The sequence below is a fragment of the Flavobacterium frigoris genome, assembly GCF_900111075.1.
GTDB classification, from domain to species: Bacteria; Bacteroidota; Bacteroidia; order Flavobacteriales; family Flavobacteriaceae; genus Flavobacterium; species Flavobacterium frigoris.
Genome location: NZ_FOFZ01000001.1, coordinates 634,386 through 692,056, shown reverse-complemented (window position 1 = coordinate 692,056; position 57,671 = coordinate 634,386). Strand labels below are relative to the sequence as shown.

Sequence of the window (57,671 nt, the reverse complement as noted above, 5' to 3'; positions counted from 1 at the left end):
ACTTTATCTTTTTCTTATCGTTTACCTTTTATTCCTTAAGAATTTATGGTTTTGTATTTTTATACTCCCCTAACACTTTAAAGTATTCCGCCATAATTTCTAATAGCGATTTTGCTTTAGTGTAATCAGCATACTTTTCGAATGTAACATCCACAAAAAAAGAATATTTCCAAGGCGTTTCAATTTTTGGCAAGGATTGAATCTTAGTTAAATTCATCTTGCAGTCACTCATGACATTTAACACTGCTGCCAGACTACCTCGTTTATGATCCAATTCAAATTTCAAAGAAGCTCTGTTGATATCCTCTTCAGCCAGAAATGAATTTTCTTTTTTAATAATAACAAAACGCGTCATGTTATTTTTTATCGTCTGAATTTCTGGAGCTAAAATTTCCAAATCATACATTTCAGAAGCTGCTACACTGGCAATTGCCGCTATCCCTTTTAATTGTTTATCCTGAATTCTGCGTGCTGTTTCGGCAGTATCCTTATCCTCAACTAATTTTATGTTTGGATATTTTTTAAGGAAATCCATACATTGCAGTAAAGCCATCGGATGTGAATGCACCTCCACAATATCTTCTATTTTTTGCCCTTGAAGCGCCATTAAATTTTGATGAATCCTAAGATAATGCTCCCCTATAATATGTAGATTGTGTTTATCTATTAATGCATAATTTGGAATAATAGGCCCCGCAATTGAATTTTCTATTGCCATAACCGCTTGATCAGACCTACCTGATAGCAAGCTGTCTACCAATTCTTCAAAAGACAAACACTCATCTACTACTACACTATTCTCGTAATATTCCTGTGCCACCTGATGATGAAAAGAACCTTTTATACCCTGTATTGCAATTTTCGCATTCATATAACAAACTTTTAAGCAAAAAAAAATCCCGATTTTCATCGGGATTGTATATTTATAATTATCAATTTAATTTTCTAATTAAATAACCATACGACAATCCCTAACCTCTTTCCAGAAGAAATAATAAGTATTGCTAAAATAAAATCGGTTGTTTAACATGGTATGCTTTGTGTTGTGTGTGTATTAATTCTATGCGAATGTATCAATTATTTCGGGCCCACCAAAAAAAAAATCATTTTTCACCAAACAAAAAAGGAATTCTCTCTAAAACTACTTTTTAATTACACAATAGTCAATAAACCTAGTGTAAAACAATATTTAAGCAACTGCTTATAAACACGTTCCGTAACAAAAACAGCCGCTTTTGTTTGAAATAAATTCACAAAAACTGATTATGCAGTCAAGGTATTCGAAAGCCATTTTTTTCCTTCTGCAATTCGGGTGATTAACATCGCCGAAACTACGTCGCCATTAGCATTCAATAGCGTCGCCATCGGATCTACTAATGTTCCTACAATCATGGCTGCCGGTAAAGCCTGCTCCATTGGAAAACCATAAATAGTAATAGCAAGAATTTCTCCTATATAGCCGCCGTTTGGGATCCCGCCCTCAACCACAGAAACAATTATTGTAATACCCAAGGCAATCAGTAAATTATGTAGGTCGGTAAAATCCTTTCCAAACATGGCAAAAATAACGGCAATCTTTATAATTGATGACATACTGGAACCGTCTTTGTGTAAAGGAGCACCTAGTGGAACAGCGATATTCCTAATATGTGTTGGTATGTGCATTTTCTCTGTTGCTTCCAGATTGGCAGGTATTGTAGCAATACTGCTACAAGTTCCTAAAGCGGTTAAAGAAGGTGTAATATTATTACTCCAAAACACTTTCAGTCCATTTGTCCCTCCTGCGATAAACGCGTAAAGACTAAAGAAAACTACAAAGTAAAAAGCACAAACTGCATAATAAAGACCCAATGGCTTAGCATATGCACCAAACAATTGAGGTCCAAAAATCCCTACTTGATATGCGAAATAAGCACCTAATCCCACTGGAGCCGTTTTCATTATCAGATGTAGCAATTGTTTCATCACCTCATCCCCTGAGCTCAAAAAACTTCTAAAGCTGGCTCCTTTTTCTCCTGAACGCAAACTAGCAAATCCAATTAAAAAAGAAAAGATGATTAATGCCAACATGCTTTTTCGAGAAAGTAATTCATAAAAATCATTGGCGGTAAGCAATTGCGTAATTTGAGAGCCTCCGCTCGCACTTTGCATACTTTCTAATGGAATTTTAGAAATAATAATATCCTGATGAATAGGAAAAAGTAATACGCCAATCATCATTAAAATTGCCGAAATAACAACTGTACTTAAAAATACTCCAATTACAATTACAAAGAGCTTTCCTAATTTTTCTGATTTCTCAAGACTAGCGATGGAGGACGCAATCGTAAAAAAAATTAAAGGAATAATTGCAGTAAACAATAAATTCAAAAATATATCTCCTAATGGCTTTATAATTTCTACATCTTTACCAAAAACCAAGCCCAGTATACTCCCTGCTGTAATCCCGCAAAGGAGCCATATGATACTACTATAAGTTTTAAATAAACTACTCGAATCACTAGTTACTTTGCTCATATACTATACTGTTTTTAAATTTTTATAAATATATTAATCTAATTGGGAAAACGATACTGTTTGTTATCTTATTCTTTTAATCACGATTCACGATATAAATATTTATTTCAAATACTAACCTTGTTACTTTAGCACTTTCGATCAGTAGAAATAAAATACATTACCAATAAGAACATGTATTTGCCATAATTTGTTAAGTCCCTACGGGACAAAATTGTCTTGATTAAAAATTATTCTACCAATAGATAGTCCCTAACGGGACACTAAACAGAACTCTAAATCATCAATAATTCTCAACCTTAAATTCCTCCGTTAGTTCTACCAATAGAAAGTCACTAACAGGACACTGAACAAAACTCTTCTTCATCAATAACTTTCAACCTTAAATTCCTCCGTTAGTTCTACCAATAGAAAGACACTAACGGGACACTAAACAGAACTCTAAATCATCAATAATTTTCAACCTTAAATTCCTCCGTTAGTTCTACCAATAGAAAGTCACTAACGTGACATTAAACAGAACTCTAAATCATCAATAATTTTCAACCTTAAATTCTTCCGTTAGTTCTACCAATAGAAAGTCCCCAACAGGACACTAAACAGAACTATTCATCATCAATAATTCTCAATCTTAAATTGTTCCGTTAGGAACTTTCTATCGGTAGAAACAAAATAAATTCTCGCTTTTTTGTCCCGTTAGGGACTATCCCAATTTAAACCAATTCTTTAAAAACAAATTTCTCATCAAAGTCTACTTCGAATTTCTCAAGAATATCAAAATACTCTTCTCTAAAAGATTTAATTTTATGATGCAATTCTTGATTTTCAATATAGTGTATGACATTTGGCAATTGCGATTTACTATACGAAAATGCTCCAAACCCCTCTTGCCATTCAAAATGACATCTCGCAAGTTTATTTTCATTAATCCATAAAGAAGATCCTTGCTTAACATCTTTCATTAAATCCGAAATAGATTGAGATGGTCTAAGACCGACCAAAATATGAATATGATCAGGCATGCCATTTATACTTAAAAGCTTGTGGCTATTGTTTTGTATAATTCCCGTTATGTATTTATACAAGGAATCTTTCCATTGCGATTCGATAATTCCGTTTCTGAATTTTACTGCAAAAACAAAATGAATGTGTATTTGGGTATATGTATTTGCCATAATTTGTTAAGTCCCTACGGGACAAAATTGCCCTGATTAAAAATTATTCTACCAATAGATCGTCCCTAACGGGACAACAAATAATAGTAAATTCATTATCAAATGTATTCAAAAAACAACAAATCAATCCTTTTTCTGTTTACTTTTGCAACAAATACTAAGTCATGTCAATAGAAGTAAATAATATATCTAAAAGTTATGGTGCCCAAAAGGCATTAGACAACATTTCATTTTCTGTTAAAAAAGGAGAAATCGTTGGTTTTCTGGGTCCGAATGGAGCAGGAAAATCTACTTTAATGAAAATACTGACTACTTATATTGCTGCCGATGAGGGTACTGCCTTGGTGAACGGACATGATGTAACCTCTGATCAAAAAGCTGTACAACTTTCTATCGGTTATTTGCCGGAACATAATCCGTTATATTTGGATTTGTATGTACGGGAATATTTAGCTTTTAATGCCGATATCTATAAAGTTAGTAAATCACGCATCGAAGAAGTATTACAAATGACTGGCTTAACTACCGAAAGTCATAAAAAAATAGGTCAACTGTCTAAAGGGTACCGTCAACGTGTAGGACTTGCCAACGCTTTACTACACAATCCTGATGTTTTGATTCTCGACGAACCAACCACTGGTTTAGATCCGAATCAATTGATCGAAATACGTAACGTTATCAAAAATGCAGGAAAAGATAAAACTGTTTTTCTATCCACACACATCATGCAGGAAGTGGAAGCAATTTGCGACCGTGTCATCATCATCAATAACGGGAAAATTGTAGCCGATAAAAAACTGGATCATTTAATTTCTGCTGATAAAGAACAAGTTATCGAAGTGGAGTTTGATTTTAAAATAGAAGAACAGGCGATTGCCAAAATAGAAAACATTACTTCCTATAAAAATACACATGACATGATTTGGGAACTGACTTTCCTGTCAGACAAAGACATGCGTCCTGCCGTTTTTGATTTTGCTACAGCAAATGGTTTAAAAACGCTGCAATTGAATCAAAAAAATAAAAATTTGGAAGCTGTTTTTAGAGAAATTACAAAGTAGAGAACACCTCTTTCTTCGCTTACTTCCCACCAAAAAAGCTCGTTTAATTAAATTAAACGAGCTTTTTTGAATGGTGTTAAAATTCAGCTATGATTTTGGCAAAGCTGCCCCTACTGCAATATCACAACGATGTCCTGCTTTTCCGTGGGCTGGATTCATTCCTTCAGGGGTTTCGTCATTTGCAGAATTAGTCGATAATAATGCTGGCAAAGCTTGGGGCACATTAATTTGCTCAGAGTATTGACCTGAACTCGTACTGCTATTTGTTGAAGCGACCTTTGCATTTAAAGGCGCTCCTACAGCAATGTCACAACGGTGATTTTTCTCGCCATGAGGAGGATTCATTCCTTTGGCAGTTGTTGTTTTTACAACATTAGTTTGTGTAGTTGGTACCACTTGCGGAGATTGACTATTTGTGGTTGACGCTTGAGCACTACCATTTGCAGGAGTGTTCAATGGCGCACCCACAGCTATGTCGCACCTATGATTGGGTTGCCCATGAGCCGGATTAATACCTGCGGCAACCGATGGTGTTGTTCCGGTATTATTCTCATGAAATAAATTATGATTTTGTGATGTTGCAATAGGTGTTGATTGGCTCTCAATACCTGAATTTGTTTGCTGAGTAAAAGGCACTACTAACCTTGGGTCACCTTTTTGTTGTGCCGTATCCTCCTTTTTACAAGAAGTTGCCGTTATAGCGACTAGTAAAAAAGCACCATAAAAATATTTCATATTGAGATTGTTTCATTAATAAATTCAAATATAAGATTTTAATACGAGCCCTCAAAAAACACATCACTAATGATATAGGATTAACGAACAAATAAACCTAAATAAAAAATACAATTTTATATAAAGAACTTGTTTTACGATGAACCATTATAATTATATTAAATCGCCTAGCCCAGATGGAAGCGGCATCCTTTTTTGACCCGTTTTTACGGGACAAAAAAGATATAGCGCACAGCTGGAAAAAGCTCCTAAAAAATCTTGCTAGCGATTTGTCTAATATTCTCTGATTTTCCCATCGAATAATAATGCAGCACAGGAACACCTGCCGCTTTAAGCTCTAGTGATTGTTGAATTGCCCATTCGATTCCTACTTGTTTTACATCAGTATTCGTTTTGCATTTATCTACAGCATCAATCAAATCTTCGGGCAAATCAATACGGAAGATTTGTGGTAAAATTTGCAAATGCCTTTGTACCGCAAGTGGTTTAATGCCTGGAATAATAGGAACGGTGATTCCCATTTCACGTGCTTTAGCAACGAACTCAAAGTATTTAACATTGTCAAAAAACATCTGTGTTACCACGTAATCAGCACCTGCATCCACTTTTTCTTTCAACCTTTTTAAGTCGGAAATCAACGATGGTGATTCTAAATGTTTCTCAGGATAACCCGCCACACCAATACAAAAATCAGCTTTATTATCGACATGCATCACATCATGCAAATATTTCCCTTCGTTTAATAAATTAATTTGCTGTACCAAGTCTACAGCATAATTATTCCCGCCTGCTTTTGCTACAAAAGACTGTTCGTCTTTCATTGCATCACCACGCAAAGCCATCACATTATTAATTCCTAGGTAGTGACAATCTACTAATAAATATTCAGTTTCTTCTTTTGTGAATCCACCACAAAGTACGTGTGGTACAGTATCCACATTGTATTTGTGCTTTATCGAAGCACAAATCCCCAATGTTCCCGGGCGCATTCTTGTCAACTTTTTATCTAATAATCCATTTCCTTTATCCACATAAATAAACTCCTCACGAGAAGTAGTCACATCTATAAATGGCGGTTTAAAATCCATTAAAGGATCAATATTATCATATAATTCTTGAATACTTTTCCCTTTTTGGGGCGGAATAATTTCAAACGAAAATAATGTTTTCCCTTTTGCTGCTGCTATATGTTCTGTTACTTTCATTTTGTTTTTTGTTTCAGGTTTAAAAATTAATGTTTAATGTTCTCTTAAGTAATTTTAAACATTAATTTTTAAACAACTATTCTAGTCTGCTATATTTGGACTCAACCATTTCGTAGCTACTTCAGTTGGTACGCTTCTACGTTTTGCGTAATCAATCACTTGGTCTTCTTTTATTTTTCCGAGTCCAAAATATTTACTTTCAGGATTCCCAAAATAATATCCCGAAACAGAAGATGCTGGCCACATTGCCATACTTTCCGTTAAAGTCACTCCTATTTCTTGCTCTACATTTAATAACTTCCAAATGGTAGGTTTTTCTAAATGGTCAGGACAAGCAGGATAACCTGGCGCAGGACGAATCCCTTTGTAGGTTTCTGCAATCATGTCTTCGGTGCTAAGCAATTCATCAGCCGAGTAACCCCAAACTTCTTTACGTACTTTTTCGTGTAAGTATTCCGCAAAGGCTTCTGCAAAACGGTCTGCCAATGCTTTTACCATAATCGAATTATAGTCGTCTAAATCTCTTTCAAATTCAGCCGCCCATTCATCAACTCCAAAACCAGTAGTCACACAAAAAGCACCCATATAATCTATTTTTCCAGAATCTTTTGGGGCTATAAAATCTGCCAAAGCTATATTTGGTGCTCCTTTGGTTTTTTGTGATTGTTGACGCAAAGTCAAGAATGTTTGTAATGGCTTTCCGTTTTCATCTGTCAGCGCAATATCATCATCGTTGATTTGATTCGCAGGGAAAATTCCGTAAATCCCTTTGGCAGTTAGTTTCTTTTCTTTCAAAATAACGTCCAACATTTCATTGGCATCCGCAAAAACCGAAGTCGCTTGCTCTCCTACTACTTCATCCGTTAAAATCGCTGGATATTTCCCGAACAATTCCCATGTTCTAAAAAATGGTGTCCAGTCAATATACGGAACCAAAACATCTAGCTCCACTTCAATTACCTGTTCGCCAATGCTATTTGGTTTCACAGGCGTAAAATTATCCCAGTCTAATTGCAACTTGTTTTTACGTGCTTGTTCAATAGTTAAGAAATTCTTGTCTCTAGAACGATTCAAAAACGTTTCTCTAAACGCATCGTATTCTGCTCTTATATCGCTCGCATATATTTTTTTATCCTTGTTTAACAAACTTCCGGCTACGGTAACCGCTCTCGAAGCATCATTAACATGAATGACTGTTTCTCTATATTGAGGTGCAATTTTCACGGCTGTATGCGCACGCGAAGTGGTTGCTCCACCTATCATCACCGGAATTTTCATTCCTTTTTTATCTAATTCTTTCGCTAGATACACCATCTCGTCTAGCGAAGGCGTAATCAAACCACTCAGTCCAATAATGTCTACTTCATGTTCTATGGCAGCAGCAATAATTTTTTCGGGAGCGACCATCACACCAAGATCTACAATCTCATAATTATTACATGCTAACACTACCGAAACAATATTTTTACCAATATCATGCACATCGCCTTTTACAGTTGCCATCAATATCTTTCCATTTCCTTGTTTGTCTCCCGCTTGTTTACTTGCTTCTATGTACGGTAATAAATAAGCCACTGCTTTTTTCATTACACGAGCTGATTTTACCACTTGTGGCAAAAACATTTTTCCCGAACCAAACAAATCTCCTACCACATTCATTCCCGTCATCAAGTTGATTTCGATTACTTCAATAGGTTTGGTTGCGGCTAATCGCGCTTCTTCAATATCCAAAAGTATAAATTCATCTACTCCTCGAACTAAAGAATGAGTCAGTCTTTCCTGAATTGTTCCCGAACGCCATTCTTGAATTCCCTTTTCATTGCTCTTGACATCTCCTTTTACATTTTCGGCAAAATCTAGCAAGCGTTCTGTAGCATCATCTCGTCTGTTTAAGATCACGTCTTCAACATGCTCCAATAAATCTTTCGGAATATCATCATAAATGGTTAACATCTCTGGGTTTACAATCCCCATCGTCATTCCGTTTTGAATCGCATGATACAAGAAAACCGAGTGCATCGCTTCCCTTACCGTATCATTCCCTCTAAACGAAAACGACACATTACTCACCCCACCACTAATGTGTGCATGCGGTAAATTTTCACGAACCCATTTGGTTCCTCTAAAGAAATCCAAAGCGTTCAATCGGTGCTCTTCCATCCCAGTTGCTACCGGAAATATATTCAAATCGAAAATAATATCCTGAGGCGGAAAACCCACTTTATCAACTAAAATATCATACGAACGCTGACATATTTCTACTCTACGATCGTAATTATCAGCCTGGCCTGTTTCGTCAAAAGCCATAATAATTGCCGCAGCACCGTATCGCTTAATCAATTTAGCATGATGAATAAAAGCCTCTTCGCCTTCTTTTAGCGAAATCGAATTCACTACACTTTTTCCTTGTACGACTTTTAATCCCGCTTCAATGATATCCCATTTTGAGCTATCAATCATAATGGGCACACGCGAAATATCAGGCTCGGCAGCGATTAGATTCAGGAATTTTGTCATGGCATATTCACCGTCCAGCATCCCCTCATCCATATTAATATCGATGATTTGCGCGCCACCTTCCACTTGCTCCTTGGCAATACTCAGTGCTTCTTCGTATTTTTCTTCCTTAATTAACCGAAGGAATTTTCTAGAACCCGTAACATTTGTGCGTTCCCCAATATTCACAAATACGCTATCTGGCGTAATAATCAAAGGCTCTAATCCCGCCAATACAAGGTTTCTTCTAGTTTCTTTTTCTGCCATTTTTTTTATTTTTAATCCTTCAAGGTTTAAAAACCAAGGAGGCTCAGCTTTATTATCTTATTATTTTGGGCGTGACCCAAAAAGGGTCGGGCTATTCGTTCCCGCTCTTTTTCTTGAATTGCCTCGGGTTTAAACCCGACGCAAGTCAAGAAAAAGGAGCTCCACTACTATCCCTCACGCGGATTTGTGCATTCTATGTCATCCCTTTTTGTCATTGCGAGGAGTTGCGAGGAACGAAGCAAAGCAATCGCATCCAGCTTATCCATCAACAGTATAACATTTACCTCATTCACTTTAACGAAGAATTACATGAGTCACTCTCGCTACGAGATTCCTTCGTTCCTGGGAATGACAAAGCTAAAATCTATACTTTTATTCTCTTTACGGGCACAAGCGAGACGCTTGCGCTAGCGAAACCACTAAATCAGATTACTTCGTAGGTAGAACAAAGTTAACTTGCCTTAACCTCACCATTTTTACTTATTGTTATTCTCTCTTCTTTGTCATTCTGAGGGACGAAGAATCTTTGTTATGTGAGCAACTTGTAGAGATTCTTCCTTCGTCAGAATGACAAAATAGTATAGTTCTACTCCGTCTTACATCACCGCCGTAGAAACTCTTGGTTTATAATTCTTTGCAATATCTGCGATTAACCTGATGTGTTCTGGGGTTGTTCCGCAACATCCACCTATGATATTTACTAAATTATCGTCGAGATATGTTTTTATTTGTGCTTGCATTTCTGCGGGTGTTTCGTCGTATTCTCCAAAGGCATTAGGCAATCCTGCATTAGGATGCGCTGATACATTGAATGAAGTATTCTGTGACAAAGTTTGTAAATACGGTTTCAATAAATCGGCACCAAGGGCGCAATTGAAACCTACACTCAACAACGGAATATGCGAAACAGAAACTAAAAATGCTTCTACTGTTTGTCCTGAAAGTGTCCTTCCTGAAGCATCAGTAATCGTTCCTGAAACCATGATTGGAATATCGATATTGCGCTCGTCTTTGACTTCTTCGATGGCAAAAAGTGCCGCTTTAGCATTTAAAGTATCGAAAATAGTTTCGACCAATAAGATATCACTTCCTCCGTCTATCAGCGCTTCCACTTGTTGCTTGTAAGCAATACGCAAATCATCAAAGGTTACGGCTCTGTATCCTGGATCGTTTACGTCTGGTGACATACTCGCTGTTCTATTTGTTGGCCCAATTGAACCCGCAACAAAACGAGGTTTATCTGGATTTTTGGCTGTAAATTCATTGGCTACTTCACGGGCAATTTTTGCCGAATCATAGTTGAGTTCGTAAACAATATCTTCCAAGTGATAATCGGCCATACCAATCGTAGTGCTTGAAAAAGTATTGGTTTCTACAATATCTGCTCCCGCTTCAAAATAGGCTGCGTGAACGGCGCGAATCGCTTGTGGCTGGGTTATAGACAACAAATCGTTGTTTCCTTTTAGAGAATGTGGAAAGTCTTTGAAACGTTCTCCTCTAAAATCTTCTTCGGAGAAATTATAGCGTTGCAACATGGTTCCCATAGCTCCATCGAGGATGAGAATGTTTTTTTTAATGGCTTCGTGAATATTGGACATAACTTTTTATTTCTTGAAAATCACAATCGGAATTGGGATTTTTACTTTTGATTACTAATTACAAAAGTTCACTATATAAATTCTTTAGCCCTGATGGAAGCGGCATCCTTTTATTCTGGGGTTCAGAATAAAAGATATAGCGTACAGCAGGAAGGATGATGGCAAAAAGCACCAATCATTCGCTCTAAAAAAAATAATATAAAAGTTGTCAAGAAAAGGTTTGAGAAATACTATGGAAGTATTCTTGTGTTATCTATCTTAGATACTGAAGTAAGTTCAGCATAAAGTAGAATGTAGCACCTTCTTTATAAGATAAAGGGTTGCTAAGGTTTCATTGGGTCTTTCCCTCCGCCTTTCGTGATAACGATCAATAAATATAGGAACACTGCAAAGAAAAGATATAGCGCTAACACTTGCAAGTATTAACGCCATATTTTTTTATTGGTTTTTATGCGAATTGTTATACAATGGCTTTAACCACTGCTTTTGGAGCTTCTTTACGAGTCCCGTCAAAACCATCGACTCCTGAAACTGTTGTGTATTTTAGCACATATTTCTTACCTGGATTGATAATTTGATAGGCAGCCTGACACATTAATGTCGCCTCATGAAAACCACAAAGAATTAATTTTAATTTCCCTGGGTACGTATTTACATCACCAATGGCGAAAATCCCTGGAATATTCGTCTGGTAATCCAATGCGTTGTCTACTTTGATGGCGTTTTTCTCAATTTCTAGTCCCCAGTTTCCTATTGGCCCTAATTTTGGTGTCAATCCGAAAAGAGGAATAAAGTAATCTGTAGGAATGGTTCTTCTTGCGCCATTTTCATCAAGTACAACGGATTCAATATGCTCTGCACCATTAAGCCCTACTACTTCAGCAGGTGTAATCAACCTGATTTTTCCAGCATCTTTTAATTCCTGCACTTTTTCTACAGAATCCAATGCTCCTCTAAACTCATTTCTTCTGTGAATTAAAGTTACTTCGGAAGCAATATTCGAAAGGAAGATACTCCAGTCTAAAGCGGAGTCTCCTCCACCAGAAATAACGACTCTTTTATCTCTAAATTTTTCTGGGTTTTTGATAAAATACTTCACGCCTTTGTCTTCGTAAAAATTGATCCCGTCAATTAGTGGTTTTCTAGGCTCAAAACTTCCCAAACCTCCTGCAATAGCAACAACTGCGGCATGAATTCGTGTCCCTTTATTAGAGGTAACAATGAAACTTCCGTCTTCTTGTTTGTCTATTGTTTCAGCGCGTTCTCCAAGTGTAAACCCTGGTTCGAATTGCTTGATTTGTTCCATTAAATTATCTACTAAATCCCCAGCTAAAACCTCTGGAAATCCTGGGATATCGTAGATGGGTTTTTTAGGATATAACTCTGAAAGCTGTCCCCCTACTTGTGGCAATGCATCTAATATATGGCATTTTAATTTTAATAATCCTGCTTCAAAAACGGCAAATAAACCAGTTGGCCCGGCTCCTATAATAAGGATATCTGTTTTAATCATTTCTATATTCTTCATGTACTTTCTATTATGCTAAACTAATTTAATGCAAATTAACGATTGAATTTTACTTCATCAAATGATATTTATCATTCGCTTATTTTTATCTCTATTTATTTTTTAACGCTGCGGTAACCTCATTCATTTTTTGAACCTTCTCTTCAAAATTCCCTTTTAGGGTTTTGCGGTATTCATTCAGGTTCAAAACCATTTGGTTGATATCTTCTGGTATTATTTCTTCAAAAAACTCGCGCAATCTTTTGGCTGTTGTAGGTGATTTCCCATTTGTTGAAATCGCAATTTTGACATTTCCTTTGGTTACGATTCCTCCCAAATAATAATCGCATAATTCTGGCGTATCAGCGATATTGCAAATTAAATATCTTTCCCTACATAAATCATAAATTCTTTTATTCACTTCAAGATCATCCGTACAAGCAATAACCATATGCCTTTTCTTGAGCATCTTTTTCTTGAATTTCTTCATGGTCAGTTTTACCGAATCATGCTTATTGACTAACTCAATTAATTCAGGTAAAAATTTTGGAGCAACAACCTCAACATTAGCATCTGGACTGGATTTCAGCATGAATGTCAATTTTTCTAATCCTACATTTCCTCCTCCTACAATAAGTACATTGACTTGATGTATTTTTAAAAATATCGGATACAATTCATTCCTTTCCATATACCAATACTGTATTGTGGTTTGATTTTAATTCTTTATAAAAACCTGCTCTTTTCTTACTATCCCCAACCACTTCTCCAATTACAATTATGGCAGGCGAGCTTAATTTATTCTCCGCTACAACTTTCTGGATTGTATCGATGGTTCCAATTCCCACTTTCTCTTCTGGCGTAGTTCCGTTTTGAATAATCGCAACGGGCATTGCTCCTTTGGATTCGTTTTGGAATAACGCCACAATCTGATCCAGCTTGCTCATCCCCATCAAAATGACGACTGTTGCCGTCGATTGGGCCGCTAAAGCTACATCTGTAGATAATTTTCGTGCTGAAGTAGTTCCAGTAATCACCCAAAAGCTCTCTGAAACGCCTCTTTTTGTCAAAGAAATTCCTTGAGAAGCTGGAACCGCAATAGACGATGAGATACCAGGAACTACAAATGTAGGAATTCCAAAGCTTTCTACGAATTCTATTTCTTCACTTCCTCTTCCAAAGATAAAAGGATCACCACCTTTTAATCGTACTACATTACCATAAGTAAGTGCGTTATCTACAATTAACTGGTTGATTTCATCTTGAGAATACGCATGACATCCTTTTCTTTTCCCAACAAATATCTTCAATGCTTTTTTAGGAGCAAAAGACAACAGTTCTTCATTAGCCAAAGCATCATACAAAACGACATTCGCTTCAGCTAATGCTTTTGCCCCTTTGATGGTCAATAAATCTGGATCTCCTGGACCTGCTCCTACTAGTGTTACCTGAGGTTCTATTTTATTTTTCATCTTTTAGGTCTTTAAGTCTGAATGCTTCGATGGTGTCAAAGAAAGCAATTGCTTCTTGAATGTACTTTACAGCAAATTCTTCAGATGGTTCATTCTTATTGATTTGAAATACTAAGTCCTTTAATGTGGATTGCAATGGAATTTTATTCGTTTCTACAAAAACAGTATCAAATAAATCTATTATTCCCGCTTGATGGTTTGTTTTTTGGTTTTCTGAAAGTAACAAGGCTTTAGCACCATTTACAAAACCTGCATAGGCAAGATAAATAGCATCTGCCCAGTTTTTATCTTCGAAAGCTTCTTGTGCAAAAGTCAATTTATCTTTGGCCTCCAATAATAAAGTGGCCACTAAATCAATTACAACACCCGCGCATTCTCCTATTCCAACCGCTTTTACATAGTTATCAGCATTTCCCCAGTCGATAAAATCTTCGTCAGTAAGATTAGTTACATCTGCCAAAGGTTTTAAGAACTCGTAGAAGTACTTTTCGCCTTGAGCGTCATAATAATCTAAGAAGGATTTTCCGTTAGCATTCGCTTCAAAATCGTTTAAGATATAACGCAATGCATCAGGTCCTCTACGGCTTGGAATTTTAATAACTTTATCTGAAAAACGTCCTTTCCCATCTCCAAGGATTCCTCCTCCAAGTAATACTTGTAATGCTGGCGCCACTAATTTACCTGCATTAATAGACATTCCTTGAAAACCTATTGATGACATATTGTGTTGCCCACAAGCATTCATACAACCACTAATTTTTATCGTGATTTCTCGATTCTCTTTATATTGTGGGAATTCTAATTTTAAAACTCTTTCTAATTCTTCTGCAATTCCAGTACTACTTGCAATTCCAAGATTACAGGTGTCTGTTCCTGGGCATGCGGTTATATCGTTAATTGTATCGTAACCTAGTGTCACGAAGTCTAATTTGGCTAATTCTTGGTAAAAGAAAGCTAGATTTTCTTCTTTTATATTTCGAAGTACAATGTTTTGTTTTAGTGAAAAACGCAATTCATTAGCACCGTAATTTTTGATTAAATCAGCTAATGCTCTGGCTTTATCTGTATAAAAATCTCCTAAAAGTACTTTGATACCAATGGCGTAATACCCTGCTTGTTTTTGAGCAATTACATTCGATTTTTTCCAAGCTTCAAAAGCGGCTGTATCTTCAATAGTTACTTTTGGCACTTCTAATAAAGTCACTGGAATAGTAACATCAAAATCAGTTGTGTCAATTTCGTAAGACTGGTATGACAGTGCTTTTTTCTCTTCGTCAACTAAACGTAAAAATTCATCGCGACCAATATCTTTGATTAGAAATTTCATACGTGCTTTTAAACGTTTGGCTCTTTCGCCAAAGCGATCAAATATTCTCAAAACCCCTTCAGTTGTTGGGATAATTTGGTTTACAGGAATAAATTCTGATAATAATTCGGCATGATGTGGCTGCGAACCTAATCCTCCTCCTAGCATTACTTTGAATCCGCGCTCACCATTAACAATCTTTGGAATAAATCCTAAATCATGCAAATAACTCAAGGCAGTATCTTTATCTGAAGATGAAAATGACATTTTGAATTTACGTCCCATTTCTTGACAAATAGGATTTCTCAAGAAAAACTGAAACATGGCGTGTGCATAGGGCGAAACATCAAAAGGTTCATCTACATCAACTCCTGCTAATTCACTTGCTGTAATATTTCTAACAGTGTTACCACAAGCCTCGCGAAGTGTAATGTCATCGATTGCTAATTGTGCCCAAAGTTCTGGAGTTCTATCTAAACTCACATAGTGAATCTGGATATCCTGACGCGTTGTGATATGCAAACGCCCCGTAGAATATTCATCAGAAACTTTACTAATACGTATTAATTGCTCGCTGCTTACTTTACCAAATGGCAATTTAATACGAATCATTTGTACGCCTTCTTGACGCTGACCGTAAACACCACGTGCTAAACGCAGCGAACGAAAACGTTCCTCATCAATTTTACCATCTTTGAATAAAGCAATTTTTCTTTCTAAATCGATTATTTCTTTTTGAACAATCGGATTCTCTATTTCGGTTCTAAAACTTTCCATACCTATTTTTACTATTATCCTCCCCCCAGCCCCCTCCGAAGGAGGGGGAGCCGTTGAGGAGCTTTATTATGTTATATTCTGGTTCTGAATTTTCAATTCATCTTTACTATTCAATTTCAAAAAGACAAAAGCCATTGAGGAGCTTGATTCTTGTTATAACCTAGTCTAAAATACTTAACCACCAAGTTTATCTACAAACATTTTCGACAATCTCTCCCTCCCCTTCGGGGAGGGCCGGGGTGGGGATTACCTAATAAACCCTACTCCTGCTGTTGTATTGGTTGCTGCATCGATTAAGATAAAAGCACCATTTGATTTATTATCGTTGTATGCATCAAAATAAATTGCTTTGCTTAACTTGATATTTACTTCTCCTATTTCGTTAATTGCTAATTGAGACGCTTCGGTTGTTCCTGAGAAATCAGTTGCAATCACGTTTTTCACGCTGTCAATTTTAGCCAAAACTCTATTGGTGTTATGTTGCACAAAATATTTTGCACCAGGGACGAGTTTTTTACTGTCCATCCAACAAACTGTAGTATTAATGTCTTTTTCAACTTTAGGCAATTCAGATGATTTTACTATCATGTCTCCTCTAGTTACATTAATGTCATTTTCTAATTCGATCGTAATTGAAGATCCCACAGAAGCTTCATCAAATTGTTTATCAAAAAAGTGAATTTTAGACACTTTCGATTCTGTTAAAGAAGGTAATACAGTCACTGCATCTCCCACTTTAATATTGTTTCCGTGTAGTTTACCAGCATATCCTCTAAAATCGTGATACTCTTCTGTTTTCGGTCGGATTACTGTTTGAACAGGGAAACGTGCTTTCCCTTTTTCATAAACATCTGCTGGCTCTAAAGCCTCTAGGTGTTCTAAGATTGTTTGCCCTTCGTACCACGGCATTCCACCCAATGATTCTACTACATTATCGCCAGTCAAAGCACTTAATGGAATGTAACTTACATTTTGTTCTTTAAAAGTACTTTTGGCGTTTAATGCTTCAAAGTCGGCTTTAATTTTATTATAGATTTCTTCTGAATAATCAACTAAATCCATTTTATTAACCGCAACAATTACTTCTTTTACTCTCAATAAATTATTGATAAAAAAGTGACGGTACGTTTGCTCAATTACGCCTTTACGAGCATCAATCAAAATGATAGATACTTGCGAAGTTGAAGCTCCTGTAACCATGTTACGCGTGTACTCAACGTGCCCTGGAGTATCTGCAATAATGTAACTTTTCTTAGCTGTAGAAAAATAAATATGCGCCACATCAATGGTGATTCCTTGTTCTCTCTCTGCCACTAAACCATCTGTAGCTAAAGAAAAATCTAGATAATCGTATCCTTTTTGCTTGCTGCTTTTTTCTATTGCTTCTAGTTTGTCTGTAGTCAAAGATTGTGTATCGTACAATAACCTTCCGATTAATGTACTTTTTCCGTCATCTACACTTCCTGCCGTTGCTATTTTTAAAACTTCCATTTTATTTTTTGTTTAAAGTTTAAAAGTTTAAGGTTTCAAGTTTCATTGATTGCCTTTATAAAAACCTTTAAATCTGAATGTTTTTATTTTTATTTTTTAAACAGATTTTAATCTGAATTATATTTTAATTTTATGAATGAGGCTGAATCTAATTATATCTCTATTAAAATAATCAACTCCGTTTACTCTTTCTTGAAAACTATTTAAATAACCTAATTCTAATGCAACGTTTGGACTAACCCCTATTTGCACTGCGGCATAAATTCGATTTTGATCAAATGTATTTTTGATAATTTTGTTTCCACCATTAATCATTATTTCATCATAAAATATCGCTTTTAAAAATCGTTTATCTTTTTTCCAAAAAGTCCAATCACCATAAATTCGGTATCTAAACCTTAGGTAAAATGTAGTTCCATCTTCTAACTGCAACTTACTTGCATTGCGGATAAACCGCTCTTCTAATTGGTACCTATGCGTTAGATTTACTTTTCCTAAAGCCTGCCTTATGCTTACATCCTGCTGCGCTCGATATTCTGGTACATGAAACTCATTTTTAACTTCAGGATTTTGTGTTGCCACAGAGAAATAAGCAAACCCAGCTCCTAACTCTACCTTATCTGTTATTTTATTCCTGATTTGAAGCCGACTAATAAATGTGTTTTGCGTTACTGGATTTATAAAAATCCTATTATCAATTTCAGTGTGAACGGCCCATTTAGCATTTAATTCAAGCTGATTGTAATATCGCACCCAAAGTAAACTTTGTTTGTCTACCACTTTCTCTGTTTGCGCCTTTACCCCAATACTCATCAAAAACAAACTCAACAGTATTTTAATTAACTTCATTCTAAAAGTATCCTTGTTGCTTTCTTTTCTCCATTGCAGCTTCAGAACGTTTATCATCAATTCTGGCACCTCTCTCTGATATAGTTGACAATCTAATTTCGCCTACCACTTCAGATATTGTAGCTGCATAAGAATCAACTGCAGCTGTACAACTCATATCTCCAACGGTTCTAAAACGAACAATTCTTTCTTCAATTTCTTCGTTTTCTTCTTGGTACACATAAGGAGAGTGTGACCAAATCATTCCGTCTCTCAAGAATACCTTACGTTTGTGAGAAAAGTAAATGGATGGAATTTCGATTTGTTCTTGTTCGATATAACTCCAAACATCTAATTCAGTCCAGTTTGAAATAGGAAAAACGCGCACATTTTGACCATTTTCAATTTTCCCGTTTAATAAATCGAATAACTCCGGACGTTGGTTTTTTTCATCCCATTGACCAAAATCATCACGCACCGAAAAAATACGTTCTTTTGCTCTTGCTTTTTCTTCGTCTCTACGTGCACCACCAATACAAGCATCAAATTTAAATTCTTCGATAGCATCTAAAAGTGTTGTGGTTTGCAGGCTATTTCTACTAGAATATTTTCCGGTTTCTTCTACTACTTTCCCCTCGTCAATTGCATCTTGTACATTTCGAACAATTAACTCTAATCCTAATTCTTTAACCAATCGGTCTCTGAATTCAATTGTTTCAGGAAAATTGTGTCCGGTATCCACATGTAATAACGGAAAAGGAATTTTAGCTGGAAAGAATGCTTTTTGTGCTAAGCGAACCAAAGTAATTGAATCTTTTCCTCCAGAAAAAAGCAATACTGGTTTGTCAAATTGAGAAATTACTTCTCTAAAAATGTATATCGCTTCGCTTTCTAATGCGTTTGTTTTTAATATTGTACTCATAGCTTATTTTTTACCCTCCCCCCAACCCCCTCCGAATGAGGGCGATAGCAAACGGAATTATATTCGTTTTTAAATTTTATTTTGAACCTCTATGTTCGTACTTCGAACCTTATTTCTGGTGCAAACCGCATTCTTTGTGACTCGATTCCCACCACCATCTTCCGGCTCTAATGTCTTCCCCTTCTGCAATTGCTCTTGTACACGGCGCACAACCAATGCTTACAAATCCTTTTTTGTGTAAAGCATTTTGTGGTACATTGTTTTTTTCTAAATAATCCTCTACTTCTTTCAATGACCATTTTAATAATGGGTTGAATTTGATTATTTCGAACTTGGCGTCGTATTCTAAAAGATGCAAGTCATTTCTGTTTTCTGATTGCTCGGCTCTTAATCCTGTAATCCAAACTGAATTTCCTTTTAAAGCTTTTGTTAATGGCGCTACTTTTCGAATAAAACAACACTCTTTTCTGTTTTCAACCGATTCATAAAAGCTATTCGGTCCTTTTGCATTCAATAGGTTTTGAACATCAGCAGCTTCAGGAAAATATACTTCAATATGTTTTTTATACTTTTTTAATGTCTTATGAAAAACATCATAAGTTTCTTGAAACAAACGTCCAGTATCTAAAGTAAAAATATTGATTGAAGCGTTACTATTAGCAATTAAAGCCGTAATCACCTGATCTTCTTGTCCAAAAGAAGTTGAAAAAACCACTTTGTCTTTATATTCATTTGCTAAAAAAATAAAAGCCTCTTCTATTGAAAAGTCTTTTGTTTTTTCTATTAATGTTTGTACGATCGTTGTGCTCATTTTATTTTATTTATTACAAAATCTATTACCCTATCGGTTTAGTAGATTTAAAGGCAAAAGTAATACTTATTTCTAAAGTACAAAACAAAATTTGGATTTTTTATTCTAAATAAAATAATACCTTATAGACTCAAAAAAAGCACATTAGACCTTTATAAGCCAATAATTATTGAATCAATAACTATTGGCACTTCCTTTTCTATTATTGCTAAATAATACTGTTCTATCTCCATTAATATTCAATTTTTAAAATATATTTCAATTAGTCTACTTTCCCTATAGGATAGTTGTTAAATAGTTATTAATTTTGACGAAAAATTAATTGTATGGATTTTCAAATAGGATTAGTCATCGCGGGTTTAACTGTTGGTTTTATTGTAGGATTAACAGGTGTTGGAGGCGGTTCACTAATGACTCCCATTTTATTATGGTTCGGAATTCCACCTACAACAGCTGTTGGAACTGATCTATTGTATGCGGCATTTACTAAAATGGGTGGTGTATATGTACATCATAAAAAAAAGAATATTAATTGGAAAATCACAGGTTGGCTTTCGTTAGGAAGTGTCCCAGCGGCCTTAGTAACATTATGGATTTTACATAGCATAAAAACAGATGTTTCGGCATTAAACGCAGTAATTAAATGTAGCTTAGGTTGGGCATTACTAATGACTTCCATAGCCGTTTTATTCAAAAAGAAGCTTTTAAACTTCTCTCAAAAGCATTCAGGAGATAAATTTCATAGTGAGAGTAAAACGCAAAACGTATTGACTGTTGCTATTGGAGTTTTATTAGGTGCTACTGTAACCTTAACATCAATTGGAGCTGGAGCACTTGGAACTGTTACCTTATTTTTCTTATACCCAATTTTAGCAACACCAAAACTAGTAGGCACCGAGATTGCACATGCTGTTCCTTTAACTTTAGTTGCCGGTTTAGGACATGCTACCATGGGGAATTTAGATTTAGGACTTTTAGGGCAATTATTAATAGGATCGCTTCCAGGAATTTTCATCGGCAGCATGTTAAGTGGTAAAGTACCCGATATATTACTTCGAAATGCCATTGCAGGAATGTTATTCTTTGTAGGTTACAAACTTGTTTTTATGGCTTAAAAAATAATTAATTGACAATAAAAGACCCTTTCATTATTTATTTAATGAAAGGGTCTTTTATTGTTATACTTAAGAATTAAAATGCTATATCTGCAAGAGAATTATTCTCTAATATTTTTAATGTATTATCACGGACTTCCGTCATTAACTTGCGTACTGCGCAAGAAACCTCATCTTTACAATCATCACATTTTTCATAAAAGTTATGACTTGCACAAGGCAATAATGCAATTGGGCCTTCAAGAATACGATAGACCTTGGCCATATTAATTTCCTTAGGGTCTTTGATTAAGTAATATCCGCCACCTTTTCCTTTTTTGGCACCCAAAAAACCCGAATGTCGTAAAAGCAATAATATGCTTTCCAAAAACTTAACCGAAATATTTTCACTTTTTGCAATATCAGCAATAGCAACAGGTGTTTGATCTTCTTGGCGAGCCAAAAAAGTCAACGCTTTAATTCCGTATTTTGTTTTCTTTGAAAGCATTTGTAAGGATTTGTGATTGTTGAATGATGATAAAAATATTATTACCAAATCTACAATCAAAATTCGTTAATCACAAATCTAAGCCAAAGCTTGTTCCAAATCAGCGATAACATCTTTCACGGTTTCTAAACCTACAGAAACACGCACTAAACCATCAGTAATACTCACCGCTAATCTTTCATCAACTGATAATTTACTGTGCGTTGTTGAAGCTGGATGCGTTACAATAGTTCGGGTATCTCCTAAGTTTGGCGAAAGCGAACATAATTTTATTTTATCTAAAAAGTTACGCCCTGCTTCAAGTCCCCCTTTTATTTCAAAAGCGACAATATTACCTCCCGCTTTCATTTGTTTTTGGGCAATTTCATATTGTGGATGCGATTTTAAGAACGGATATTTTACGCGATTCACATTTGGATGCTGTTCTAAAAACTCAGCCACTTTCAGAGCATTTTCGCAATGTCTATCCAATCGAATGGCTAATGTCTCTAAACTCTTGGATAAAACCCACGCATTAAATGGAGATAAAGAAGGTCCCGTAAGTCGGGAAAACAAATATATTTTATGAATCAATTCAGGATCACCAACCGTTACTCCTCCCAAAACTCTTCCTTGGCCATCCATTAACTTTGTAGCCGAATGCACTACCAAATGCGCTCCCCATTTTATAGGTTGCTGTAAATAAGGAGTTGCAAAACAGTTGTCGATTACTAAAATCAAATTGTGCTTTTTGGCAATATTCCCGAGCAATTCTAAATCTATAATATCAACTGCAGGATTCGTTGGCGATTCAGCAAAAAGAATCTTTGTATCAGGCGTGATGAAACTTTCAATAGTTTCTGGCTCGTTGATATCAAAATACGATGTTTGAATGTTCCACTTTGGAAAATAATTAACAAACAAGGAATGTGTCGCTCCAAAAACACTACTGGAAGAGACAATATGATCACCAGATTTCAATAATGCAGCCAGAGTGGAATACACCGCAGCCATTCCTGAAGCAAAGGCAAAACCAGCAGTTGCTCCTTCCATCTTACAAACTTTCTCTACAAACTCATTAGTATTCGGGTTGCTGTAGCGGCTATAAATATTTCTGTCTTTCTCTTCGGCAAATGAGGCACGCATATCTTCGGCGTCTTCAAATACAAAACTAGAGGTTAAATATAATGGTACGGAGTGCTCTAAATATTGGGTACGTTCTAATTGGGTGCGGATGGCTTCGGTTTCAAAACCAAATTCTTCTTCGTTCATGCTGTTGTTTGTTAAAAGTGTTCCACAAAGATTCACGAAGGAAACTCAGAGGCTCACAAAATAATAGTGAATTTTATTTAGTTCTAAAAGGAGGTAAATTAGACTTTTGCTAATTCCACTCCATTTAAAACTACTTTGTAATGTATCGTCGCTGTTGGCTCTAACGTTTTAGAAACCGAGCAATATTTGTCAAAAGATAATTGCGCTGCTTTTGCCGCTTTGTCTTCTTTTATATCGCCTTCTAAAGAAAACACCAAGTAGATGTCTTTAAACGGTTTTGCCTCTCCTACTTGCACCCGCTCGCCTTCTACCTCAGCTTTGAATGAAGTAATTTCTTGACGTTGTTTCTTTAAAATCGAAATCATATCAATGGCGCTACATCCTGCAACTCCCATTAAAACTAATTCCATTGGACTTGGCCCTTGATCATCGCCACCAAATTCTGGACGGCTGTCTACGTTTACTATATGTCCTCTTTCATTTTTTAATTCGAAATGGAAGTTGTCATTTACTCTGTTTAATGTAATTTTCATATTGTATTTTTTGAACGTTGCTCACGCTTTTTTTTTGAACGCGGATGACGCGGATTTAAAAACGATTGCAACGGATTTTTTATTTATTTTTCTGAATACTCAGCAACTGAACACTTTTCTATCCCTTATCAGACAACCTCAAAATATCTCCAAAAACCCCTCTTGCAGTAACTGCAGAACCGGCTCCTGCGCCTTGAATTACAATTGGTCGATCTCCATACGATTCGGTATATATTTCGAAGAACGAATCAGAACCTTTCAATCCTCCCAAAGCAGTATCCGAAGGTACGGAAACTAATTTTACTTCCAAAATTCCTTTGTCATGCTGTAAATCTCCAGATAATTCCCCAATGTATCTCAAGACGTGATTTGGTTTTTGTTCGCTTTTTATTTTATTGTAAATAGGGTCAAATTCCTTTAATTTAGTCAAGAAATCAGCGGCACTTCCTTCACGTAAATGTTCTGGAATTAAATTCTGAATATCTATTTCTTCAAATTCATTCTGCAAGTCTAATTCTCTTGCAAGAATCAATAATTTTCTACCTACGTCATTCCCGCATAAATCCTCTCTTGGATCTGGCTCTGTGAATCCGCTATCAATTGCTTCTTTCAAGATTTCACTAAACGGAACATCCTTAGAAGAGAAATTATTAAACAAATAACTCAAGGTTCCTGAGAACACCCCTTTTATTTTGGTAATATTTTCACCTGAAAGATGCAATAATTTAATAGTATCAATCAATGGTAATCCTGCTCCTACATTAGTTTCGTACAGATAATTCTTCTGATTTTTTTCTAAAACACCTCTTAGTTCTTTATAAAAACCATAACTCAATGTATTAGCCACTTTATTGGATGAAATTAAATCAAAACTACTATCAACCAGCGGAATATAATTTTCTACAAAACTTGCACTTGCCGTATTATCAATGGCAATCAAATTCTCTAAATGATGTTCATTTGCATAAGCGATAATATCATTTAAAGTATATGCAACTCCATCAGTATGTAACTCTTTTTTCCAGTTAGCGTTAATTCCTTTTTTATTAAGCAATACTTTTTTAGAATTGGCAATAGCAAAAACGTTGAGTTTAATATCTTTTCGTTTTTCGATAGCTCCAGCTGACTCTAATATTTGATTAATCAAAGTACCTCCCACTAATCCATGTCCGAAAATGGCAATGTTTATTTTCTTGGCTACGCCAAAAATCTCTCCATGAATAACATTCAACGCTTTGTTTAGTTCTGATTTTTTAACCACTAAACTCACGTTTTTACCCGTTACTGTATTATTGAAAAGAATAGGGACAATTTTGTTTTTTATCAATGCCGTATAAGGCTTGTGAAACGTGCTCAAATCCTGACCTATTATTGAAATCACAGATACATTGTCTACCACTGTAATCTTATTGACATCCTTAGAATAAAAATCGTTTTCAAATTCTTTCTCTAATTCAATCATTGCTTTTGTTGCTTTATCAGCAGCAACCACTAGTCCAATTCCTCGTTCAGAAGAACCTTGCGAAATGATACTCACACTAATATCATTATCTCCCATTACTCTAAAAATACGAGCATCAACTCCTGTTTTTCCAAGTAAACCTCTTCCTTCTAAATTCACCAAAGAAACATTTTCTAAAACAGATAATGTTTTAATTCCGCTCGCATTAGAATTTGACGTGATTAAAGTTCCATTATTTTTATGATTGAACGTATTCAGAATTCGAAGAGGGATATTTTTTTCTAACAGCGGAATGATGGTTTTGGCGTGCAAAATATTCGCTCCAAAATTAGCAATTTCATTTGCTTCGTTATAAGACAAAGATTCAATCTTTTTTGCATCTAAAACTAATTCAGGATTGGCAGTGTAAATTCCGTCAACATGAGTGAAGTTTTGCAATTCTTCGGCATTGATATAACTGGCAACTAATGATGCCGTATAATTACTTCCGTTTCTACCTAAAGTAGTGGTTTCGTGTTTTGCATTCGAACCAATAAAACCAGTAATCACCAAAACAACATCTTTGTTTTCTTTAAAAATTTGGATGAAATTCTTTTTCGAAACAGCGTCTAATGGTTGTGCATCACCAAAATTAGAATCGGTTATAATTAATTCTCTGGTGTCTGCAAGTTTTGCAGGAATACCTCTTTCATTCAATAAAAACACCAATAATTTAGCCGAAAGTACTTCGCCATGTGCTAAAACTTGATCTTGAATCTTCACGCTATAATCGCCAATCAAGCTAACGCCTTCAAAAAGCTTATCTAATTTATCAAATTCAGTTGAAAAATCAACTTTATCAAAACCATCTTTTTGGTAGGTTTTAAAACTTTCTAAAAGCGGTTTGTAATTCCCGTTTTTGGCTGCAATAGTAAGAATATCGTCCAGCTCATCTGTTGCTTTTCCTCTTGCCGAAACTACTACTGCAATTTTCTCTTCTTGTTTTATTTTACCCTCAATAATATCCAAAACTCTATCGATACCATCGCCGTTTGCCAAAGATTTACCGCCAAATTTTACTATTTTCATCTGCTTTTTATTTTTGAAAACAACTTCTAATAAATTGTCTAATTGTTCATATTCTATCAAAAAGGCATCGTGCCCGTGTTGTGAGTCAATCTCACTGTAGAATACATTATTTTTAAATTTTTTAATCTCGTTGTAGGTTTCTCGATTCTCCTTCGCTGTAAAAAATAAATCCGAATTGATTCCTACAATATATATGTTCGCGTCCACTTTAGATATAATTGATTCTAATGACTCGTGATTGCGAGTAATATCAATCGTTTTTAAAAGTTGGTTCATCATTTTATATGCCGACAGTTGAAACCTTTTTTCTAGTTTTTCGCCGTGGTAATTCAACCAACTTTCCACTTGAAAGGTTTCTAGTTGCACATTAATGTCTCTATTGAATTTCTCTTTAAAAGATTCTGGCGTGCGGTAACATAACATTGCGTGAATACGCGCATCTTCAATAGGTTTTTTAGAATTATTAAGGATTTTCTCTTGCAAATAGCAATTAGCAATCAACCAGTCCGTCGCTTTCCAATCTGTGGCGATGGGAATAAAGTTTTGCGCTAGTTTAGGCTCTAAGGCCAAAATTTCCCAAGCAATTCCACCACCAACAGAACCTCCGATGAGAGCGAATAAATTATCAATCTTTAAAACGCGAAGCCCTTCGATGAAAATTCTAGCAATATCTCTTGCGATAAAATCTCTGTAATTTTCGATAGTAGCCGAATTGAAACCGTTACCAGGCACATCAAAAGAGACAATAGTATATTTTCTAGTATCTATGGTTTTATCTACTCCCACGATATCATTCCACCATCCAGATTCCCCAATTACTTGTGAATTTCCCGTCAAGGCGTGATTTATTAAAATAATGGGAGCAGTATGCAAAGGAGCTCCAAAAACCTGAAAACTTAAGTTTAGGGTAGCATAAAAAGCACCATTGTGTGTGGTGAAATTTTGGATGGTAATATGGGATATTTTATTTTCCAATTTCAAATCTTTTATTGATTTTGATTTGTATTTGGAAATATTAGAAAGAAAAAACTAGGTAAATACTAGAGAAATTCTTGTTGTTATCTTTCCACTTTTAGGAGTGGTAGAATGCAGCACCTTCTCCGATTTCTCGAAGGGTTGCTAAGGCTTCATCGGGTCTAATCCCTCGTCCTTTCTTTATAACATTTCAATACGTGTGTGAACTTATTACTGCAAATTAACTACATATTTTTATAACAACCAAACTTTTACCATTGTCATTATTAGCGAAAAATATATTTAACAAAAAAACGCAAGACCTCGCTGAATCAAACAATTCAGAAATTACTCGCGTGTAAAAAGCTATGTCTTATAACTTTCAATTAAATAAAAAGTGTATCATTTTCCTTTGAATACATCAAAAGTTGCAATGAATTAACGATATCTTTAGCATTTTTCCCGTTTGATATGTTCATACCTAATCTTGGATTAACTAGTTCATCAATTGCAATTATATTGTTGCTGTTTTTATTACCCCTCATGTTTCTAAGAAGTCCCCATGCCCTTGAAAGTTTGTTTGCTGCACTCATGATATATGTATTTAAGTTGTTTGTTTTCTATTATTATTCTTTGATCTAGATATTAGTATAAAAAAAATCCTCTTGGAAAAAATACCAAAAGGATTTAAGTCATAAAAACTTATACTTTTAGTATCAACAGACTTCCACGCAAAACGTTGCGACAAGGATCTGAATCTTCTTATTTGAAAATATCTTCATTTATTTTTTTATTATGAAAGCTGAAATTTGTTTAAAAATAAAAGCCTCCCAATTATCTTAGGAGGCTCTTGCTATATTATATTTTTATATAATTTAAGGCAATTGCAAGCTCCCGAATTTCTTCGATACGACTACAAATTGTTTATAAATAGTAAAATTCATCTTTAGTATTTTTATTCAACAAATGTCACGTTTAATCTTCTAATTTCCAAATTATTCACAATGAATTAACGCTAATTTCATCGATGCAATTAAAAAAATGGACAATATTAACATTTGACAATAATCACAACCAAAATCACATAAATAATTAACATAAATTTTAAAAATGGGGCAATTAAAATGAATCAAAAACAGCTTTTAAATCGGCTTTTAAATCTTCAATGTCTTCTAAACCGACAGAAAGTCGTATCAAATCTTTAGAAACACCCGAAGCTAATTGTTGTTCGTCAGATAATTGCTGATGCGTTGTACTTGCCGGATGAATAATTAAAGATTTTGTATCTCCAATATTTGCTAGTAACGAAAATAGTTTTGTGTCGTCTGCTACTTTTTTAGCTGCTTCAAAACCACCTTTTAAACCAAAGGTTACTAATCCATTTTGTCCTTTTGGTAAATACCGTTTTGCTAAGTCATGATATTTACTCGATTGTAAACCTGGATAATTTACCCACTCTACTTGGTCTTGACTTTCTAGCCATTGTGCTAGTGCTAATCCGTTTTCGCTATGTCTTTTTACACGAACGGCTAATGTTTCTAAACCTTGAATAATTTGGAACGCATTAAACGGACTCAAAGCAGCACCATAATCACGTAATCCTTCGATTCTAACTCTGGCAATAAAAGCGGCGTTTCCTAAAGCTTCGTGATAAACCAAACCATGATAACCAGCATTAGGTGTCGTGAATTCAGGAAAACGACCACTACTCCAGTCAAAAGTTCCCGCATCAACAATAACGCCCCCTAAAGAAGTTCCGTTACCTGAAATATATTTGGTCAAAGAATGAATAACAATATTTGCTCCGTGCGCAATCGGATTTAGCAAATAAGGAGAAGCCACAGTGTTATCAACAATCAAAGGCAACTTTAACGCTTTTGCTTCAGCGGAAATAGCTTCAATATCTAATACATCTAACTTTGGGTTACCCAAACTTTCGATAAAAAACACTTTTGTATTTTCATTCGCTGCCTTAGTAAAGTTAGCCGGATCAGAAGGATCTACAAAAGTGGTTGTGATCCCAAGTCTAGGCAAAGTAGTTTGCAATAGATTAAATGTTCCTCCGTACAAACTACTTGAAGCTACAATATGATCGCCCGTTTTCAACAATACTAATAAAGCTGTTGTGATAGCCGCTGTTCCAGAAGCGGTAACTACAGCTCCTATTCCTCCCTCTAATGCTGCAAGGCGTTGTTCCAAGATATCATTTGTTGGATTATTCAATCTTGTATAAATATAACCTGCTTCAGAAAGGCCGAATAAATTAGCCGCGTGCTCAGAATTATCAAAAACATAGGATGATGTTTGGTAAATAGGAACTGCTCTAGTTCCTGCGTGTTTTGTTACATCATGTCCGGCATGTAATGCGTTTGTTTCAAATTTATTAATACTCATAATTTTAGTTTTTTGGTTTTATTGTTTTTTAATAATTTAAAAACCCTTTTAGATAGTTATCCAAAAGGGTTTTAAGTTGTCTTATAAACTTATACTTTTGGATCACCTAAAACAAACACACATCAAAGATTTTGTGCAAATCAAAGATTTGACAATTGATGGGTTGATTTGTTTAAAATTTAGATTGATCATTTTGAATTGTTATTTATTTAAAAAAAAAGGTTTTGTTTAGTGTGCAAAAAAAAGCTTCCCTTTTTGAGGGAAGCTTTTTGCTATATTTAAAATTTTAAATTGAAGCAATAGACTACCCTCAGGAATTTTCCTTCATGGTTTTTGACATATTACACACATTTAATTTCATTGTATTGGTTTTTTCTTGGAACAAATTTGCTAACAATAATTTATATATCCTAATATATTTCAAAAAATAACAATTAAAGCTGTTTCTGTTAAAACACATATAATCAATTATTTATAAAAAAATTAATTAAACTTCATGCTGAGTTTAATATTAGATCTATTTACAGATGCTACAAAGTATTTTTGCTCATATTATGTTTCATTAATGTAGGATTCCGTTCAACTATATAAACAAAACTTCATTTTCTTGACAATACATTTGAAGCAATAGTGAATTTGAAGCATTTTTAGCCCCAAAAGAGTTCGTTGTTTTGGCTTTGATTCTAGGGTGAACTAATTTATTTATTGGTTCTCCTTTTTCTCCTTTTTGCCCACTGAATTTAAAATCTGAATTTCCCGAAGTTGTTTTTGATGTTTTCATGATGATAATTTTTAGCCATTTGCTTTTCCTTTCCCTCTATTTAAGCTATTCAAATCAAATTGCTTAAATTTTCATATCTCTTCTAATTTACACTATTGCTACTACTAAACAACCGCTAAAAAAACAATTGAAAAATATGGGTACTTATGCTATTTTACAAAATGGAAACGCCATACTAAATTTTAAATAAAGAGAATCCCAAAATGTAATTTCACTTAAAGCACGCCTTAACAATTTTCATGTTAATTTTAACTACTCTTCTAATTTGTCTATCACTTAATCGTTTATTGTTGTATGCTTTTATAAGCCGCTTTTTCAACTCTTCCCACTTCTCTTTCATATAGGGATACAATGATATTGATCGTTCATCCCCTTTTAGTGCATTTAAATAATGCTTATTATATTCTTTAACATAATTATTATAATCATCGAGGTAACGATCCCATTTATCACTTCCAGTGTTGTGCTTTCTTAATTCTGTGTTTTCAATTACTAAAACCTTTTCGTTTGCTCTCATGATAAAATGTTTTTATGGTTTATAAATTGTTACTTATTCCTTCCTTAATTTTAATGTATGTGCAATAACCAGCTGCTATTTAAAGTTTTAAAAATAGAATAAAACATATAATCTAAAAAAAAAACTGTATTTGAATCCTTAGATTTAAGCTATACCAAATTTAACAAACTAGAAGTATTCGACTAAATAAACTCGTTTAAATACTACAATATCAGATGCATAACGTTTTTAAAGGGTTGCAGTTCAGAAAAAAGTTATAAAAATCATTCCATACGAATGAAAGTTATAGTAATGCTAAAATAAATCTATGATTCTAATCATAAGTAAACAGATCATTAATTTACTATTAAAAAATACTAAACTAAATAGTAGCATTGTATTGATAATTATACAAAGAAGCTTTTCGTTAATTAAAAAAACAGTTCTACCCAAATCAAAAAAAAAAAACTTAAGTTTAATTTACAATTCAAAATGGTTTCATACCTTTGCACTCAATTACAAGAGGAAAAATTTGAACTGATTGCAACCTCTTCATAATGAAACGAATTCATTATGGATGCTGAAAAATCTTCAGTAGAAAAAATGCTAAAGCAGAAACTCTTCTTTAGTATTTTCCCGCAATTATTTTTCCTCCCTTAATTTTAAATTTATATTTATTATGGCATATTTATTTACGTCAGAATCTGTAAGTGAGGGACACCCAGACAAAATTGCAGATCAAATTTCAGACGCATTAATCGATAACTTTTTGGCATTTGATGCTGATTCAAAAGTAGCTTGTGAAACATTAGTAACTACTGGACAAGTAATCTTAGCAGGTGAAGTAAAATCAAATACTTACTTAGATGTGCAACACATTGCACGTGAAGTAATCAGAAAAATTGGTTATACAAAAAGTGAATACATGTTTGAAGCCAACTCTTGTGGCATTCTTTCTGCTATTCACGAACAATCAGCAGATATAAACCAAGGTGTTGACAGAGCTAATCCTGAAGATCAGGGAGCAGGTGACCAAGGAATGATGTTTGGTTATGCTACTAATGAAACAGAGAACTTCATGCCATTGGCTTTAGATTTATCTCATAAATTATTGAAAGAATTGGCGATTTTGAGACGTGAGAACAAGGAGATTCCTTATTTGCGTCCAGATGCTAAATCTCAAGTTACACTAGAATACAGCGATGACAATGTGCCAGTGCGTATTGAAGCGATTGTAATCTCTACACAACATGACGATTTTGATGAAGAAGCTAGCATGCTTGCTAAAATCAAAAAAGATATTGTGGAAATCTTGATTCCTAGAATCATTGCAAAAAACCCAAAACACGCTCATTTATTTAATGACACTATTCAATATCACATTAACCCAACTGGTAAATTTGTAATTGGAGGACCTCACGGAGATACAGGACTTACAGGAAGAAAAATCATTGTAGATACTTACGGAGGAAAAGGAGCTCACGGTGGTGGTGCTTTCTCTGGAAAAGATCCAAGTAAAGTGGATAGAAGTGCCGCTTATGCTACACGTCATATCGCTAAAAACTTAGTTGCTGCTGGTGTTGCAAACGAAATTTTAGTTCAGGTTTCTTATGCTATTGGTGTAGCGAAACCAATGGGAATCTTCATTGATACATACGGAACATCTAAACTAAACTTAAGAGACGGAGAAATCGCTAAGAGAGTAGAAGAAATCTTTGATATGCGTCCTTACTTTATTGAGCAACGTTTAAAACTAAGAAATCCTATTTATAGTGAAACTGCTGCTTACGGACACATGGGACGTACGCCAGAAACAGTAACAAAAACTTTCTCTGCTCCAGGAGGATTGACAAAAACTGTTGAAGTTGAGTTATTTACTTGGGAAAAATTAGATTTTGTTGATCAAGTGAAGGAAGCTTTTGGATTATAATTCGATTCAAATAAAATAAAAAGAAAACCAGCTCAAATTGAGCTGGTTTTCTTTTTATAAGCACTTACTACATTCAAGACCAAAGTATTATAATTTAAATTCAAAACTATTGACGTTTTTTTGTACTTTGCTCACCATATGAAAAAGCTTATCGCCTTCTTTTTTCTCTTTTCCCTTTCAGTTGCCTTTGGACAAAACCAAAAAATTTACGCCAATACAACAGACACCCTCAATATCATTGCTGATAATTTTATTGGTTACGATCAATTTGCATTTTATTACTATATAAAAGATGACGTTTTACATAAAACAAAAGGCAAAGAATCATTACAATATAAAAACCCTTCACTTGGAAAAATAACGAAAGTCGATATCCAAAATCCGCTAAAAATCGTTGTTTTCTATGAGAATTTCAATGTAGCTATCTTACTTGACAATCAATTAAATGAGATCCAAAAAGTAAATTTTTCAGAAAACACAATTCCTATAACGGTGTCAGCAATAGGAATTGCTTCACAAAATCGGCTTTGGGTCTACAATATTTTAGATCAACAGATTGGTCTTTTTGATTATATAAAAAATGACTATAAAACAATATCCACCTCTTTTCCAGAAAGCTTAAAATACTATCAAACTGATTTCAATACCTTCTATTGGATCGACAACAAAAACAATTGGTATTCCTGCGATATTTTTGGAAAAATAAAAACCAGAGGTAAAACCCCCGATTTTGACGTTATTGAAATCATTAATGAATCTCAATATATCTACTCAAAAAACAATGCTCTGTTTTTTGAAGACTTGGAAAAAAAGCAAAAACATGAAATTGAGATTTCAAAAAAAACGTTTAAAAATTTCTATTACAAAGACCAAATTTTATCTATTTTTACATCTGAAGGAATTATAAATTATAAAATCACAACACCGTAATGCACATAGCAGTAGCAGGAAATATAGGCTCAGGAAAAACCACTTTAACGCGTTTACTAGCAAAACATTTTAAATGGGAGCCTCATTATGAAGATGTAGTTGATAATCCGTACCTCGATGATTTCTATCACCAAATGGAACGCTGGTCTTTTAATTTGCAGATTTACTTCTTAAACAGTCGTTTCCGTCAAGTAATGCAAATACGTGAAAGCGGAAAAAAAATAATTCAAGACCGAACGATTTATGAAGATGCCCACATATTTGCGCCAAATCTTTATTCGATGGGTTTGATGACCAATCGTGATTTTCAGAATTATTCCTCTCTTTTTGAATTAATGGAATCTACGGTGAAAGCACCTGATTTATTAATTTATTTAAGAAGTTCAATTCCTAATTTAGTAGGTCAAATACATAAAAGAGGCCGTGAGTATGAAAATTCTATTTCTATTGATTACTTAAGCCGATTAAACGAACGCTATGAGGCTTGGGTTCATACCTACAATCGTGGAAAATTATTAATTATTGATGTCGACAATATTAATTTTGTAGATAATCCAGAAGATTTAGGAATAATTATTAACCGAATTGATGCCGAATTAAATGGATTGTTTTAATCTTTTTCTTCCCTGGTTAAAAATATAAAAAATAAAATGCCCATAAAAAAATGCCTCACTTTCGCGAGGCATTTTCTATTTATAAAAAAGTATACAGCTATTTCAAAGCATCAATCTTTGTTTGAACTTCAGCATCAGTCCCTTCAAAAACTTGAACATCTTCTTCCCCATTTGCAACTGTAGTTACTGTTGCTTTAACAGCACCATCTACATTTGTTTTCTCAATAGTCACTTGTTTAGAAACCTCATGCATCATCTTAGCGCCCATCATATGTTCACAAGCTGCATTAGTACAACCTTTAGCAACACATTCTTCTTTAGACATCGAAGTACATGCACCAGTAGTAATGCAACAAGTCGCATTCTGAGCTATGGTATGACTTCCGCTTCCTAAAATTGGTGCCATTACTAATCCTATCAAACAAGTCAATTTAATTAAGATGTTCATCGATGGTCCAGATGTATCTTTGAATGGATCTCCAACAGTATCTCCGGTTACGGCAGCTTTATGCGCATCAGATCCTTTATAGGTCATCTCACCGTTAATCATAACTCCAGCTTCAAAAGATTTCTTGGCATTATCCCAAGCGCCCCCAGCATTGTTTTGAAATACTGCCCACAATACACCTGAAACAGTAACTCCTGCCATATATCCTCCCAGCATTTCTGCGACTAATTGATTGTTGTCCCCATAAACTAATTTCCCAAGAAGTACAACTGCTATAGGAAATCCAATTGTCAAAATTCCAGGTAACATCATTTCTCTTAGTGCAGCCTTAGTAGAAATATCAACACATTTAGCATATTCTGGTTTGCCAGTTCCTTCCATAATCCCAGGAATTTCCTTGAACTGGCGACGTACTTCATTCACCATATCCATAGCGGCTTTACCAACAGAGTTCATCGCTAAAGCAGAGAAAACAACTGGAATCATACCCCCTACAAATAACATTGCCAATACAGGCGCTTTGAAAATATTGATGCCGTCAATCCCTGTAAAAGTAACATAAGCAGCGAATAAGGCTAACGAAGTCAATGCTGCCGAAGCAATTGCAAATCCTTTTCCAGTAGCCGCAGTCGTATTCCCTACAGAATCCAAGATATCAGTACGTGTACGTACTTCTTTTGGCAATTCACTCATTTCTGCAATTCCACCTGCATTATCCGATATAGGACCAAAAGCATCAATTGCTAATTGCATAGCCGTTGTTGCCATCATTGCTGAAGCGGCTAATGCTACTCCATAAAATCCTGCAAGTGCATAAGAAGTCCAAATGGCAGCTGCAAATAACAAAACAGTTGGAAATGTCGAAATCATTCCTGTAGCTAAACCTGCAATTACATTCGTTCCCGCTCCGGTACTCGATTTTTGAACTATCGCCATCACTGGTTTTGTCCCAAGTCCTGTGTAATATTCAGTTACAGATGAAATAACAGCTCCAACTACGAGTCCAACTATCGTTGCATAAAAAACCCTCATTGAGGAAATGTCCTGCATTCCTTCACCAAAGAATTCCATTTTCATATTGGCTGGCAACATATATTGTACTAAAAAATAACAAGCTACTGCTGTTAAACCTATAGAAACCCAGTTCCCTATGTTTAGCGCTTTTTGTACTTGTGCTTCTTTAGCATTTTCATCCGTAATTTTAACTAACATAGTTCCTATAATCGAGAATAAGATTCCGAAACCAGCAATTGCCATTGGCAATAAAATAGGTCCAATACCTCCAAAGGCATCATCTAAACTTCCTCCCATATCCTTGATAACATAATTACCAAGTACCATAGCCGCTAAAACGGTTGCTACGTAAGAACCGAATAAATCAGCTCCCATTCCGGCAACATCTCCTACGTTATCTCCTACGTTATCCGCAATTGTAGCAGGATTACGCGGGTCATCCTCTGGAATTCCAGCCTCAACTTTACCTACTAAATCAGCTCCTACATCGGCCGCCTTTGTATAAATACCTCCGCCCACACGAGCAAACAAGGCAATGGATTCCGCTCCAAGAGAAAAACCCGCCAATGTTTCTAAGACGATTGTCATGTCCTCAGCTGAAGTCCATGTTCCATTCATAAAAAAATGGAAGAAAAAGATAAAGAAAGAAGTTAAACCTAGAACAGCTAAACCAGCCACACCAAGTCCCATTACGGTTCCACCGCTAAAAGAAACTTTTAATGCTTGCGGCAAACTTGTGCGTGCCGCCTGTGTCGTTCTAACATTTGTTTTTGTTGCAATCTTCATTCCCATATTCCCTGCAAGAGCTGAGAAAACAGCACCGAAAACAAAGGCAACAACTATTAAAATATGTGTCGTAGGAACAAAATAAGATAATCCTGCTAAAACGATGCTTGCTCCCACTACGAAGAAAGCGAGTAACCTATATTCTGCTTTTAAGAAAGCTAATGCACCTTCGTAAATATAATCTGAAATTTCTTTCATCTTACCATCTCCGGCGTCCTGTTTTAATACCCAAGATCTTTTAATCCACATGAACAGAAGTCCTATAATTGCCATTACTATTGGCAAATAAATCATAATTGTATTCATAAATTTGGTTTTTTGGTTTTTGGTTAATAATCAATATAGTACAAAAACGAATGTAAACAAAAAAGCAACACTCTTAAACAGAATGTTGCTTTTTTTATAAAATACAAGGGTATTTATTATTTAATACTAAATAATCCCTCTGGTTTATTTTCAATTTGATCAAAACGATCGGTACATTTTTTAATGATATCGTATGCTTCGTTTACATCTCCCCATCCACCTACATCAACTGTTTTGTTTTCAAGATCTTTGTACACTTGAAAAAAATGTTCAATTTCTTTTAACAAATGCGGGTTCATATCTGACAAGTCATTCAATGAATTCCAAATTGGATCAGACACTGGTACACAAATTACTTTTTCGTCCGGTCCTTTATCATCTGCCATGTGGAAAACACCAATAGGTTTTACTTCCATAACACATCCCGGAAAAGTAGGTTCATTTACTAAAACCAATACGTCTAGTGGATCACCATCTAGTGCAAGAGTTTCAGGAATAAATCCGTAATCTGCCGGATACATCATTGATGAAAACAACATTCTATCGAAACGCATTCTTTTTATTTCGAAATCGTATTCATATTTGTTTCTACTTCCTCTTGGAATTTCGATAAGAACATCGAAAGTTTTTATTTTGTCTGCAGTCATTTTAATTTTATTTTCTATAATAATCGCAACAAAAATAAGCAAACCATCTGTTTTTACAATATAAAATCGCTCTTATCTACACATTAAATAGCAAAGAAACTAATATTGATACACTATTGTCCTCTTTCTTTTTTTGAGATAATAATGCCACAATAGAAAAGTAGCAACAGAACGATACGGACTCCATTTTTCAGCATGTACCTCCATAGCTTCTTTATCGTGAATATTGAGCAATTCTTTCATCGTATTTACCACTGCAACATCTCCTAGCGGAAGCAAATCAGGAGCTTGAAGACAAAACATTAAATAGACATCAATAGTCCAGTTTCCTATTCCTTTGATTTTAATAGGCTCTTCACGCACCTCATCTGTAGTTTTGCTTGCCAAAGATTCTAAATCTATGTTCTTGCTAAGTACTGCTAATGATAATGCCTTAATGTAGGACGATTTTTGCCGGCTTATGCCAAGGAGTCTAAACTCTTCATCCGCTACTTCAACTAAAATAGTCGGCTCAAAAATCTTTATCCTTTCTCTCAATTTTAAAAAGGTAGCTTTGGCTGAATCAATAGATACTTGCTGTTCTAAAATCAGTAGCACTAGCGTCTCAAAACCTTGTGGCCGTTTTGGTCTAGTTGGTATTCCGTATTTTTCAATTATGATATTGAAAATTGGGTCTACTGCCGAAAGATATTCAATAGCTGCTTTCATGCGCTGCTTTTTTTAGCCCAGATAGAAGTGGAAATCCTTTTCCTTTTTTCTTTAAAAAGGAAAAGATTGCAACGAATAGCTGGATACGAGCGAAGCGAACTGACGAAGTAAATAGCTCCTAGAAATAAAAACCAAAAGATCCTTTTACTGAAAATCGCTGTGTATCTGGTGTGTTTAAATAATTTCCTCTCCAGGCGAAATCGATCCGGAATACTTTGAAGATATTCCCAATTCCGGCGCTATACTCCCAATACACGTTTTCGGGAGCAATATATTGTAGACCCGAAGCATTTATCGCTCTGTTAGCATCTGAAATGGTACCGTAAACTCCCTTTACTCCAATGATTTCTCTCCAATTCAGTTTTCGCATAAATGGAACTCTAGAAAAAATACGTCCGCCAAAATTATGATCCCATTGCACCGTTGCATACTGATCTGACACAAACTCGTAGAAATTAAGGTTGCTAAAGGTGTTACCGATAGTAAAATAAGTTTGATTCCCAGGAATAACACTCATCAAACCTAGAGGAATTGTACCAAAGGTTTTACCCATCTCCACAGTCACATTTGATCGTCCTAGCGGCCCAATGATAAAAGGTTGTTTATAATACAATTGGATTTTTTCATATTTAAAATCACTGTTTAGTAATCCTTTAAACCCATGACTGTAGTTCACAAAAAACCGACTAAAAGGGCTGTCTACATTGTCTCTCTCTACAGCGTATCCAATCGTTTTTCGTTTTGGCGTATATTCTATCTGAAAATTTACTTCTGATTGTTTTACATCACTTCTTGTAGCGGTTTGTCCAGCATCTGTATAGTAATCCAAACTAAATGTTGGCGAAGCCGACTCTAATGTTCGATAAGAAAAACCAGTTTGAAAGGTCAGGTTTTTGACAGGTTCAATTTCGACAGCAACATTACTTAGATTTATATTTGTCAACTTGCCATTACTCCCTGATGAAAATAAAGAGGAAGAAGCAAAACTTCGACCCAAAACATCATTTGTAGTAGTTAAACTTGCGCCTATTTGTTCGACATCCCGCCTATTTCCCCCTGACAGGATAATTCTATTTCTCTTGTCGACCATCCACTTTCCTGAAAGTCCGTATTTGAATTTATTATCTTTAAAGCCATAGGCCGTATAGCCTTGTAGTCTCCAAGTATCGGTAGTACCAAAATAGGTTCTTCCCCCTGCTCTCAATCGAACTCCCTCTACTTCGTTGAAACCAAAAGAGGAAAAAATAGGGCCGTAGTCGAAATTTCCGTAATTTACGTATCCACTGGCAAGAACAGTTACTAGACTTGTGATCTGTTTAAATTTCCTAACCGTTTGTAAGGTATCAAGCATTCTATAAACTCCAAGTTCATCCTTACTTAAATTTTCATAGCGGTTTTTATGCCAGTATTGATCTGACTTATTGTATATAGAATCGTTAGCATAAGCGACCTCTTCTTTATAAAAAGAAGCTGGCTTTTCTTTATTGAACTCATGATTGCCATAGAAGGAAGTACGCTTTCCATAAAGTCCTTTTGAATCTTCTTTTTTATTTACTGCAAAATCTGACATCAAATAATCACGGGTTAATAGAAAAACGGAATCATTCACAACATCAAATTCCTGTTCTAAATAAATATCCTTAACCCAGTTAATATTGGCACTTTTAGTAACCGCCATATTAATTTTCTTAATGGCATAGGTCGTATCGTTCACCCAAAAATCACCTTTAAAAGTCAATTCATTCTTACGTCGTGGATAAAATACGATATTATAACACCACTTTTTATTAATATATGCACTATCTTTTAGGACATAATTATAGACATCAATTCCCGTTGTAGAAATAGGACTGGTAAAACTTTTGTCAAAAAAAGTAAGGTGATTATCATACACATTATAATCTGAATACAAATCTTTTACAAAAGACAGCAATTGCTGATTCCCTTTAAAACCAGAGCTTTTATTTCCCTTTATTTTTTCTTTTACTTTTTTTAGTTTATTGTCCCCATAAATATCTGACATGGTTTCGTTTATAAAAATAGGTAAATACGTCTTTCCGGTAACCCTAGAAGTATCGACATGATTAAAGATAAACTCCATTCCTCTGAACAGTTTATTTTTCATAAAAGCACTGTCGATTGTGTTCATATCAAACTCAATCTTCTCATACTTCTCCATTTGGTACTGATCAAATTGATACAATCCATTTTTACGTTTTCTTTCCCATATTTTTCTAAGAATATCCAGCGCGGGGTTGTTCTTTTTTGAAGTTTTACCTGTAAAAATAACTACTTCATTTAAGCTTTCAGCTTCTTTCAACAACACCTTAAAATTATAACTTACCGCTTTTTCCAAAGCAATCTCCCGATCTGAAAAACCAACAGAAGTAATCACTAAAGTCGTATATGTTTTAGTAGATTCAATATAGAAACGACCATCCTCATTAGCAACGGCTCCCTCATTAGAATCTTTAAAAGCAATATTTGCAAAAGGAACAGGCTGGTCTGATTTATCCACTACAATACCGCTCACTTTTGTTTGCGCAAAAACAGCATTGGTCATCATCAATAAAAGAAACACAGTAAATAAAAAATTCTTTTTCATAATTCTATTTAAAACAAAAAGCTTCATCAAACGAACGAATGATGAAGCTTTAATATCATATTAATTGTATTATTTATACATTACTTTTTTAACCGCTTTAATCACGTCATCTGCATTAGGCAACCATTCTTTCAACAAGACTGGAGAATAAGGTGCCGGCGTATCAGCAGTTGTAATTCTTTGAATGGGCGCGTCAAGAAAATCAAAAGCACGTTCTTGAACAATATAAGTAATCTCAGAAGCAACACTTGCAAAAGGCCAAGCCTCTTCAAGAACTACTAATCTATTTGTTTTTTTTACCGATGTTAAAATAGTGTCATAATCCATAGGACGTACTGTTCTCAAATCGATAATTTCACAAGAAATTCCTTCTTTGGCTAATTCCTCAGCAGCGATATGAGCTTCTTTTATAATTTTTCCAAAAGATACGATAGTAACGTCCGTTCCTTCACGTTTAATATCAGCAACACCTATTGGAATAGTGTACTCACCATCTGGAACTTCTCCTTTATCACCATACATTTGCTCTGACTCCATGAAAATCACAGGATCATTATCGCGGATAGCAGACTTTAACAACCCTTTAGCATCATAAACAGTAGAGGGAACTATTACTTTCAAACCTGGTGTATTAGCAAACCAGTTTTCTAATGCTTGCGAGTGAGTCGCTCCTAATTGTCCTGCCGAAGCTGTTGGGCCACGAAAAACAATAGGCACGTTAAACTGACCACCGGTCATTTGACGCATTTTGGCTGCATTGTTTATAATTTGGTCAATTCCTACCAGGCAGAAGTTGAAGGTCATATATTCTACAATCGGTCTACAACCATTCATTGCTGAACCTACTGCAATTCCAGTAAAACCAAGCTCAGCAATAGGAGTGTCAATTACTCTTTTTTCTCCAAATTCGGCAAGCATACCTTTAGACGCTTTATAAGCACCATTATATTCAGCAACTTCTTCACCCATTAAATATATAGACTCATCATTACGCATTTCTTCACTCATCGCTTCGCAAATGGCCTCTCTAAATTGTATCGTTCTCATATATGATATTGTATCTGTGTATTTTTCGAAAAGCAAAAATAAATCTTTTAAATCACTTTTATGCATAAATTACTGTAAAATAATCAGGAGCTATTTCCGGCTATCCGCTATATCTTCCTGTGGTCTAGTTCCAAAAAACTAGACCACAGGAAGGATGTCACTGCTATCCGGGCTACGAAAACGTAATAGCTCACTAAAAAAAACTATGCACGCATAGTATATTATTCAATTTATTACTTTAAATTTGTAAAAGCATTTTAGAAAAATAAAAAAAACAATCCTATGAAAATATTAGTTTGCATCAGTCACGTTCCTGATACTACTTCAAAAATTAATTTTACCAATGGTGATTCAGAATTCGATACCAATGGGGTACAGTATGTAATTAATCCAAATGACGAATTCGGATTAACACGTGCAATATGGTTTCAAGAACAACAAGGAGCAACAGTAACTGTTGTAAATGTTGGAGGACCAGAAACAGAACCTACTTTAAGGAAAGCATTAGCCATTGGAGCAAACGAAGCAATTCGTGTAAACGCGACTCCTACTGATGGTTTTTTTGTAGCAAAACAACTTGCTGACGTGATAAAAAACGGTGGTTACGACCTTGTGATCGCAGGAAAAGAATCATTAGACTACAACGGAGGAATGGTTCCTGGAATGATTGCAGGTATCCTTGGTTACAATTTTATTAATTCTTGTACTGCCCTTACCGTTGATGGAACCGCTGTAAAAGCAGTTCGTGAAATTGACGGCGGAAAAGAAACTGTCTCTACTGCACTTCCACTAATTATTGGTGGACAAAAAGGCTTAGTGGAAGAAAAAGACTTGCGTATTCCAAACATGAGAGGAATCATGACTGCTAGAAGTAAAGCATTAACTATAGTAGAACCTATTGACGCTCCCGTAAATACTAAAGCAGTAAAATTTGAAAAACCAGCACCTAGATCAGCAGTGAAATTAATTTCTGCAGACAATCTAGATGAACTAATCGACTTATTACACAACGAAGCAAAAGTAATATAGAAATCAGTGTTCAGTATTCAGTGTTCAGTGATAAACTTTACACCTGAAACTTTAAACTTTAAAAAAATAAATCATGTCAATATTAATATATGCAGAATCTGCGGAAGGAAAATTCAAAAAAGTAGCTTTTGAATTAGCTTCTTATGCAAAAAAAGTAGCCGAATCTTTAGGAACAACTGTAACAGCAGTAACAGTTAACGCTGGTGATGTTTCGGAATTATCAAAATACGGAGTAGACAAAGTATTAAAAGTAAACAACGACAAATTAGCCGGTTTTACTGCTAAAGCGTATGCTGATGTTATCAAACAAGCAGCACAAAAAGAAAGCGCTAAAGTGATTTTACTTTCATCAACAACAGACAGTATCTACCTTTCATCACTTGTTGCAGTAGCTTTGGAAGCTGGTTTTGCTTCAAATGTTGTGGGATTGCCATTAAGTACTTCTCCTTTTCAAGTAAAAAGAAATGCCTTTTCAAACAAAGCATTTAATATAACTGAAATTAGCACTGACGTAAAAGTTCTTGGACTCGCCAAAAACTCTTATGGAATTTTTGAAACTCCATCCACACTTACTGAAGAAGATTTTAATCCAACTATTGGAGAAAATGATTTTGGAGTAAAAGTAGAATCAGTAGAAAAATTATCAGGAAAAGTATCTATCGCTGATGCTGACATCGTAGTTTCTGCAGGTCGTGGATTAAAAGGACCAGAAAACTGGGGAATGATTGAAGAATTAGCAACTGTCCTTGGCGCAGCAACTGCTTGTTCTAAACCAGTTTCTGACTTAGGCTGGAGACCTCATGGAGAACACGTTGGTCAAACTGGAAAACCAGTAGCAACTAACTTGTATATTGCAATAGGAATCTCTGGAGCAATCCAACACATTGCAGGAATAAGTTCTTCAAAAATAAAAGTAGTTATCAATAGTGACCCAGAAGCTCCCTTTTTTAAAGTGGCAGACTACGGAATTGTTGGTGATGCGTTTGACATTGTTCCTACATTAATCGAGAAATTTAAAGCATTCAAGGCACAACAATCGTAATGTAATATTCTTCAAGAAATATAGCTGCCTGAAAACAAGATAATCGTACCTTTGTTTTCAGGCAGTTTTTTTGTCTGCCATTTTGTTATTAAAATTGTACCCAAATTTAATAACAAAATTAAATCTTTAAATTAGGTACTCTGTACTTTTCATTTCAGTAAATATGAGTTTAGTTAAATTATCGATAAAAGGAATTTCATACAGCCAAACACAAAATGGAGCTTACGCTCTTATTTTGAACGAAGTTGATGGCGACAGAAAACTACCAATTGTCATCGGTGCTTTTGAAGCACAATCTATAGCAATCGCCTTAGAGAAAGAAATTAAACCACCTCGTCCGTTGACGCATGATCTATTCAAAAACTTTGCAGAACGTTTTGATATTACTGTAAAACAAGTCATCATACATAAGCTTGTTGATGGTGTATTTTACTCGAGTATTATTTGCGAAAGAGACAAAATTGAAGAAATAATAGATGCACGCACCTCTGATGCAATTGCATTGGCATTGCGATTTAACGCACCAATTTTTACTTATAAAAACATCCTGGATAAAGCCGGAATCTATCTAAACGCAAATCCACAAGAGGCCGACAAAGACTCGCAGGAAATAGATGATATTCTTTCAAACCCCGAAACTTTTGGCAATGAGCAAGAAAGCAATCAGTCTGGTCGCATTTACATGAAGCATAGCCTTCAAGAATTAAATGAATTACTTGAACAGGCAGTACAGCACGAAGATTATGAAAAAGCAGCTAACATAAGAGACGAAATTTCGAGAAGAGAATCTTAGTTGTATAAACTTTAATTTGGTTGTTTTTGAATTCAACATCCGATTATCTATTATCAAACAAATATTTCAATGAAGCAATATTTAGACTTAGTACAACACGTTATAGACAACGGTTGTCAAAAAGGAGATCGTACTGGAACAGGAACAAAAAGTGTTTTCGGTTATCAGATGCGTTTTGACTTAAGCGAAGGTTTTCCAATGGTAACCACTAAAAAATTGCACTTCAAATCGATTGTTTATGAATTGCTTTGGTTCTTAAAAGGAGATACAAATATTAAATATCTTCAAGAAAACGGAGTAAAAATCTGGGATGCTTGGGCTGATTCCAATGGCGACCTAGGTCCTGTTTATGGACATCAATGGCGCAACTGGAATAGTGAAGAGATCGACCAAATATCAGATTTAATCTCTGAATTAAAAACGAATCCAAACAGTCGCAGAATGCTTGTTTCCGCTTGGAATCCTTCTGTACTTCCAGACACCACAAAATCCTTTGAGGAAAATGTAGCAAACAATAAAGCGGCATTACCGCCTTGCCATGCATTCTTTCAATTTTATGTAGCCAATGGTAAATTATCCTGTCAATTGTACCAACGCAGTGCTGATATCTTTTTAGGAGTCCCTTTTAATATTGCCTCTTACGCACTTCTTACTATGATGATCGCACAAGTTTGCGATCTGGAAGCAGGTGAATTTATCCATACTTTTGGAGACGCGCACATCTACAACAATCATATCGAGCAATTAGAACTTCAATTATCAAGAGAGCCAAAATCATTACCAAAAATGATTTTGAATCCAGCGATAAAAGACCTATTCAAATTTGAATTTGATGATTTCACGCTAGAAGGATACGAACCTCATGCGCTAATTAAAGGAACTGTTGCCGTATAATAGATAAAAAAAGTGCTTTAGAGTTAAACCTCTAAAACACTATTTTCTGCTCCTGCAAATTCGTTCCATTTGAAAGAATCAGATTCATTTACAAAGTCACCGTCTATTACGTACTTAAATTCGTAGGCAGCATCTTTTTCTATGTTAAAAACGCCTTTAAAAGTTCCGTTTTTTAACTTATTTAACGCCCCTTCTTCTGGGCTCCAATTGTTAAAATCTCCTATAACCGCGACTTCATTAGCCTGTTTTGCCTCCACTGAAAAAGTAACCTTACATACTGCTTTTGTCTTTATAAATCGCTTCTTAATCGCCATAACTATTTCATTTTTAATGTTATATAACAAAGTAAACACATTTTAACGAGCTTTGAGCGTAGCTAACAAAGATTTAATAGAATGACCTAAACTGTGTTAAAATTTAGCTGATTATTTAAATATCGATACCTTTAATTTTGTAATATAAAAAAGAAAACGTTTTCATAATAAATATAATATATCTTAAATGATGACTTTCCAAATTAAATTTTATCTTTATAAACAAAAAAGCAACTTATGGAAAGAGAACAACATGAACTATATGAATATGCCCGAAAAAGATTAAAACAAAAAAAAGGGTTGTATTTTCATTTTGTTCTTCTATTTTTAGCTAGCTTATTTTTGTTTGTATCCACCAAAATTTTTAATTTTGGCATAGATTCAAATTGGTACATATACCTCATTACCGTATGGTTTTTTATTTTTCTTTTACATTTCATCAAAGTGTACATCACCGATCGTTTTATGAATAAAAACTGGGAAAGAGAGCAAATTGATAGACTGGTTTCATTACAAAAAAACAAAATAGCTGAATTACAAGCACACATAACTGAAGACACTTCAATATAAGCACTAGAAACATGATTATAATGATTGCGGCAGCATCAGAAAATAATGCACTTGGAAAAAATAATGAATTGGTTTGGCATTTACCGAATGATTTCAAAAGATTCAAAAGTCTTACCTCAGGACATCATATCATAATGGGAAGAAAAACTTTCGAAAGCTTCCCTAAGCCACTACCTAACCGAACTCATATCGTAATAAGCCGTCAAGAAAATTATGCACCACAAGGTTGTATCGTCGTTAAAAGTATGGCAAAGGCGATCGAAATATGCCCTTTAGGTGAATCAGTATACATTATAGGAGGTGGGGAAATTTATAATTTAGGACTTCCTTTTTCAGACAAAATCGAATTGACACGCGTCCATCACAACTTTGAAGCGGATGCTTTTTTTCCTGAAATAAATCCTCAAGATTGGGAAATAGTAAATTCTGAATTTCAACCAAAGGACGACAAACATCAATTTGATTATACCTATCAAACCTACGTTAGAAAATAAAAAAACACCCTAAAAAAGGGTGTTTTCTTTTTAAAACAATGATCGGGAAAATGACCTACTCTTGAAACAGTATTTGATAACACAATCCAAAAATAACGAATGTTAATAAAACTCCAGAAATGAAGATAATAACATTTGATGTTTTCTGAGCGTACATCTCAAAAAAGCCTTTAATACCAAATACCACGAAGGTACTAAAGACAAAAAAAATTAAAATTTCCAAAAACAAATTTAATCCCAAGAACGTGTGCTGCGCAACAGATACACTACCGTTTTTTACAACAGTACCGTCAAACCCGCATACAAGAACAAGTGATATAACTAGCGCAAAAAGCAACCACCTGCTTTGGATCATTAATTCCCTTTTAATCATTGAAAAATTATTATAATTTTATGCTGTAAACTTCGATATAAAAAAAATTGCATACAATACCCACTTTTAGTGATATTTCAATTTATTCAAAAACCGATCTTTTAAACCTATTCCTTCACAAATTCGAGCTAAAATATACTTATATTTTTTTCGTAGTCTTTTGAAATCTAGATTACAGTTTAAAATAGATTGTATTATATTTGTGAAAATTTAAAAAATGTCAAAAAACATAACTCCCTATAAAAATTCCGATTTAGGCAAGAAAGAACAGGTTGCAAAAATGTTTGATACGATTTCTGGGAATTACGATAATTTAAATCGTGTTATTTCTTTTGGAATTGATATAAAGTGGCGAAAAAAGGTATTAGCGATAGTTGCAAAATCAAATCCAGAGACTATTTTGGATATTGCAACTGGGACCGGTGACTTAGCTATTTTAATGACACAAACCAATGCCAAAAAAATTATTGGGTTAGATATTTCTGCAGGAATGCTCGAAGTAGGCGTTAAAAAAATTGCCGACAAGAAACTGTCAAATACGATAGAAATGGTTTTGGGAGATTCTGAAAACATGCCTTTCGAAGACAATTATTTTGACGCAATAACGGTTGCCTTTGGTGTACGTAATTTTGAAACACTTGAAAAAGGATTAAAAGAAATATTACGAGTTTTAAAACCAAATGGCGTTTTTGTGATTTTAGAAACCTCTGTCCCAGATAAAACGCCTTACAAGCAAGGATATAATTTCTACAGTAAAAACATACTACCGATCATTGGCAAACTATTTTCAAAAGATGATGTGGCTTATGGCTATTTGTCAGAATCAGCGGCTGCATTTCCTTATGGAGAAGCTTTAAACAATATATTGAGAAAAATTGGGTTTATAGATGTGATAGCCCTACCGCAAACATTTGGGGTAGCTACCATTTATTCGGCATCTAAAAACTAATACGAAAATACATTTAGCCCAAACATGAAAAAATTTATTGTCTTACTTTTACTCGTTTTGTCTACTAAAGGAAACTCACAGTTTAAAAAAAGCATGTTTGCTAAAGACCCTATAATCAATTTAGAAAATTTTCAAAAATCTACAGTCTATTATGGTTTTTATTTAGGATTCAACTCATTTGACTTCAAAATAGACTATAGAAATGTAAATCCGGACATTCTGGTAAAAAAAACCACCGGATTTAACGTGGGAATTGTAGGCGATTTGAAACTTCAAGAATATATAAATTTGCGATTTGAACCTGGTTTATATTATACCCAAAGAGACCTTTACTTTCCTGGATTTACCAGAAAAACAGATATTTTAAGAGAAGTAAGCAGTACCTATATTCATTTCCCATTATTATTAAAATTTTCTTCCTTAAGGACAGGTAACATTCGTCCATATCTTGTGGGAGGAGTTTCTGCTACTTTAAATTTGTCGAGCAATTCAAAATCAATTGACGATAATTACGAACAAAAATTCAGAGTAAAACCCTGGACTACAAATTACGAAGTAGGTTTTGGAATTGATCTTTTCTCTGAATATTTCATATTCTCCCCTTCTATAAGAGGTGTTTTTGGAATTAATGATGAGTTGATACGGGATAACAATCCTAACAGCCCTTGGACCGGAAACATTCAATCTCTAAAAACGAGAGCCGTATTGATTAATTTCACCTTTCATTAAAGAGTTTAAACTCTACCTCCTAAATTCACTTAGTACAATGGCTGTGGCAGTTGCTACATTTAAACTTTCTGTTTTTTGGATTTCTCCAAAACGAGGTATCGATATCCTGTTTTTTATCATTTTTTCAAGCTCCTTTGAAATACCATTTGCTTCATTGCCCATGACAACAATACCTTCCAGCGGCAATGTAGTCTTGTAAATGTTCACCCCATCCATAAAAGTACCATAAACTGGTAAATGAGTAGCGGAAATAAAAGAATTCAAATCAACATAACTTACATTAACTCTTGCGATGGAACCCATCGTTGCCTGAACCACTTTTGGGTTGTATAAATCTACTGTCTCTTTTGAACACACAATTTCTTTAATACCAAACCAATCACACAATCTCAATATCGTCCCTAAGTTACCCGGATCGCGTATAGAGTCTAAAGCAATCATTAATCCTGACTCCTCCATTATTTTCTCGTTGGGTATTTTAAATACTGCCAAACAAGTATTTGCTGTTGCTAATGCACTGATTTTTTTCAAATCTGCATCGTGAATCAATGATTTTTTTGATGCCACTACAGCCTCAAAATCGTTTTGAGTGGAATACAAATGTTCCAATTCGAAATTTGAATCTAGCAGTTCCTGAATTACTTTTACGCCTTCGGCAAAAAATAATTTATTGATGGTTCTATATTTTTTTTGCTGTAAACTCGTTATAAGCTTTATTTGGTTTTTACTAACCATAAAATAATGTACTTTTGAATTAAATATTTTATAACACTTGAAGAAGATTTCTACAAAAATAGCAGCATTTATTCTAATTGCAATATTTATTTGCGCCTGTAATGTCGTAAAAAGAGTTCCTGACGGAAAACAACTCCTTACTAAAAACCAAATTATAGTAAACGAGAAAGCGACAACGGCCGAAAATGTCTTTAATCAGTTGTATCAAAAACCAAATAGCACTTTGTTATTAGGTTTTCGTCTGCGTTTGCATTTGTACAATTTGGCTAATCTGAATCCAGATTCAACCTACCAAGCGAAATTTAGAAATCATCCCGGAAAATATGAGAGAAAATCAAAATGGCTTTCAGCAAAACAAGTAGATAAGCTTGGGAAATCTTTTTGGTATCATGGGATTCATGATTTTCTTGAAAAAACAGGAGAAGCTCCAGTGCTAATTGACAGTAGCAAAACTGAAAAATCTATTTTGCGATTAAAGTATTATTATTTCAATAATGGTTTTTTTAATGTAAATGCAACTTATAAAGTAGATACAATAAGCTTAAAAAAGGCGAAAATAAAATATGCGATTAGTACCGGAAAACCATACATGCTGGATACTATACAAACAGCCATTGCTACGCCAGTATTAGATTCCTTGTATGAAACAATCAAATCCAAGTCAGTCATTAAATCGGGTAATCAATACAAAACAATCGATTTTGACGAGGAGAAAAACCGTATTACTACCCATTTTAGAAATAATGGCGCCTACTATTTTCAGCCTACCTATATCAATTTCGATATCGACACCATTCAAAAAGGAGATAAAGCTAATGTAAATGTAATCATCAATAATTATTCCTTTCAGGATAAGGATTCTACCAGAACCGAGCCCTTCAAACTATATAAAATAAGCGATGTAAACATCTATACGGACTATTCCCCTAACAACAGTAATTTAAAAATTACAGATAGCACCACGTTTAAAAATTTTAATTTATACAGCCAAAAAAAATTAAAATACAAGCCGTATGCAATAACAGATGCCATATTTATCACTAAAGGAGGCCTTTTTGCAGATAACAAAACAGTTTTAACCACACGTTATCTAAATAACCTTAAAATATTCAATTATCCGAGTGTACAATATGAAATTGATACTAGAGACACTACTTACAGTTCGTTGATTGCCAAAATATACCTGACACCAAGAAAAAAATATAGTTTTGGAGCCTCTTTTGACGTAACACATTCTAATATTCAAGATATTGGAATCGCATTTAGTCCATCACTATCAATACGAAATGTCTTTAATGGTGCTGAAACACTAGAACTTTCAGGTCGTGCAAACATTGGTTCATCCAAGGATTTAGCTAATCCAAACAATCAATTTTTTAATGTTTCAGAATATGGAGTGGACTTAAAATTAAACGTCCCAAGGATTTTCATGCCTTTCTCTACCGAAAAAATAATTAAAAAAAGTATGATTCCTTCTACGCTAATGGCTATTGGATTTTCTAGACAAACAAACATTGGATTAGACAAAGAAAATCTAACTGGAGCCTTTACCTATAATTGGACGCCCAAGAAAAACAACACTGCTCGTTTTGACCTTTTTAACGCCCAATTTGTCCAAAATCTGAATCCGCAAAACTATTTTAATGTGTATGGTTCATCCTACAAAGCTTTGAATGAAATTGGAAAAACATTTAATACAGAACCAAGCTATTTTAATAACACAACCGATAGAGACTTGATAATTGAAAATGGAACATCAGGATTCATTAACGATGTATTATCTGGAAAAACCGCCTTGACTGTTTCAGATAAAGAGTATGCTGCTGTAAAAAGTATTGAAGAAAGAAGGTTAAGACTGACTGAAAATGACTTTATTTTAGCCACCAGTTACACGTTTACAAAAACCACCAAGACTGATTTACTAGATAATACTTTTTATCTCTTCAAAACAAAAATTGAATCTGCTGGAACATTATTAACTTTAATTTCAAATACGACAAATCAAGTTGAAAATAAAAACGGCAATTTTGAACTCTTTAATATAGAGTACTCAGAATATATTAAAACCGAATTCGACTATATTAAGCACTGGGATTTAACCAAAGAAAAGGTGTTTGCAGTCAGAACTTTCTTTGGTATAGCAATTCCTTTTGGAAATTCTAATTACGTTCCGTTTTCCAGAAGTTACTTTTCTGGGGGTTCAAATGACAACAGAGCTTGGCAACCTTATAGTTTAGGACCTGGACGTAGTGGAGCAAAAGACGATTTTAACGAAGCAAATATGAAAATTGCATTGAGTAGTGAATTCCGATTTAAACTTTTAGGAGATTTAAAAGGAGCTCTTTTTGCTGATGCAGGTAACATTTGGAATGTTTACGACAACGTGATTGATGAGAAGTCAACTTTCAGTGGTTTTAAAAGTCTAAAGGACATCGCATTAGGAACTGGATTCGGATTAAGATATGATTTAAACTTTTTTGTTATCCGATTTGATTTCGGATTTAAAACCTATAATCCTGCCAACGAACCTGGCAAAAAATGGTTTAGAGAATACAATTTAGGACACTCTGTTTTAAATTTTGGAATAAATTACCCCTTCTAATGCTATTTAATTCTTATTTTTGCAGTCTTGAACTAAAAACAAAAAAACCAACTAAAAAAAATTAAAATGGGACATAACATCAAACCGGGCGTAGCTACAGGAGATCAAGTACAGGAAATTTTCAATTATGCAAAAGAAAAAGGCTTTGCTCTACCTGCAGTAAATGTTACTGGTTCTAACACCATAAATGGAGTTCTTGAGACTGCTGCAAAATTAAACGCACCTGTTATCATACAATTTTCTAACGGAGGAGCGCAATTTAACGCTGGTAAAGGACTTTCTAATACTAATGAAAAAGCAGCTATCGCTGGAGGTATTGCGGGCGCAAAACACATCCATACTTTAGCAGAAGCATACGGAGCTACAGTAATTTTACATACTGACCACTGTGCTAAAAAATTATTACCTTGGATTGACGGATTATTAGATGCTTCTGAAGAACATTTTGCTGCAACTGGTAAACCATTATTTAGCTCACATATGATTGACTTGTCTGAAGAGCCAATCGAAGAGAATATTGAAATTTGCAAAGGATACTTAGCTAGAATGAGCAAAATGGGAATGACTCTTGAAATCGAACTTGGAATCACAGGTGGAGAAGAAGATGGTGTTGACAACTCAGATGTAGACAGTTCTAAATTATACACTCAACCAGAAGAAGTAGCGTATGCTTACGAAGAATTATCTAAAATAAGCCCAAGATTTACTATTGCTGCTGCTTTTGGAAACGTACATGGCGTTTACAAACCAGGTAATGTAAAATTGACTCCGAAAATTTTGAAAAACTCTCAAGATTTCGTTCAAAAGAAATTCAACACAGGAAACAATCCAGTTGATTTTGTTTTCCATGGTGGATCAGGTTCTACTCTAGAAGAAATCAGAGAAGGAATTAGCTACGGAGTGATAAAAATGAACATCGATACTGACTTACAATTTGCCTTTACTGAAGGTGGACGTGATTATATGGTTAAAAACATTGACTATTTGAAAACTCAAATTGGCAACCCAGAAGGTGCTGATGTTCCAAATAAAAAACATTACGACCCAAGAAAATGGTTGCGTGAAAGCGAAATGACTTTCAACGCAAGACTAGAGCAAGCATTTGCCGACTTGAACAACGTGAATACACTTTAAAAATAGTATTCAGTGTTCCGTTTTTAGTATTCAGTTAGCAAACTGATTATTAAACACTAAAAGCTGAACACTGAATATTTGATTACTGAACACTGAATACTAGAAAAATGGCTTGGTTTAAAAGAAAAGAAAAAGGAATTACAACTGCGACTGAAGACAAAATGGATGTTCCAAAAGGTCTCTGGTACAAATCTCCTACAGGAAAAATTATTGATGCCGACGAGTTGGAACGCAATTTATTTGTAAGTCCAGAAGATGGTTTTCATGTTAGAATTGGTAGTGCAACCTATTTTGAAATCTTATTTGACAACAATGAATTTGTTGAATTAGATAAAAACTTAACGTCTAAAGACCCTTTGCACTTTGTTGACACAAAGAAATATGCAGACCGACTTAAAGATGTTATGGAGAAAACCAAACTTAAAGACGCGGTGCGTACTGGAGTTGGAAAATCCAAAGGTAAAGATGTAGTGATTTGTTGTATGGATTTTGCCTTTATTGGTGGATCAATGGGAGCTGTTGTAGGTGAAAAAATTTCAAGAGGAATTGATCACGCGATTAAAAACAAACTTCCCTTTATCATGATATCAAAATCTGGTGGTGCAAGAATGATGGAAGCAGCGTATTCTTTGATGCAATTAGCAAAAACATCGGTTAAACTAGCACAACTTGCTGAAGCACAACTGCCTTATATCTCACTATGTACTGATCCTACAACAGGCGGAACTACAGCATCTTATGCCATGTTAGGAGATATTAATATCTCTGAGCCAGGCGCATTAATAGGATTCGCTGGACCTAGAGTTGTAAGAGACACTACGGGTAAAGATTTACCTGAAGGTTTTCAAACTGCTGAGTTTCTTTTAGAACATGGTTTCCTAGACTTTATTACAGCTAGAAAAGAATTAAAAAACAAGATTAACTTATATCTCGATTTGATTCAAAATAATGATATTAGATAGTTTTAAAACTACCTATACCAAAAAATCCCAAGAAGCACTTCTTGGGATTTTTTTTTGCACCTAACTTTCCTAAAACTTATACCAGTACTTTTTATAAAACAGCCCAATTGTCAGTTCGAGCAGAGTCGAGAACCACTATTGCATCTCGACTCCGCTCGATGTGCCAAAAATTAGTTTGGACTATATTGTACTTGTTTTTGGCATTAATTCTTTTCTTGAAGCAGAGTGATTCTCATTTTCAAGAGACATCCCTCCTGCTCTACGCTATATCTTTTATCTTGTCTCGTTCTAAAAACGAGACAAGATAAAAGGATGTCGCTGCGATCAGGGCTACTAAGAAAATTGTAGTTTTCATAATTATGTTTCTTAAAATCCCCACGCTAGGCGCAATCATGCAGCTAGGGCAATAAAGTAGACAAAAGCAATGCTGAAACAAAACTTCGTTTCGTATTACATCCCCGTTCTAATCGCTTCAACAGGGTCTAATTTTGAAGCAGTAATCGCAGGCAATATTCCTGAAATCAAACCAATTAATCCTGCTAATAATGTCCCTAAAAGTATATTTCCCATCCCTAAAACAAATTCAAAATCTAATACATTAGTCAATACCAATGCAATAATCCAGACTAAAAACAATCCAATCACACCCCCAATAACAGACAATATAACTGCTTCGAATAAAAATTGAAACAAGATAAAACGATTTTTAGCCCCTAATGATTTTTGAATTCCTATTAGATTCGTGCGCTCTTTTACGGAAACAAACATAATATTAGCAATACCAAATCCTCCCACTAAAAGCGAAAATCCGCTAATCATCCATCCCCCAAATTTCATATTTAAGATTATCCCATCAATTAAATCCGTAAACCCAGAGAATACATTGATGAAAAAGTTATCAATCTCACCCGCTTTCACCCCTCTATAACCTCTAAGTTTTTGTGAAATTTCAGCCTTATATGCCGCCATATCAACTCCTTTATTGGGTTTAAAAACAATAACATTTACTAACGATTCATTATTATCTCCATACAACTGTCTAAGAAAATTAACTGGGATGTATACCGAAGTGTCATCACTGTCTCCAAACAATTCAGCGCCTTTTTTCTTTAGCACGCCAATTACATTAAAACGTTGACCATATACTCTTACTTCCTTTCCAATAGGTTCTATTCCATCAAAAAGTGAATTTGCAATTTCGCTTCCTAAAACAATAACTTTCGCTCCTGAATTCGCTTCCGACTCATTATAAAACCTTCCTTTATCAAATTCCAATCCTTGAATATCTATAAATTCATAGGAAACCGGCACCATATTAACATCACTGACTGTATTTGAATCGTATTTTAGGGATTCTCTTTTAGTGAAAATTTGATAACCCAATTGATCCGTATTGGTCATCGCCCCTTTCATATAAGTGTATTCATCATACTTAATATTCGGAAACTGTTCTCTTTTCCATTTCGGAATCTCAGAAGGCCCAAAAGAAAATTTCATTAAATAAATAGTATTTTTATCTAAACCACTTAAATCCTTTGAGATCTTTCTGTCCAATGAATCTACGGCGGCAAGGACGGCTATAATTGAGAATATCCCAATAGTCACTCCCAATAAAGAAAGTAACGTTCGCAACATATTACTTCGCAACGCATTTATTGCAAAAGCAAAGCTTTCTTTCAATAATCGGAGATATACTAGCATAAAATCTTTTTTGTGTTATCGTAAAAATCCGAAAATATTATTCAAAAACCAAATAATAAACGGCACTACAAGTTGGTATGATCTTTTAAGATAATGTTACAACACTTCATATAAATTTATAATCAAAAAATAACTATTTTTGCACTTTATAACTATAACTACATAATGAATACAACTAAAACGATTCAATCAGCATTAATTTCAGTATTTTCAAAAGAAGGTTTAGAACCCATAGTTAGAAAATTACATTCTCAAAATGTTATTTTATATTCTACAGGTGGAACTGAAGATTTTATAAAAAACTTAGGTATTCCAGTAGTACCTGTAGAAGATGTTACTTCTTACCCTTCGATCCTAGGCGGAAGAGTTAAGACATTACACCCGAAAGTTTTTGGAGGTATCTTAAATCGTCAAGATAACGAAAGTGATGTTCAACAAATGGAGGAATTTAATATTCCCCAAATCGATTTAGTAATTGTTGATTTGTACCCTTTTGAAAAAACAGTTGCTTCTGGAGCTAGTGAAAGTGATATTATTGAAAAAATAGATATCGGCGGAATTTCTTTAATTCGTGCTGCTGCAAAAAATTTCAAGGATACCGTTATTGTTGCTTCAGTAGATCAATATAATTTGCTTTTGGATTTGATAACAGATCAAAATGGCGCAACAACCCTTGCAGACAGAAAACTATTGGCAACAAGAGCTTTTCATGTTTCTTCCCATTATGACACTGCTATTTTTAACTATTTTAATACTGATGAAACTATTTTTAAAGCAAGTATTGCAGATGGTCAAATATTAAGATATGGAGAAAACCCGCATCAAAAAGGATTCTTCTTTGGTGATTTTGACGCCATGTTTAATAAATTACACGGCAAAGAATTATCATACAATAATTTACTAGACGTTGATGCAGCTGTAACTTTGATTAGTGAGTTCAAAACTGACGACCCTACTTTTGCCATATTAAAACACAATAATGCATGTGGTCTAGCCACAAGAAAAACGATAAGTGATGCTTATAACGTTGCTTTAGCATGCGACCCAACATCCGCTTTTGGAGGTGTATTAATTGCAAACACAAAAATCGATGTTGCTACAGCAACTGAAATAAATAAATTATTTTGTGAAGTAGTTATTGCTCCAAATTATGATGCTGACGCTATTACACTTTTGCAAGAAAAGAAAAACAGAATTATATTAGTTCAAAACGAAGTAGAATTACCTCAGAAACAAGTTAGATCTTGCTTAAACGGACTTTTAATTCAAGAAAGAAATAATATTACAGACAATAAAGAAGATCTAAAAACCGTTACTATAACCACTCCTACAGAACAGGAAATTCAAGATTTAATTTTTGCTTCCAAAATTTGTAAAAACACGAAGTCTAACACTATTGTTTTTGCAAAAAACGGAACACTAATTTCATCTGGTACCGGACAAACTTCAAGAGTTGATGCTTTACTTCAAGCAATTGAAAAAGCGAAAACTTTTGGTTTTGATTTAAACGGAGCTGTCATGGCTAGTGATGCTTTTTTCCCTTTCCCAGATTGCGTGGCGATTGCAAAAGACGCCGGCATAACAGCTGTTATTCAGCCAGGAGGAT

General features: G+C 34.6%; 48 protein-coding genes and 2 riboswitches (1 of these 50 only partly in view). Of the genes, 17 read left to right on the top strand and 31 right to left on the bottom strand.

Annotated elements, in window-relative coordinates; genetic code table 11:
• Positions 1-43: 43 nt before the first annotated feature.
• From BMW63_RS02920 to tnpA, 3 genes are all read right to left on the bottom strand, one after another.
• Positions 44-871 carry a prephenate dehydratase gene (locus BMW63_RS02920; protein WP_074721031.1) on the bottom strand — a complete coding sequence of 276 codons (828 nt, stop codon included), beginning with the start codon at positions 869-871 and terminating at the stop codon, positions 44-46.
• A gap of 392 nt (positions 872-1,263) precedes the next feature.
• Entirely contained in the window at positions 1,264-2,517 is a 1,254-nt protein-coding gene (locus tag BMW63_RS02915; protein WP_074721029.1) for a dicarboxylate/amino acid:cation symporter, read from the bottom strand.
• Between the two features lie 713 nt (positions 2,518-3,230).
• Positions 3,231-3,692 carry an IS200/IS605 family transposase gene (gene tnpA, locus BMW63_RS02910; RefSeq protein ID WP_074721027.1) on the bottom strand — a complete coding sequence of 154 codons (462 nt, stop codon included), beginning with the start codon at positions 3,690-3,692 and terminating at the stop codon, positions 3,231-3,233.
• Between the two features lie 164 nt (positions 3,693-3,856).
• On the opposite strand from tnpA, the gene gldA reads away from it, so the two are divergent.
• Entirely contained in the window at positions 3,857-4,753 is an 897-nt protein-coding gene (gene gldA / locus BMW63_RS02905) for a gliding motility-associated ABC transporter ATP-binding subunit GldA (protein ID WP_074721024.1), read from the top strand.
• 87 nt (positions 4,754-4,840) lie between these two features.
• On the opposite strand, the gene BMW63_RS02900 is transcribed toward gldA, so the two are convergent.
• The 12 genes from BMW63_RS02900 to BMW63_RS02845 all read right to left on the bottom strand — a co-directional run bounded on the left by BMW63_RS02900 (position 4,841) and on the right by BMW63_RS02845 (position 20,168).
• A complete protein-coding gene (locus BMW63_RS02900) occupies positions 4,841-5,488 on the bottom strand; it encodes a hypothetical protein (RefSeq protein ID WP_074721022.1) in 648 nt (215 codons plus the stop codon).
• 248 nt (positions 5,489-5,736) lie between these two features.
• Positions 5,737-6,693, bottom strand: coding sequence for a methylenetetrahydrofolate reductase [NAD(P)H] (gene metF, locus BMW63_RS02895; RefSeq protein WP_074721020.1), 957 nt, complete (start codon positions 6,691-6,693; stop codon positions 5,737-5,739).
• 81 nt (positions 6,694-6,774) lie between these two features.
• Positions 6,775-9,456, bottom strand: a complete 2,682-nt coding sequence (gene metH / locus BMW63_RS02890) for a methionine synthase (protein WP_074721018.1) — start codon at positions 9,454-9,456, stop codon at positions 6,775-6,777.
• Between the two features lie 596 nt (positions 9,457-10,052).
• On the bottom strand, positions 10,053-11,054 hold the full coding sequence (locus BMW63_RS02885; RefSeq protein WP_074721016.1) for a homocysteine S-methyltransferase family protein: 1,002 nt from the start codon (positions 11,052-11,054) through the stop codon (positions 10,053-10,055).
• Positions 11,055-11,300: 246 nt separating this feature from the next.
• Positions 11,301-11,421: riboswitch (SAM riboswitch) on the bottom strand.
• Positions 11,422-11,514: 93 nt separating this feature from the next.
• Entirely contained in the window at positions 11,515-12,567 is a 1,053-nt protein-coding gene (locus tag BMW63_RS02880; RefSeq protein WP_074721168.1) for an NAD(P)/FAD-dependent oxidoreductase, read from the bottom strand.
• A gap of 106 nt (positions 12,568-12,673) precedes the next feature.
• Positions 12,674-13,252, bottom strand: coding sequence for a precorrin-2 dehydrogenase/sirohydrochlorin ferrochelatase family protein (locus tag BMW63_RS02875; protein ID WP_074721014.1), 579 nt, complete (start codon positions 13,250-13,252; stop codon positions 12,674-12,676).
• On the bottom strand, positions 13,239-14,033 hold the full coding sequence (cobA, locus tag BMW63_RS02870; RefSeq protein ID WP_074721012.1) for a uroporphyrinogen-III C-methyltransferase: 795 nt from the start codon (positions 14,031-14,033) through the stop codon (positions 13,239-13,241). The genes BMW63_RS02875 and cobA overlap by 14 nt, the downstream gene beginning before the upstream one ends.
• On the bottom strand, positions 14,023-16,116 hold the full coding sequence (locus BMW63_RS02865) for a HEPN domain-containing protein (RefSeq protein WP_074721010.1): 2,094 nt from the start codon (positions 16,114-16,116) through the stop codon (positions 14,023-14,025). Before BMW63_RS02865 ends, cobA begins: the two co-directional genes overlap by 11 nt.
• 246 nt (positions 16,117-16,362) lie before the next feature.
• Entirely contained in the window at positions 16,363-17,607 is a 1,245-nt protein-coding gene (locus BMW63_RS02860) for a sulfate adenylyltransferase subunit 1 (protein ID WP_074721008.1), read from the bottom strand.
• A 117-nt stretch (positions 17,608-17,724) separates the two neighbouring features.
• Positions 17,725-18,456 carry a DUF2490 domain-containing protein gene (locus BMW63_RS02855; RefSeq protein ID WP_074721006.1) on the bottom strand — a complete coding sequence of 244 codons (732 nt, stop codon included), beginning with the start codon at positions 18,454-18,456 and terminating at the stop codon, positions 17,725-17,727.
• 1 nt (position 18,457) lies between these two features.
• Complete coding sequence (gene cysD, locus BMW63_RS02850) at positions 18,458-19,357, bottom strand: sulfate adenylyltransferase subunit CysD (RefSeq protein ID WP_074721004.1); 900 nt, start codon at positions 19,355-19,357, stop codon at positions 18,458-18,460.
• Between the two features lie 109 nt (positions 19,358-19,466).
• The gene (locus BMW63_RS02845; RefSeq protein WP_074721002.1) at positions 19,467-20,168 is read right to left on the bottom strand and encodes a phosphoadenylyl-sulfate reductase; all 702 of its coding nucleotides are present in this window, start codon (positions 20,166-20,168) and stop codon (positions 19,467-19,469) included.
• 326 nt (positions 20,169-20,494) lie between these two features.
• Here BMW63_RS02845 and BMW63_RS02840 point away from each other — a divergent pair, with 326 nt between their 5' ends.
• Positions 20,495-21,283 carry a sulfite exporter TauE/SafE family protein gene (locus BMW63_RS02840; RefSeq protein WP_074721000.1) on the top strand — a complete coding sequence of 263 codons (789 nt, stop codon included), beginning with the start codon at positions 20,495-20,497 and terminating at the stop codon, positions 21,281-21,283.
• A gap of 76 nt (positions 21,284-21,359) precedes the next feature.
• On the opposite strand, the gene BMW63_RS02835 is transcribed toward BMW63_RS02840, so the two are convergent.
• From BMW63_RS02835 to BMW63_RS02800, 8 genes are all read right to left on the bottom strand, one after another.
• Positions 21,360-21,770: an RrF2 family transcriptional regulator gene (locus BMW63_RS02835; RefSeq protein WP_074720998.1), complete on the bottom strand. Its 411-nt coding sequence runs from the start codon at positions 21,768-21,770 to the stop codon at positions 21,360-21,362.
• Positions 21,771-21,848: 78 nt separating this feature from the next.
• Positions 21,849-23,021, bottom strand: coding sequence for a trans-sulfuration enzyme family protein (locus BMW63_RS02830; protein ID WP_074720996.1), 1,173 nt, complete (start codon positions 23,019-23,021; stop codon positions 21,849-21,851).
• A 98-nt stretch (positions 23,022-23,119) separates the two neighbouring features.
• Positions 23,120-23,554, bottom strand: coding sequence for an OsmC family protein (locus tag BMW63_RS02825; protein ID WP_074720994.1), 435 nt, complete (start codon positions 23,552-23,554; stop codon positions 23,120-23,122).
• Between the two features lie 118 nt (positions 23,555-23,672).
• A complete protein-coding gene (gene thrA, locus BMW63_RS02820; RefSeq protein ID WP_074720992.1) occupies positions 23,673-27,059 on the bottom strand; it encodes a bifunctional aspartate kinase/homoserine dehydrogenase I in 3,387 nt (1,128 codons plus the stop codon).
• 80 nt (positions 27,060-27,139) lie between these two features.
• Positions 27,140-27,248, bottom strand: a riboswitch (SAM riboswitch).
• Between the two features lie 176 nt (positions 27,249-27,424).
• Entirely contained in the window at positions 27,425-27,631 is a 207-nt protein-coding gene (locus tag BMW63_RS02815; protein WP_074720990.1) for a hypothetical protein, read from the bottom strand.
• Between the two features lie 526 nt (positions 27,632-28,157).
• A complete protein-coding gene (locus BMW63_RS02810; protein ID WP_074720988.1) occupies positions 28,158-29,432 on the bottom strand; it encodes an O-acetylhomoserine aminocarboxypropyltransferase/cysteine synthase family protein in 1,275 nt (424 codons plus the stop codon).
• A 583-nt stretch (positions 29,433-30,015) separates the two neighbouring features.
• The gene (locus BMW63_RS02805; protein WP_074720986.1) at positions 30,016-30,213 is read right to left on the bottom strand and encodes a hypothetical protein; all 198 of its coding nucleotides are present in this window, start codon (positions 30,211-30,213) and stop codon (positions 30,016-30,018) included.
• Between the two features lie 211 nt (positions 30,214-30,424).
• Positions 30,425-30,730, bottom strand: a complete 306-nt coding sequence (locus BMW63_RS02800) for a hypothetical protein (protein ID WP_074720984.1) — start codon at positions 30,728-30,730, stop codon at positions 30,425-30,427.
• 658 nt (positions 30,731-31,388) lie between these two features.
• On the opposite strand from BMW63_RS02800, the gene metK reads away from it, so the two are divergent.
• The 3 genes from metK to BMW63_RS02785 all read left to right on the top strand — a co-directional run bounded on the left by metK (position 31,389) and on the right by BMW63_RS02785 (position 34,183).
• Positions 31,389-32,639: a methionine adenosyltransferase gene (gene metK / locus BMW63_RS02795; protein WP_074720982.1), complete on the top strand. Its 1,251-nt coding sequence runs from the start codon at positions 31,389-31,391 to the stop codon at positions 32,637-32,639.
• Positions 32,640-32,777: 138 nt separating this feature from the next.
• Positions 32,778-33,569, top strand: a complete 792-nt coding sequence (locus BMW63_RS02790) for a hypothetical protein (protein WP_074720980.1) — start codon at positions 32,778-32,780, stop codon at positions 33,567-33,569.
• Positions 33,569-34,183, top strand: coding sequence for a deoxynucleoside kinase (locus BMW63_RS02785; RefSeq protein WP_074720978.1), 615 nt, complete (start codon positions 33,569-33,571; stop codon positions 34,181-34,183). Before BMW63_RS02790 ends, BMW63_RS02785 begins: the two co-directional genes overlap by 1 nt.
• 97 nt (positions 34,184-34,280) lie before the next feature.
• On the opposite strand, the gene BMW63_RS02780 is transcribed toward BMW63_RS02785, so the two are convergent.
• From BMW63_RS02780 to BMW63_RS02760, 5 genes are all read right to left on the bottom strand, one after another.
• Positions 34,281-36,737: a sodium-translocating pyrophosphatase gene (locus BMW63_RS02780; protein WP_074720976.1), complete on the bottom strand. Its 2,457-nt coding sequence runs from the start codon at positions 36,735-36,737 to the stop codon at positions 34,281-34,283.
• A gap of 116 nt (positions 36,738-36,853) precedes the next feature.
• Entirely contained in the window at positions 36,854-37,384 is a 531-nt protein-coding gene (locus BMW63_RS02775) for an inorganic diphosphatase (RefSeq protein ID WP_074720974.1), read from the bottom strand.
• Positions 37,385-37,483: 99 nt separating this feature from the next.
• The gene (locus tag BMW63_RS02770) at positions 37,484-38,092 is read right to left on the bottom strand and encodes a DNA-3-methyladenine glycosylase family protein (protein ID WP_074720972.1); all 609 of its coding nucleotides are present in this window, start codon (positions 38,090-38,092) and stop codon (positions 37,484-37,486) included.
• A 118-nt stretch (positions 38,093-38,210) separates the two neighbouring features.
• The gene (locus BMW63_RS02765) at positions 38,211-40,697 is read right to left on the bottom strand and encodes a DUF5686 and carboxypeptidase-like regulatory domain-containing protein (RefSeq protein ID WP_074720970.1); all 2,487 of its coding nucleotides are present in this window, start codon (positions 40,695-40,697) and stop codon (positions 38,211-38,213) included.
• A gap of 69 nt (positions 40,698-40,766) precedes the next feature.
• Positions 40,767-41,744, bottom strand: a complete 978-nt coding sequence (locus tag BMW63_RS02760; protein WP_074721166.1) for a pyruvate dehydrogenase complex E1 component subunit beta — start codon at positions 41,742-41,744, stop codon at positions 40,767-40,769.
• Between the two features lie 282 nt (positions 41,745-42,026).
• Here BMW63_RS02760 and BMW63_RS02755 point away from each other — a divergent pair, with 282 nt between their 5' ends.
• From BMW63_RS02755 to BMW63_RS02740, 4 genes are all read left to right on the top strand, one after another.
• Positions 42,027-42,773 carry an electron transfer flavoprotein subunit beta/FixA family protein gene (locus BMW63_RS02755; RefSeq protein ID WP_074720968.1) on the top strand — a complete coding sequence of 249 codons (747 nt, stop codon included), beginning with the start codon at positions 42,027-42,029 and terminating at the stop codon, positions 42,771-42,773.
• A gap of 73 nt (positions 42,774-42,846) precedes the next feature.
• Positions 42,847-43,815, top strand: a complete 969-nt coding sequence (locus BMW63_RS02750; RefSeq protein WP_074720966.1) for an electron transfer flavoprotein subunit alpha/FixB family protein — start codon at positions 42,847-42,849, stop codon at positions 43,813-43,815.
• Positions 43,816-43,978: 163 nt separating this feature from the next.
• The gene (locus tag BMW63_RS02745; protein WP_074720964.1) at positions 43,979-44,608 is read left to right on the top strand and encodes a bifunctional nuclease family protein; all 630 of its coding nucleotides are present in this window, start codon (positions 43,979-43,981) and stop codon (positions 44,606-44,608) included.
• A 69-nt stretch (positions 44,609-44,677) separates the two neighbouring features.
• The gene (locus BMW63_RS02740; RefSeq protein ID WP_074720962.1) at positions 44,678-45,502 is read left to right on the top strand and encodes a thymidylate synthase; all 825 of its coding nucleotides are present in this window, start codon (positions 44,678-44,680) and stop codon (positions 45,500-45,502) included.
• 23 nt (positions 45,503-45,525) lie between these two features.
• On the opposite strand, the gene BMW63_RS02735 is transcribed toward BMW63_RS02740, so the two are convergent.
• Positions 45,526-45,816, bottom strand: coding sequence for an isoamylase early set domain-containing protein (locus BMW63_RS02735; RefSeq protein WP_074720960.1), 291 nt, complete (start codon positions 45,814-45,816; stop codon positions 45,526-45,528).
• 237 nt (positions 45,817-46,053) lie between these two features.
• Here BMW63_RS02735 and BMW63_RS02730 point away from each other — a divergent pair, with 237 nt between their 5' ends.
• The 4 genes from BMW63_RS02730 to porT all read left to right on the top strand — a co-directional run bounded on the left by BMW63_RS02730 (position 46,054) and on the right by porT (position 48,931).
• A complete protein-coding gene (locus BMW63_RS02730; protein ID WP_074720958.1) occupies positions 46,054-46,386 on the top strand; it encodes a 2TM domain-containing protein in 333 nt (110 codons plus the stop codon).
• A gap of 11 nt (positions 46,387-46,397) precedes the next feature.
• Positions 46,398-46,880, top strand: coding sequence for a dihydrofolate reductase (locus BMW63_RS02725; protein ID WP_074720956.1), 483 nt, complete (start codon positions 46,398-46,400; stop codon positions 46,878-46,880).
• A gap of 590 nt (positions 46,881-47,470) precedes the next feature.
• On the top strand, positions 47,471-48,202 hold the full coding sequence (ubiE, locus tag BMW63_RS02715) for a bifunctional demethylmenaquinone methyltransferase/2-methoxy-6-polyprenyl-1,4-benzoquinol methylase UbiE (protein ID WP_074720954.1): 732 nt from the start codon (positions 47,471-47,473) through the stop codon (positions 48,200-48,202).
• Between the two features lie 24 nt (positions 48,203-48,226).
• Positions 48,227-48,931 (top strand): type IX secretion/gliding motility protein PorT/SprT, encoded by a 705-nt coding sequence (gene porT, locus BMW63_RS02710; protein ID WP_074720952.1) that lies wholly within the window; start codon positions 48,227-48,229, stop codon positions 48,929-48,931.
• Between the two features lie 12 nt (positions 48,932-48,943).
• Here porT and BMW63_RS02705 read toward each other — a convergent pair whose 3' ends face one another.
• Positions 48,944-49,666, bottom strand: a complete 723-nt coding sequence (locus BMW63_RS02705) for an RNA methyltransferase (RefSeq protein WP_074720950.1) — start codon at positions 49,664-49,666, stop codon at positions 48,944-48,946.
• 37 nt (positions 49,667-49,703) lie between these two features.
• On the opposite strand from BMW63_RS02705, the gene tamL reads away from it, so the two are divergent.
• The 3 genes from tamL to accD all read left to right on the top strand — a co-directional run bounded on the left by tamL (position 49,704) and on the right by accD (position 54,364).
• A complete protein-coding gene (tamL, locus tag BMW63_RS02700; protein ID WP_083380333.1) occupies positions 49,704-52,268 on the top strand; it encodes a translocation and assembly module lipoprotein TamL in 2,565 nt (854 codons plus the stop codon).
• A 66-nt stretch (positions 52,269-52,334) separates the two neighbouring features.
• Positions 52,335-53,402 (top strand): class II fructose-bisphosphate aldolase, encoded by a 1,068-nt coding sequence (gene fbaA, locus BMW63_RS02695; protein ID WP_074720948.1) that lies wholly within the window; start codon positions 52,335-52,337, stop codon positions 53,400-53,402.
• 107 nt (positions 53,403-53,509) lie between these two features.
• Positions 53,510-54,364, top strand: coding sequence for an acetyl-CoA carboxylase, carboxyltransferase subunit beta (gene accD / locus BMW63_RS02690; protein ID WP_074720946.1), 855 nt, complete (start codon positions 53,510-53,512; stop codon positions 54,362-54,364).
• 450 nt (positions 54,365-54,814) lie between these two features.
• On the opposite strand, the gene BMW63_RS02685 is transcribed toward accD, so the two are convergent.
• Positions 54,815-56,065, bottom strand: coding sequence for an ABC transporter permease (locus BMW63_RS02685; RefSeq protein WP_074720944.1), 1,251 nt, complete (start codon positions 56,063-56,065; stop codon positions 54,815-54,817).
• A gap of 165 nt (positions 56,066-56,230) precedes the next feature.
• Here BMW63_RS02685 and purH point away from each other — a divergent pair, with 165 nt between their 5' ends.
• Positions 56,231-57,671 carry the 5' portion of a bifunctional phosphoribosylaminoimidazolecarboxamide formyltransferase/IMP cyclohydrolase gene (gene purH / locus BMW63_RS02680; RefSeq protein WP_074720942.1) on the top strand. Its footprint extends 86 nt past the window's final position, so the window shows 1,441 of its 1,527 coding nt (coding positions 1-1,441); its start codon is at positions 56,231-56,233; its stop codon lies beyond the right edge, outside the window.

Excerpts from the sequence above, each read along its gene's own strand:
- BMW63_RS02750 (WP_074720966.1), top strand. The coding sequence starts at position 42,847 with ATGTCAATATTAATATATGCAGAATCTGCGGAAGGAAAATTCAAAAAA.
- BMW63_RS02815 (WP_074720990.1), bottom strand. The coding sequence starts at position 27,631 with ATGAGTGCAGCAAACAAACTTTCAAGGGCATGGGGACTTCTTAGAAAC.
- fbaA (WP_074720948.1), top strand. The coding sequence starts at position 52,335 with ATGGGACATAACATCAAACCGGGCGTAGCTACAGGAGATCAAGTACAG.
- BMW63_RS02735 (WP_074720960.1), bottom strand. The coding sequence starts at position 45,816 with ATGGCGATTAAGAAGCGATTTATAAAGACAAAAGCAGTATGTAAGGTT.
- metH (WP_074721018.1), bottom strand. The coding sequence starts at position 9,456 with ATGGCAGAAAAAGAAACTAGAAGAAACCTTGTATTGGCGGGATTAGAG.
- BMW63_RS02790 (WP_074720980.1), top strand. The coding sequence starts at position 32,778 with ATGAAAAAGCTTATCGCCTTCTTTTTTCTCTTTTCCCTTTCAGTTGCC.
- BMW63_RS02915 (WP_074721029.1), bottom strand. The coding sequence starts at position 2,517 with ATGAGCAAAGTAACTAGTGATTCGAGTAGTTTATTTAAAACTTATAGT.
- BMW63_RS02760 (WP_074721166.1), bottom strand. The coding sequence starts at position 41,744 with ATGAGAACGATACAATTTAGAGAGGCCATTTGCGAAGCGATGAGTGAA.
- BMW63_RS02885 (WP_074721016.1), bottom strand. The coding sequence starts at position 11,054 with ATGTCCAATATTCACGAAGCCATTAAAAAAAACATTCTCATCCTCGAT.
- BMW63_RS02800 (WP_074720984.1), bottom strand. The coding sequence starts at position 30,730 with ATGAGAGCAAACGAAAAGGTTTTAGTAATTGAAAACACAGAATTAAGA.
- ubiE (WP_074720954.1), top strand. The coding sequence starts at position 47,471 with ATGTCAAAAAACATAACTCCCTATAAAAATTCCGATTTAGGCAAGAAA.
- BMW63_RS02745 (WP_074720964.1), top strand. The coding sequence starts at position 43,979 with ATGAGTTTAGTTAAATTATCGATAAAAGGAATTTCATACAGCCAAACA.
- BMW63_RS02765 (WP_074720970.1), bottom strand. The coding sequence starts at position 40,697 with ATGAAAAAGAATTTTTTATTTACTGTGTTTCTTTTATTGATGATGACC.
- BMW63_RS02685 (WP_074720944.1), bottom strand. The coding sequence starts at position 56,065 with ATGCTAGTATATCTCCGATTATTGAAAGAAAGCTTTGCTTTTGCAATA.
- BMW63_RS02755 (WP_074720968.1), top strand. The coding sequence starts at position 42,027 with ATGAAAATATTAGTTTGCATCAGTCACGTTCCTGATACTACTTCAAAA.
- BMW63_RS02705 (WP_074720950.1), bottom strand. The coding sequence starts at position 49,666 with ATGGTTAGTAAAAACCAAATAAAGCTTATAACGAGTTTACAGCAAAAA.
- BMW63_RS02830 (WP_074720996.1), bottom strand. The coding sequence starts at position 23,021 with ATGAACGAAGAAGAATTTGGTTTTGAAACCGAAGCCATCCGCACCCAA.
- BMW63_RS02810 (WP_074720988.1), bottom strand. The coding sequence starts at position 29,432 with ATGAGTATTAATAAATTTGAAACAAACGCATTACATGCCGGACATGAT.
- BMW63_RS02825 (WP_074720994.1), bottom strand. The coding sequence starts at position 23,554 with ATGAAAATTACATTAAACAGAGTAAATGACAACTTCCATTTCGAATTA.
- BMW63_RS02725 (WP_074720956.1), top strand. The coding sequence starts at position 46,398 with ATGATTATAATGATTGCGGCAGCATCAGAAAATAATGCACTTGGAAAA.
- BMW63_RS02780 (WP_074720976.1), bottom strand. The coding sequence starts at position 36,737 with ATGAATACAATTATGATTTATTTGCCAATAGTAATGGCAATTATAGGA.
- BMW63_RS02835 (WP_074720998.1), bottom strand. The coding sequence starts at position 21,770 with ATGCTTTCAAAGAAAACAAAATACGGAATTAAAGCGTTGACTTTTTTG.
- BMW63_RS02900 (WP_074721022.1), bottom strand. The coding sequence starts at position 5,488 with ATGAAATATTTTTATGGTGCTTTTTTACTAGTCGCTATAACGGCAACT.
- BMW63_RS02805 (WP_074720986.1), bottom strand. The coding sequence starts at position 30,213 with ATGAAAACATCAAAAACAACTTCGGGAAATTCAGATTTTAAATTCAGT.
- BMW63_RS02865 (WP_074721010.1), bottom strand. The coding sequence starts at position 16,116 with ATGGAAAGTTTTAGAACCGAAATAGAGAATCCGATTGTTCAAAAAGAA.
- BMW63_RS02875 (WP_074721014.1), bottom strand. The coding sequence starts at position 13,252 with ATGGAAAGGAATGAATTGTATCCGATATTTTTAAAAATACATCAAGTC.
- BMW63_RS02860 (WP_074721008.1), bottom strand. The coding sequence starts at position 17,607 with ATGGAAGTTTTAAAAATAGCAACGGCAGGAAGTGTAGATGACGGAAAA.
- accD (WP_074720946.1), top strand. The coding sequence starts at position 53,510 with ATGGCTTGGTTTAAAAGAAAAGAAAAAGGAATTACAACTGCGACTGAA.
- BMW63_RS02880 (WP_074721168.1), bottom strand. The coding sequence starts at position 12,567 with ATGATTAAAACAGATATCCTTATTATAGGAGCCGGGCCAACTGGTTTA.
- BMW63_RS02855 (WP_074721006.1), bottom strand. The coding sequence starts at position 18,456 with ATGAAGTTAATTAAAATACTGTTGAGTTTGTTTTTGATGAGTATTGGG.
- tnpA (WP_074721027.1), bottom strand. The coding sequence starts at position 3,692 with ATGGCAAATACATATACCCAAATACACATTCATTTTGTTTTTGCAGTA.
- BMW63_RS02770 (WP_074720972.1), bottom strand. The coding sequence starts at position 38,092 with ATGAAAGCAGCTATTGAATATCTTTCGGCAGTAGACCCAATTTTCAAT.
- BMW63_RS02775 (WP_074720974.1), bottom strand. The coding sequence starts at position 37,384 with ATGACTGCAGACAAAATAAAAACTTTCGATGTTCTTATCGAAATTCCA.
- BMW63_RS02740 (WP_074720962.1), top strand. The coding sequence starts at position 44,678 with ATGAAGCAATATTTAGACTTAGTACAACACGTTATAGACAACGGTTGT.
- metF (WP_074721020.1), bottom strand. The coding sequence starts at position 6,693 with ATGAAAGTAACAGAACATATAGCAGCAGCAAAAGGGAAAACATTATTT.
- BMW63_RS02730 (WP_074720958.1), top strand. The coding sequence starts at position 46,054 with ATGGAAAGAGAACAACATGAACTATATGAATATGCCCGAAAAAGATTA.
- BMW63_RS02785 (WP_074720978.1), top strand. The coding sequence starts at position 33,569 with ATGCACATAGCAGTAGCAGGAAATATAGGCTCAGGAAAAACCACTTTA.
- cobA (WP_074721012.1), bottom strand. The coding sequence starts at position 14,033 with ATGAAAAATAAAATAGAACCTCAGGTAACACTAGTAGGAGCAGGTCCA.
- BMW63_RS02845 (WP_074721002.1), bottom strand. The coding sequence starts at position 20,168 with ATGAGCACAACGATCGTACAAACATTAATAGAAAAAACAAAAGACTTT.
- porT (WP_074720952.1), top strand. The coding sequence starts at position 48,227 with ATGAAAAAATTTATTGTCTTACTTTTACTCGTTTTGTCTACTAAAGGA.
- gldA (WP_074721024.1), top strand. The coding sequence starts at position 3,857 with ATGTCAATAGAAGTAAATAATATATCTAAAAGTTATGGTGCCCAAAAG.
- BMW63_RS02920 (WP_074721031.1), bottom strand. The coding sequence starts at position 871 with ATGAATGCGAAAATTGCAATACAGGGTATAAAAGGTTCTTTTCATCAT.
- cysD (WP_074721004.1), bottom strand. The coding sequence starts at position 19,357 with ATGAGTACAATATTAAAAACAAACGCATTAGAAAGCGAAGCGATATAC.
- BMW63_RS02840 (WP_074721000.1), top strand. The coding sequence starts at position 20,495 with ATGGATTTTCAAATAGGATTAGTCATCGCGGGTTTAACTGTTGGTTTT.
- metK (WP_074720982.1), top strand. The coding sequence starts at position 31,389 with ATGGCATATTTATTTACGTCAGAATCTGTAAGTGAGGGACACCCAGAC.